Below are 55663 nucleotides of genomic sequence, written 5' to 3'. Positions count from 1 at the left end.
GTCAGCGCCCCGTCGACGGCGTTGGCGCCGGTGCCGCGCAGCCAGGTGCCGAGCACGCCGGGCGCCGAGAGCTTGAGGCCCTGGAGGTCGTCGAGGCTCTCGATCGGTCGCTTGGTGTAGAGGTCGTAGCTGTCCGCACCGGTCGCGCCGAGGAAGACGAGATTGTACTGCTCCCACTCATTGCGGAACTCGGGAACGGTCTCGTAGAGTTCCATCATCGTCTCGAGCTGGACCGGCACGTCGTTCGTCGAGAACGGCGTGTATCCGGTCACCTGGCTGAGCGGCATCTTGGCGCCCTCGAGGTAGGAGAACACCCAGCCGATGTCGGTGATGCCCTGCTCGACCGAGGTGAGCGTCGCGTTCGCCTTGTACAGCGTGCCGCCGAAGGCCTCGTTCCAGGCGATCTCGTAGGCGCCCTGCTCGGCGAGGATGCGGTCGACCTCCGTCATGAAGTGGGTCTGGATCATGCCGATCCAGGGGATCGTCGTCGGGTGGCTCGAGGCGACGGTCAGGTCGATCGTCTCCTGGGCGAGCGCGGTGGCGGGCGCGAGCATGGTCCCCGCGATCAGCAGTCGTGTGAGCGTCTTCATCGGCGTGTCCTCCCTCTTTCTTGGTGTCCGGCTTGGTGTCTCGCCAGCAGGAGTCAGGCGAGCGCGAGCCGCTGGCTGGAGAGATCCAGGCGCAGCGACAACGACCCTTCGTTGATCATCCACGGGCGCACGACGAAGCGCCGCGCGCCGCTCGCGTGCATCGGGTCGCGCTCGGCGATGGCGATCGCGGCGGCCCGGCTCGGCGCGCGCACGACGACGAGCCCCTCGCCGCGCCACTCCCGCTCGTCGTCGGTCCACAGCGGGCCGGCGGCGAAGAGCACGCCGTCCTTCTCGAGCCCGACCTGGAAAGCGAGGTGCGCCTCGAGGTGCGCCAGCACCGGCCCGAGCCCGTCTGTCGGCGTCGTCGTGATGGCGTAGAGCTGCATCTGCAGCATGGACCGGCTCGCCTCCATCACGTCGGAGACGGGCAGGGCGGCCGGGGGACCGTCGGGGGGCGTCGTGGCGCTCATGGTGTCTCCTCCTCGTCTCGTCGGCCGCGTCTCACTCCGCCACGCGGCGGGCGATGGCCGCGCGCACCTCCGCGCGAATCTCCGCGCCGTGCTCGTCGAGCGTCGGCGGCGGGCGCACGTCGCGGTCGATGGCGCCGTCGAAACCGTAGGGCGGGCGCACCGTGGTGAAGGTGCCCATCTGCGGGTGCTCCGCGGTGACGGCGAGCTGGAGGTGCTTCGCCTGCGGGTCCTCCAGCGCCTCGTTCGAATCGTAGGCCGGCGAATGCGGGACCTCGGCCGCCAGCAGGCGCGCGCACCAGGTGTCGCGGGTGGCGGTCTTGAACACGGGGGTGAGGATCTCGATGAGATCGTCCTGATGGCGGATGCGCTCCAGCCGCTCGGAGAAGCGCGGGTCGTCCGCGAGCGCCGCCTGGCCCGTGGCCTCGAGCAACCCGTTCCAGAACTTCGTCGGGGAGGAGAGGTGGATCGCGATCCATTTCCCGTCCGCGCACTCGAACGTGTAGGACTGCGACACGACCGGGCGCGACAGCGGCCCCATGATCTCGCCCACGCTGTAGTAATGCGTGAAGCTGTCGAGGTTGAAGTGCGTCATCGCCTCAAGCATCGAGACGTCGAGGCGCCGGCCCGCGCCCGTTTCGGCGCGCTCGACGAGCGCGGCGAGGATGCCGAGCGCGGCGTACTGCCCCGTGACGGCATCGGCGATCGCCGGGCCGATGACCCGCGGGTTCGTCGGCGGCGTCACGAGCCGCAGGTACCCGCTCGCCGCCTGGGCGACGGTGTCGTAGGCCGGGCGGTCGCGCGCCGGGCCGCTCGTGCCGAAGCCCGAGATGGCGCAGTAGACGAGGCGCGGGTTGAGCGCGCGCAGCTCCGCCTCGCCCGCGCCGAGCTTCTCGGCGACCCCGGGGCGGAAGTTCTGGATGAAGACGTCGGCGCCGCGCACGAGCTCGTGGAAGACCGCTAGGTCTTCCGGGCTCTTCGTGTCGAGCGCGATCGAGCGCTTGTTCCTGTTGTAGGTCTGGTAATGCGGCGAGTAGAGCCCGCCCTTGAAGGCCCGGAACGGGTCGCCCTCGCCGGGGCGCTCGACCTTGATCACGTCGGCGCCCAGGTCGCCGAGCTGCATGGCGGCGGCGGGACCGGTGATGTAGGTCCCCATCTCGACGACGCGGATGTCGCGCAGGATCTTGACCATCAGGCGTCTCCCGGTGCCGCGGCGCCCGCGGGCGCGCCGTCGTAGGAGATCGCCTGGTCCGCCGCGTGGGACAGGATGAAGCCGATCGAGCGGCGGCTCTCCTCGAAGAGATGCGCGGCGAGGCCGCCGGCGCGCGCCAGCAGCGGCACGGCCTTGAGTGCCTCCACCGGCCAGCCCGCGTCGAGGATCACCGCGGGAATGGCGCCCGAGACGTTGATCGGCAGCGGCCGGTCCATGATGCCCGGCGCCACGCGCCCGAGCGCCCGCAGCGCCTCCACGTGCGCCCCCGAGACGCCGAGCTCGTCGGCGATGGCGAGGAGGCGATCCGCGCGCGGATCGCCGGCATCGTGCTGCGGATGACCGAGGCCCGGCACCTTGCCGCGCTGGGCCTTCAGCTCCGCGACGCCGTCGCGCGCGGCGGCCTCGATCGAGCCGGCCCTCTCCGCGGCGGCGACGATCGCGACGAGGTAGCGCCCGGCGACCTCGGAGGAGCCGGCGACGACGGTGCCCATGCCGAGCAGCCCCGCGGCCATGGCGCCCTGCCAGGCCTCCGGAGCGGCGGCGAGCGTCATCCGCGCCGCCTGGACGCTCGGCACGAGACCATGCTCGGCGATGGCGACGAGGCAGGCGTTCAGCATCGCCTTCTGCGCGGGGGTGGCGCGCGTACCGGTGACGAGGAGCCAGAAATAGTCGGTGAAGTCGACGTGGCCGATCAGCTCGCCGCAGAGGTCGTGCCCGCGCACGGTGACGCTGGTCGCGTCCGACGTGGCGATGGCCGTGAAGGCCTGATCCTGTTTCCCGATCCGCATGCTGGCTCCAATTATTTTCGCTGAGCGAAAGTTTTTTCTCTTGTCGGAGATTATTGCGCGTTCTAGTCTCTGGTCAACCCGGAAATTCGCGGCAGGCTATGCTGCGCTGCGGGAGTGACGACGGCTCGGGAGCGGAGGAGACGGATGCGCGACGTCAATCAATACACGGTGACGGAGGCCGTGAAGGCTTCCTTCGAGGCCCCGGAAGGGACGCGCTTCAAGTTCCTGCTGGACACGTTCATCGAGCACCTGCACGACTACACGCGCGAGGTGAACCTCACCCAGGACGAGTGGATCGGGATCCTCAACTTCCTCTACGATTGCGGAAAGATCTCCACGCCCGAGCGCCACGAGTTCATCCTGCTGTCGGACGTGCTCGGCTTCTCGGCGCTCGTCGACATGATCAACACCCGTGGCGGCGCGACCGAGGGCTCGAACCTCGGGCCGTTCTACCTCGACGACGCGCCGGAGCTGCGGCTCGGAGGCGATCTCGGCCGCGGGCGCGAGGGCGTGTGCGTGCTCGTCCACGGCAAGGTGCGCGACACGCTGGGCAATCCGCTGCCGGGCGCGATCGTCGACACCTGGCAGGCGGATTCCTCGGGCACCTATCCGATCCAGGAGCAGGAGCGCGGGCAGGACAAGTACGACCTGCGCAGCAAGCTCACCGCGGACGAGACCGGCGCGTACTACTACACGACCGTGCTCCCGAAGCCCTACACGGTGCCCTACGACGGCCCCGTCGGGCGCCTCCTGCGCGCCGGCGAACGCCACGCCTGGCGCGCCGCGCACGTGCACTTCATCGTGCGCGCCCCGCGCATGCGGTCGATCACGACGGAAGTGTTCTTCGAGAACACGGAATATCTCGACAACGACGCCGTTTTCGGTGTGCGAAAATCCTTGATCGCCAAGGTCGAACCTGTCAGGAAATCCGACGTGTTCGACTACGACCTCGAGCGCCGTCCGGACGCGAAGTTCGTCTTCGACTTCGTGCTCGCGCCGGAGGGCCGAGGGAGATGACCGCCCTGAGCGTGCCCGTCGACGAGGAGGAGAGGCCGGCGGAGTTCGTCGAGGCGCTCGCGCGCGGCCTCGCCGTGCTCGAGTGCTTCGACGGCACGCATCTCGAGATGACGCTCTCGGAAGTGGCGCAGCGCGTGGGCACCTCGCCGGCCGCGGCGCGGCGCAGCCTGATCACGCTGGCGACGCTCGGCTACGTCGGCCAGTCCGGCAAGCGCTTCCACCTCACGCCGAAGGTCATGAGCCTGGGCTCGGCCTTCTACTTCTCGGCACGCATGGACGAGATCCTGCTGCCGGAGCTGCGCCACGTGGTGGAGGCGTTCGGGGACGCCTCGTCGGTCGCGACGCTCGACGGGCACGACGTCATCTACGTCGCGCATTTCTCGGTGCAGCGGGCGCGCCGGGCGAGCGCCGTCGTCGGCGCGCGCTATCCGGCGCACGCGACCTCGCTCGGCCGCGTCCTCCTCGCCGCGCTCCCGGACCCGGAGCTCGACCGCTACTTCGAGACCGTGCGACCTGTGGCCCTCACGTCGCAGACGGTGACGAACCGCGAGGAGCTGCGCCGGCTCGTCTACAAGGCGCGCGAGCTCGGCTACGCCACGACCGTGGACCAGCTCGACTACGGCATCACCGCGCTCGCCGTGCCGATCCGCCACGGCGGCGAGACCATCGCGGCGCTCAACTCCTCGGGCTACACCGGGCTCGTCACGGCGGACCAGCTCGTCGCCGAGCGCCTGCCCGAGCTGCGCATGGCCGCCTCGCGGCTCGCCGAGGCGACCGCGCGCTTTCCCGTCCTCGCCTCCGTCCTGAAGCGACGCTGAGTCTCCGCCGACGTGCCGCCCGCAGGGCGTGCATGCAGTTACTCGTATTCGCTGAACGAAAATACCTCCGCCAGCAGAAAGAGGAGATGCCGCCATGTGCAAGCTGTGCGAGGAGGCCGCCGCCCGCGCCTCCGTCGAGGCCGCCGTCGAAACCCCTGCCGACACCGGCGGCGCCACCCGCCGCGACCTGCTCAGGACCACGGTCGCCGCCGGCGCCGGCATCGGGCTCGCCGCGACCTCCGTCGCCGCGCAGCCCGCGACCGACGGCCCGCCGGCCGGCATGGGCGGCGCGGGCCGGCGCGTGCTGATCAAGGGCGGGTACGTCCTCTCGATGGACCCAGCCGTCGGCGACTTCGCGCCGGGCGACGTGCTGCTCGAGGGCGCGCGCATCCTCGCGGTGGGTCCGAGCCTCGAAGCGGCGGACGCCGCGGTGATCGACGCCGCCGGCATGATCGTGATGCCGGGCTTCATCGACACGCACCACCACCAGTTCGAGACCGCGCTGCGCAGCTTCCTGGCCGACGGCATCCTGGTGAACGACGGCCGTCCGGCGAACGCGATCAACTACTACGACACGGTCCTGCAGACGTTCGCGCCGATCTACCGGCCGCAGGACGTCTACATCAACGAACTCTACGGCTCGCTCGCCCAGATCGACGCCGGCGTGACCACCGTCATGGACGTGAGCCAGATCCACCATTCGCCGGAGCATTCGGACGCCGCGATCGAGGCGCTGCGCGACGCCGGCCGGCGCGCCGTGTTCGGCTATTTCGAGGGTTGGGGCGAGCGCGCGCGCTATCCGCAGGACGCGCGGCGCATCAAGGAGCGCTGGTTCGCCTCCGACGACCAGCTCCTCACCATGGTGATGGGCGGCGAGATCTACATCCCCGGCTGGGAGGCCGCCTGGGCGCTGGGGCGCGAGCTCGGCCTGCCGATCGCGCTGCACGTCGTGGGCACCTTCGGCATGCAGCCGACCTTCGACGCCATCGGCGCGGCGGGCCGGTTCGCCGACGACAACATCTTCATCCACATGACCGGCATGAGCGAGGCCGGGTGGCGCCATGCGGCGGACGCGGGCGCGCACGTCTCGCTCTCGGTTCCCATCGAGATGCAGATGCGCCACGGCACGCCGCCCACGCAGACCGCGCTCGATCTCGGCATGCAGCCCTCGCTCTCGACGGACGTCGAGTGCACGATGACGGCGGACATGTTCACCCAGATGCGCAGCGTCATGACGCTCCAGCGCATGTTCGCCAACGCCAAGGCGCTGGCGGGCGAGGACTACCCGACCCTGCTGACGTCCCGCGACGCGATCCGCTTCGCCACGATCGAGGGCGCGCGCGGCTTGAAGCTCGAGGCCAAGACCGGCTCGCTCACGCCGGGCAAGGAGGCGGACATCGTGCTCCTCGACGCCCGCGCCATCAACGTCGCTCCGCTCAACCACGTGCCGGGCGCCGTGGTGACGCTGATGGAGCGCTCGAACGTCGACACGGTGCTGGTGGCGGGCGTGCCGCGAAAGTGGCGCGGCCGCTTGCTCGGCCACGACCTCGACCGGCTGCGTGGCGAGCTCGAGGCGAGCCGAGACTGGCTCTTCGAGACCGCCGGCGTGGAGCGCGACCTGTTCCGCGGCTGACACCGTGCGCGAGCACGGACACGAGGGCGGGCCCGCGCGCCGTCGGCCGCGGGCCCGCCCTCGCGCACCCGCGCCTCACGCGGCGCGGATGCCGTCGAGGAAGCCGCGCAGCTCCTCGCGGAGCACGTTGGCGTCGCGGGAGAGCTGGTTCGCCGCCGAGAGGACCTGCGCCGAGGCGCTGCCGGTCTGGGCGGCGGCCTCGCGCACGTGCACGATAGTGCCGGTGACGTGGCCGGTGCCCTGCGCGGCCTCGCTGACGTTGCGGGCGATCTCGCCGGTCGCCGCCTGCTGCTCCTCCACCGCGGAGGCGACGGCGGTGGCGATCTGGTTCATCTCGGCGATGATCGTGCCGATGCCCTCGATCGCGCCCACCGCACGGCCGGTCGTGGTCTGGATCTGCGCGATCTGCTGGGTGATCTCGTCGGCGGCCTTGCCGGTCTGGTCGGCGAGCGACTTCACCTCCGCCGCGACGACGGCGAATCCCTTGCCCGCCTCGCCGGCGCGCGCCGCCTCGATGGTGGCGTTCAGCGCGAGCAGGTTCGTCTGGCCGGCGATCTCGCTGATCATGCCGATGACGTCGCCGATGCGCCGCGCGGCCTCCGACAGCTCCTGGACGAGCACGTTGGTGCGCCGCGCCTCCTCGACGGCGCTCGCCGACTTCGCTGCGGATTGCGACACCTGCCCGCCGATCTCCCCCGCGGAGGCCGCGAGTTCCTCGGTGGCGGAGGCGACCGCCTGGACGTTGGCGGAGGTCTGCTCGGCCGCCGAGGCGACGGCGGAGGACTGCTCGTTCGTGGTCTCGGCGGTGGCGGACATGGCCCGCGCGGTCGCCTCCATCTCGGTCGCGGCCTCGGACAGGGACCGGACGAGCCCACCGAGCTTCGCCTCGAAGGCGTCGGCCATCTCGCGGCTGGCGCGGCGCTTCTCCTCCGCCGCGCGCGCATCCCGCTCGCGGGCGGCTTCCTCCATGGCGCGGTTCTCGGCGAGCGCGTCGCGGAACACGCCGAGCGCGGCGGCCATTGCGCCGATCTCGTCGCCGCGGTGGCGCCCGGGAATGTCCGTCGCGAGATCGCCGTCGGCGATGCGCCGCATCGCCTCGGTCATGCCGGAGATCGGCCGGGTGATGGCGCGCCCGAGCAGGAGCGCGATGGCGATCCCGACCACGATGGCGATGGCGGTGACGACGATGGCGAGCATCTCGGCGGCGTACAGATCCGCCTCGATCTGCGGCCCGATCCGCTCGCGGATCTCGTCGAGGGCGCTGTCGGCGCGGGCCATCGGCGGGATCGCGGCGCGGCCGAGATCGCGCAGCCGCTCGTAGGCCTGCGTGTCGCCAGGGGGCGCATCGCGCACGCTCGCGAAATGCGCCTGGTAGGCGACGAGGCCGGCATCCAGGCCGCCGATCAGCCCGCGCAGCTCCTCGCTCTCGACGATCGCCTGGGCGTGCCGGTAGGCCTCGCGCGCGGCCGCGAAATGCGCGTCGACGAGGGCGACGTGCGCGGGGTCTCCGGTGAGCAGGAAGCTCTCGGCGGAGACGCGGGAGGCGTGCATCTCCTCCTGCATCTCCGCGATGCTCGACGCCACGCGCGAGACCTCGGCATAGGTGTGGAAGTCGCGGCCCGCCTCGAAGAGCGACCAGGTCGTCTTCGCGGCGACGCCGCCGAGGGCGACGAGCACGAGCGCGAAGGCGCCGGCGATCTTGGCGCGCAGGGACAGGTTGGAGAGGGATCCGAGCATGGTGGTCTCCGAGGGACATGGGTGCGGATGCCGAACGACCGGGGGCGGCGCGCGGGGTTGCGAATCGTGGTGGAGCGCTTCCGGCTCGGCGCTCGTGTACGCCGGCGAACTTTCTGGCCGAGGGAAAGGTGCTGGACGGGTGCTTTCTCGGTTCTTAATTTCGTGTGGTTCGACAGTGAATTTCTGATGATTCAAGTATAAATTTCACTCATGCGCGCGTTGAATTAGCGAATGCCCATGATGGTTGTCTTCGACGAGCAACGCGCGTCACCGGACGACTATTTTCGCTGTGCGAAACGATCGTTCGACCACGGCGCGCGCTCATCCCAGGTCACTTTCGCTCCGATGTACACGTGAGGTGGGTTTTTGCGGAGCGCGTCCGGCGACCGGTTCGAGAATCGAAATTCGAGTTCGTACATAACCAGGTCGCAACCTGCCGTGACCGCTTTCTTGACGCCTGACGAGCAGGACGGCTACGCTCGGAACCGGACGCGGGCGTGGTGTCACGCGCCGCTGGACGGGAAGGTTCCGTGGCAGACGAGGCAGCAGCGCCGGCGAGGATCGGGAACCGCCTCCTCGCGGCCCTGCCGGAGGGTGCCCGCGCCGCGATCCTCGCCCACGCGCAGCGCTACCGCATCGAGGCCGGGGAGATCGTCTACGACGTGGGCGACCGCTTCACCCATTCGGTGTTCGTCGAGACTGGGGTGGTGTCCGAGACGACGGTGCTCGCCGACGGGCGCATGGCCGAATCGGGCACCATCGGCAACGAGAGCAAGATCGGCGCGACCAGTGTCCTGATGCGCCAGGTGGCGAACCGCGCCTACGTGGTGCGGGTGGCCGGCACGGCCCTCTTCGTGCCCCTCGTCCGCCTCGACGCGGCGGTCCGCGCGGACTTCGAGGCGCGCAACGTCTACATGAAGCTCTCCCAGGCGATGCAGGACGCCACGCTCCAGATCGCCGCCTGCAACACGGCGCACACGATCGAGCAGCGCGCGGCGCGATGGCTGCTCCAGGCGCACGACCGCATCGAGGGCGACGCGCTCTTCCTCAAGCAGTCGACGCTCGCCGAGGCGCTCGGCGCGCGGCGGGCGACGATCAGCGAGATCTGCAGCGCCTTCGCCGACGCCGGGGCGATCGGGTACGCGCGCGGACACATGCGGATCCGCGATCGAGCGGGGCTGGAGCACCTCTCCTGCGAGTGCCACGGCGTGATCAAGCGGGGCTTCGACGAGGCGCTCGGAGCGCCGCCGCCCGCCGCTTCGTGACGCCGTACCCAAAGGGAACTGGCTGATTCTTCGCGAGAAATGTTGCGCGAGCCCGCCTGCGTCGGGCATAAGCTCGGTCGACCCACAAGCAGCAGCCCGCGATGCTCGCCGAAGATCTCGTCGCCGTCCTGTCCCAGAAGCTCGCCACGGCCGTGCTGGTCACCGGCCCGGACCTCGCGCCGCCCGGCCCGACGATCCGCTTCGCGAACCGCGCCTTCCTCGCGCTCACCGGCTACACGGCGGACGAACTCGTCGGCCGCGATCCGCGCCTCCTCCAGGGACCGGGCACGAGCCGCGTCGCCCTCGCCGCTTTCTCCCGCGCGTTGCGCGAGGAGGGCGGCTTTCACGGCGTCGTGACCAACCACCGGCGCGGGGGCGAGCCCTACCTGTGCGAGATCGACGTGCGGCCCCTGCGCGACGGCAGCGGCGCGGTCGTCGCCTACGTCGCCTTCGAGCGCGAGGTCGTCCGCCGTCGCGGGCGCCCGCGCGCCGGCAGCCTCGGCCGCTACGCGCCCGCCGACGCGAGCACCGAGGGCGAACTGCCGGGGGTGTTCCCGCGCGCGTGAGGCGCGGCACCCCTCACAGGTTCGCGCAGCGCCGGCCCTCGTAGAGGTCTGAATTCTGCATGACCACGTGGATGATCCGGTCGCCCACGGCGCGGATGTGGGGGTGGTAGCGCGCCTCGTTGTGGAAGACGATGTGCTGGACCTCGGTGAGCTCGTCGATCACCGGCCCGAGCCGCCGCAGCGCCGGCAGCGCGTCGCCGACGAAGCAGGGCAGCACGGCGATGCCGACCCCGGCGATCGCGAGGTCGAGCAGCGTCTGCGGGCTCGCCGCGTAGGCGGCGATGTCGGCGTGGTGGCGCTCGATCACCCACGTGCCCGCGCGCGGCACGAGGTTGTCCGGCTCGATGCCGATCCAGGGCAGGCCGCGCTCGCCGGCGCGATCGCGGTGCACGAAGGCGGCGTGCGCGACGGGGGCGAGGCGCCGGCTCGCGAGATTGGTGCTCGTCGGCGGCGCGGCGCGCACGTCGATGTCGATCTCGCGCTGCTCGATGTTCATGCGCGCCTCGCTGGCGAGGAACATCACGTCGAACGGGTCCTCGCTGTGCGAGAGGTCGGCGAAGCGCTGGGCCAGGAAGCGCATGGTCCAGGCGTCGCCGCACAGCCGGACGCGGGGCTTGCAGGCGCGCCCGCCGATCCAGCGCTCGAAACCCTGCCAGCCCCGCGCCATCGGCTGGAGCTCCTCGAGGACGCAGCGCCCGTCGCGGGTGAGCTCGTAGCCGCTGCGATGGCGGTGGAACAGCCGCAGCCCGATCGCGTCCTCGAGCTGCGCCATGCGGCGCCCCAGCGTCGCCGGCGACGAGTCGAGCTTGCGCGCGGCTTCCGAGATGGTTCCGCATTCGGCGATCACGATGAACACGAGCAGATCGTCGAGGCTGAGGTTTTTCATTTCCGAGAAGCCCCTCTCATACGTGCGCGCTATCCAAACGTGTTAGACCGCCCCACCATTGCCGCATCGCAGCATCGACGCAAGGGGAGATCGCGGCGCATCGGCAACTGGAACGGAGCGGTCGGCACCGTCGCTCGCGAGTTGCCGCTCCGCACGAACCACTCCGAGAGTTGCGGAGGCGGGGCGTGCGGGACCCATGGACCGGAACGGCGGCGCATCCCCGCGTCCGCGGCGGCCATGGTCCTCGTCGCGGATCCAAGCGCACCGACGAACCGGCTCGTCGAGGGTCGGGCGTCCGTTCTCGGCGCGCGGGCCGCCGCCCGAGCCGCACAGCGCCCGCGGGGGCGGGTCTCGTTCGTGTCGTGCGACGGTCGGCGCTCCGCCGACGTCGTTCGGCTTTCGCACTGCACAACACGCAGTGAGCGAAGTGGGCGCGCAGGCAGCGTCACCGTCGCCCGCTCGACGCAGGATTGGAGCACACCAGGCATGATCCGTGATCTCCAGCACGCCCGCCACCCCGTCGACCACCTGGTCCGGCGCGTCGGCGACCATCTCGCCCTGCTCAGGCCCACGCACGCGGCGAAGTCGCTGGTGGCGATCTCGATCGGGCCCGCCCTGATGCTCGGCGAGGCGACGCTGCCGGCGCTGGTGACGCTCGCGGGCGCCATCGCGCTGTTCGTCCTCGCCTCGTCGGCCGTCTACGTCGTCAACGATCTCGCGGACGTCGAGCGCGACCGACTGCACCCCAAGAAGCGCCTGCGTCCGCTCGCGTCGGGGGCGGTGACGCCCACGGCGGCGCTGTGGATGCTCGCGGGGCTGGCCGCCGGCATGGTCGTGCTCGCGATCGTCCTGCCGCCGCTCCTCGGGGTGATCGTCTTCCTCTATCTCGCGTGCAATCTCGCCTACAGTCTGGCGCTCAAGCACACGCCCATCGTCGAGATGCTGATCGTGGCGGCGGGCTTCGCGCTGCGCACGGCCTCGGGATACGTCGCCTTCTCCGCGATGCCCGACCCGTGGGTGATCGCCACCGTGCTCGCCGGCAGCCTGCTGCTGACGATCGGTAAGCGCCGGGCGGAGCTCCAGCGCGCCCACGATTCCGCCGAGCACCGGCCGGTGCTGGCGCACTACTCGCAGCCCTTGCTCGACGCCTACCTCCTCGTCGCGGGCATCGCCTGCTTCGCCGCGAGCCTGGCGGTGCTCGTCGATACGCTCTCGTCCGTGAACCGGCCGGCGCTCGTCTTCGTGAGCCTGCCTTTCGTCATCTACCTGTTCCAGCGCTACCTGCTCCTCGCCTTCGCGGGGAGGGGGACCGGCAACCCCACGCGCCTCCTGCTGGGCGATCGCGTCACCCACGTCGTCCTCGTCGCCTGGGCCGCGACGCTCGTCCTCGCCGCCCTGCTGGGAGACGTCGTCCTCGACGGCTGGGTCGCCGCGCTCGAGGCCGGAGGGACGCTGTCGTGACCGGTGCCACCGCGACGCTGCGCGCCGCCGCGCGCCGCCTTCCCGGGCTGCACACGCTCCTCCACGTGGTGCGCTGGGTGCTGACGATCGCGGCCTTCGCGTGGATCGCGACCTTCTTCGCCGAGCACCACGTCGATATCGCCGACGCGATCGCCGGCTTCGAGGCGGGCACCGTCGCGCTGGCGATGGGGTGCGTCCTCGTCGGGCTCGTCCCCGGCGCCTTCGCCTGGCAGCGGCTGCTGGCGCGCGATCTGCCGGGCGTGACGGCGCGGCGCGGCATCCTCGTCTACCTGCGCTCGGGCATCGGCAAGTACACGCCCGGTGGCGTGCTCGCCTTCGCGATCCAGCACCGCCTCCTCCGGGGCGAGCGCGCGGGCATGGTGCTGCTCGTGCGGGTGTTCGTCGGCACGGCGCTCGCCGCCTGCCTCGCCGCCGCCCTCGTCGGGCTCCCCGCGATCGCGGCGATGGTCGAGGGCGTGCCCGACGCCTGGACGGCCGCCGCGGCCCTCGCCGCGTTCGCGGGGCTCGGGCTGGCCTGCGCGCTCGGCCGCTGGCCGATCCTGCCCGACACGCTGGCACGGATCGGCGTGCCGCCGCCGGTCGCCTTCACCGCCGCGACCGCGATCATGGCGCTCGCCTGGACGATCAGCGGGACGCATCTCGCGGTCCTGGGCGCCGCCTCCGATGCCGGAGCCGTGTTCCTCGTGTCCGCCTACGCCTTCTCGGCGATCGCGGGCATCGTCTTCGCCGTCCTGCCGGGCGCCTTCGGCGTGCGCGACGGCGTCCTGCTCGCGATCCTCGCCGCCCGGCTCGACCCGGCGGACGCGCTGGCGCTCGCGCTCCTCAGCCGCGCCATGGTCGTCGCCGGCGACGTCATCGGCACCGGGGCGGCGGCGATGCTGCTCGGCCGCGCGGGCCCCGCCCCCGAACCGACGAGCCCGGTCCCCGAACCGAAAGGAGCCTTCCATGACGCATGACGATTTCGACGTCGCCGTCGTCCTGAACTACTATGCGCCCTACGTCTCGGGTCTCACGGAGACCGCCCGGATCGTCGCAGAGGGGCTCGCCGACCGCGGCTGGCGGGTGGCGGTGGTGACCACCCGCCACGACCCGAGCCTGCCCACCGAGGAGGTGATGCGGGGCGTCCGGGTCTTCCGCGCACCGATCCTCTTCAAGATCGGGCGCGGGCCGATCAGCCCCGGCTTCGTGCCCCTCGCGCGCCGGATCGCGGCGCGCTCGCGCACGCTCAACCTCCATCTGCCGATGCTCGAGGCCGCGGCGATCACGACGTTCGCCCCGCGCATCCCGATCGTGTCCACCTACCACATCGACATCTGGCTCGCGCCCTCGTTGACGAGCCGGCTCCAGATCGCCGGCGTGAACCTGTCGGCGAAGCTCGCCATGCGCCGCAGCGACCATGTCGTCGTCAACAGCGACGACCAGGCGCGCGGCTCGGTGCTGTGGCCGGCGATCGCGTCGGGCGAATGGTCCTCGATCCCGGCGCCCTGCCTCGACCCGCGCGGGGGCACGCCGCGCTTCCGTGACGGGCCGGGCCATCACGTCGGCTTCCTCGGCCGGATCGTGCCCGACAAGGGTATCGAGTACCTGATCCGGGGCTTCCGAAGGGTCGCCGCGCCGGAGGATCGCCTGCTGCTCGCCGGCGAGTACGACACGGTGGCCGGCGGCAGCAACATCGCGCAGCTGCGCGCCATCGCCGCCGGCGACGACCGCATCCGCTTCCTCGGTCCGCTCGACCGGGCGGGGACGCGCGACCTCTACGCCTCGCTCGACACGTTCGCGCTCACCTCGGTCGCCGAATCCTTCGGCATCGTGCAGGCGGAGGCGATGATGTGCGGGCTGCCCGTGGTCGGCTCGGATCTCGCCGGCGGCCGGGTGCCCGTGCTCCAGACCGGCTTCGGGCGCCTCACGCGCCCGCGCGACGTGCCGGCGATCGCCGCCGCGCTCGTCGAGATGCGCACCTTCCCCGCCTTGGAGAAGGAGCGGCTCGCCGAGCTCGCCCGCGGCCTCTACGGCGCGGACGGCTGCATCGACCGCTACGCGGCGCTGCTCGCGCGCCTCTCCAAGGCCGCCGTCCTGCGAGAGGGCCGCGGCGCGCCCCTCGCCGTCGAGGAGCGGCGCTGAGGGCCGACCCCAGCTTCCTTCCGCCCACACGGGCGCACGAACACGAACGGGTGAGACCATGCGCGTGACCATCACCGGCGGTGCCGGCGTCCTCGGCCGGAACCTGATCGAGCGGCTCGTCGCCGACGGCCATCTCGTGACGAGCCTCGACCTCGCACCGATGCCGGAGGTGAAAAATTGCCGGCAAATCATCGGCGACATCCGCCACGAGGAGACCGTCCGCGAAGCGATCGACGGCGCCGAGGTGGTCGTGCACGGCGCGGCCGCCCTGCCGAGCTACAGGCCCGCGGACATCCGCTCGATCTCGGTGGGCGGCACGCGCACTGTGATGGCCGCCTGCGCCGCGGCCCGGATCGCCCGGGTGATCCACGTCTCGTCCTCGGCGGTCTACGGCCTGCCCGAGGTGGTGCCGACGACGGAGGCTCATCCGCGGGAGCGGGTCGACCCCTACAACATCGCCAAGATCGACGCCGAGCTGATCGTCGAGGGTCATCGCCGCGAGGGCATGTGCGTGCCGATCCTGCGGCCGAAGACCTTCCTCGGCCCTCATCGCCTGGGCATCTTCGCGATGCTGTTCGAGTGGGCGGACGAGGGCCACCACTTCCCGCTGATCGGCGGCGGCCGGTTCCGCAGCCAGATGCTCGACGTCGAGGACCTCGTCGACGCCACGCTCGCGGCGATGACCCTGCCCGATTCGGTGGTGAACGACGCCTTCAACATCGCGGCCACCGAATTCACGACGGTGCACGACGACTTCCAGGCGGTCCTCGACGCGGCCGGCCACGGCAAGCGCATCGTCGCGCTCCCGATCGGGCCGACGATCGGGGCGCTCAGGCTGCTCGAGATCCTGCGCGTCTCGCCGGTCTACAAGCGGCTGATCTACAAGCTCAGCCGCGACGCCTACGTGAGCACGGACCGCGCGCAGCGGGTGCTCGGCTTCGCGCCGCGGCACTCGAGCCGCGACGCGATCCTCAAGACGTTCCGCTGGTGGCGCGCGCAGAAGGCGGTGGCCGGCCACGAGGGCGCGAAGGCCGGGCGCACAAGCGGCCAGCCCTGGAAGCAGGGTGCGCTCGCCTTCGCCAAGAAGGTGTTCTGAGCCGGCCGCGCGTCGTACGAAGATCGGAACCACGACATGTCGAACCGCATCGTCCCCAACACGATCCTGGTCCTGTCGGGCCTCTGGCTCCTCTGGGCCGTCCTCCACGAGGCGCTCACCGGCCGCTTCTGGCTGTGGGTGATCCCCGGCATGGCCCCGCCGATCCTGTTCGCGGCGATCCCCGCGCTGCTCCTCCTGGCCGGCCTCTTCGCGAAGCGCCGGCGGCTGCCGGTCGTCGCGATCGCGCTCGCGGCCTTCGCGGTGTCGCACCAGTCGACCGGGATCAACTACCGGGCGCTCCTGCCCCGCGACGCGGCCGTCGCCTCTCCGGCCTCGATCCGCGTCGTGCAGATGAACACCGACTACTGGGGGCAGATGCGCGACGGGACCCTCACCGACCCGCGCGACCGGGACGCGATGCTCGCCTACCTGCGCGCGCTCGACGCCGACGTCTATCTCCTCCAGGAGCACATGCTGCGCGACGGCGATCTCGCCATCCCCGTCGACGACTTCTCCGACCTGGAGGCGGCGTTTCCCGAATACGCCTGGGCCAAGGCCGGCACGCTGCTGACGCTCTCGCGCCTGCCCATCGTGGCGCGGGCCGTCGTCAACGCGGACAGCGACTCCGACATCTTCCTGCCGCCCCCGCCCTACGCCCTGCGCGTGGACGTCCGGGCGGGCGACGCGGTGATGTCGACCTACAATGTCCACATGCCGGTGCAGCTGATCATCGAGGACGACTGGTTCGGCGCGCGCTTCTACACGGAGATCCGCCGGCGCCACTACATTCGCAAGGACGAGTTCGACGTACTCACCGCCGACGTCGCCGGGAACCCGAACCCCCTCGTCGTCGCGGGCGACTTCAACACGAGCCCGGCCATGGGCGACAACCGCCGGCTCCTCGCCGTCACCCGCGACGCGGCGGCGACGAGCGGCATCCTCTATCCCGCCACCTGGCGAGTCGGCGGCCAGCTGCCGAAGCTGTGGCGCAACGACTGGTTCCTCGTCGGCAATGCGATGCGGGTCGACCGCTTCCGCAGCCTCGATCCGGAGGGGAACTCGGATCATCTCGTGCAGGTGGTCGACATGACGGCCGGCGGCGGCTGACGCTCACCGTCGGCCACCGCGTCGGGTGAGCACCCGGCACATCCGGTCGATGGTGCGGCGGACCTCGGGGAGGTGGCGGTCGTCCTGGTGGGTGACGAGCCATTGCTCGTGGGCGAGTTCGGGAACCGTCTCGCCGACGCGCGCGAGCCGGGGCTCCGTGTCGCCGACGAAGGTCGGCAGGAGGGCGACGCCCTTGCCCGCGAGCGCGAGGTCCAGGCTGTTGCGCGGCGCGACGACCTCGCAGAGCGCGTTCGGGCCGATCGTGCGGTCGAGCCAGCGGGCGGACGGCGTGTCGGCGGCGACCTTGATCCAGAGATCCGGCGCGCCCGGCGCGGCGTAGGGCGCGAACTCGACGCGCGCGAGCCGGCGCCCGGCGAGCCCGTCCTCCGACGGCGGGCGGTTGCGGAAGCCGATCACCGCCTCCCGCCGTGAGATGTGCAGGATGTTCTCCGCCGCGATGAAGCGCAGCCGCACGTCGGCGGGTGTGCCGGTGATCTCGTCGAGCCGTCCGAGCAGCGCGAGCGTCGTCCAGGTGCCCGCCGAGACCTTCACCAGCGGGCGCGCGCCCGGATCGGGACGCGCGGTCAGCCGCTGGATGCGTGCCTCGACGTCGGCGAGGTCGTCCATGAGCTTGCGCCCGTCCGCGGTGGGCTCGTAGCCGCGCTCGTGACGCACGAACAGCTCGCGGCCGAGCGCGCGCTCGAGCGCGACCATGCGCCGCCCGAGCGTCGCGGGGCTCGTGCCCGTGAGCCGCGCCGCCGGCGAGAGGCCGCCCGCCCGCGCGACGGCGAGGAAGAGGTGGAGGTCGCTCCAGCCGGGATCCCCGTCGGCCATTCCGTCCCGCTCCGCTCTCGTGCGCGCTTTTCACCCGTGAAAAGGCCCGTTCAAACCATCGCGTTCAGATGCCGGCAAGAGGACGCTAGCTTGGGTGGCGGGTCAAGGGTGGGCGCACGTGGCGACAGGCGATCGGGGCGCCGATCACGGTGCGGCGATGCCCTCCGCCCCGACGGCCGCCACCCTCAAGAGGAGAACCTTCATGACGCAACGACCGGACGCCGAGGCGCACATGCCCACGGCTCCCCTCGGACGGGGCGGCCCCGTCGTCTCGCGCATGGCGCTCGGCACGATGACCTTCGGCGTCGAGACCGACGAGGCCGAGGCTCATCGCCAGCTCGACATGTTCGTCGACCACGGCGGCACCTTCATCGACACGGCCGACGTCTACGCCGGCGGCGGGTCGGAGGAGATCATCGGCCGCTGGGGCAGGGCGCGCGGCGGCATGGGCGATCTCGTCGTCGCCACCAAGGGCCGCTTCGGCCCGCCCGCGGGCAGCACCGGCGCCTCGCGCCGCGCGCTCGTGCGCTGCGTCGACGCCAGCCTGAGGCGGCTGCAGATCGAGGCGATCGACCTCTACTTCGTGCACGGCTGGGACAAGGACGTCGAGGTCGCCGAGACCCTGGCGACGCTGCGCGACCTCGTCGCCGCGGGCAAGATCCACCACGTCGCCTGGTCGAACCTGTCGGGATGGCAGCTCGAGCGGATCGTCACGACGGCGAGGCTCGGCGGCTACCCATCGCCGGTCTGCATCCAGCCGCACTACAACATGCTGGAGCGCGGCGCGGAGCTCGAGCTGATCCCCTGCGCGCTCGAGGCGGGCATCGGGCTCACCCCCTGGTCGCCGCTCGGCGGCGGCTGGCTCACCGGCAAGTACGGCGCGCAGAGCCGCCCGAGCGGCGCGACGCGGCTCGGCGAGGACCCCAACCGCGGCGTCGAGGCCTACGACCTGCGCAACACCGAGCGGACCTACGCGGTCCTCGACGCCGTGCGCACGATCGCCGAGCGCCACGGTCGGCCGATGTCGCACGTGGCGCTCGCCTGGCTGTTGTCGCGGCCCGGCGTCGCCTCGATCCTGCTCGGCGCGCGCACGACGACGCAGCTGAAGGAGAACCTCGACGCGGCCGACCTCGTGCTCGCGCCCGAGGACGTCCAGGCGCTCACCGCGGTCTCCGCCCGCGGCGTGCCGGCCTATCCCTACCAGTTCCTGCAGGACTGGGCGGGTGTCGACCACTGGGCGCGGCTCGGCACCTGATCGCCCGCGTCAGGCCGGCGGCACGACGCCGATCGTGAGCAGCAGGTTGGCGAACAGCCGCTGGTCGCCGGTGGCGATGGCGAGCGAGACGTGCGGATCGGCCGCTTCCTCGTAGAAGGGGAAGCGGCCGAAGGCGTCGAGGGCGACGCCGGGCATCAGCGCGCGGAACTGCGCGAAGATCTCGGGCTCGGGCCCCTCCTCGGGCACCATCACGGCGGCGGCCTCGATCGGGATCGTCTCGACGAGGACCGCGAGCACGTCCGTCACCGAGACGAGGCCGGGCGCGAGGTTGAGGCACACGAGGCTCGAGCCCGGCCCGCGCTTCGTCTTGAACGGGTAGTTCCCGTCGCAGAGCAGGACCTTCGAGCCGTGGCCGGACCGGGCGAGCTCGGCGAGGATGTCGGGGTGCTGCAGGCGGCCGTTGAGCATGGGGTGTTCCTCTCTCGGGGTGGGTGACGTCAGAGCCAGAGCGAAAGGGTGTCGAGCCGGCGGCAGACGCCGCAGGCGCCGGCGTCGAGCAGGGCGGCTTCGTCGCCGGGCCGCGCGTGTGCGCCGCCGAGGAAGCCCACGACGCGCATGCCCGCCGCGCACGCCGCGCGCACGCCGCGCAGGTTGTCCTCGACCACGAGGCAGTCGTCGGGCGCGACGCCGAGCGCGCGTGCCGCATGGCGGTAGAGATCCGGTGCGGGCTTGGGCCGCGCCACCATCTCGGCCGCGTAGACGTGCGGCGCGAAGAGATCGAGGAGGTCCGCCCGCGCGAGCGAGCGGCGCAGCCGGGCGAGCGGGCTGTTCGAGGCGACGGCGCGGGGCAGCGCGAGACCGGCCACCGCCGCGCGCACGCCGGGCATCGGCGCCGCGTGCGCCACGGCGGCGTCGACCGCAGCGATCACGCGGGCGTCGAGATCCTCGGGGAAGGTCGCGCCGCGCTCCGCCGCGAGCGCCGCCGCGCTGTCGCGGTGGTTCCAGCCGCGGAACCGCGCGACGTAGCCCGCGACGTCGAGCCCCGGGCAGGAGGCGGCGAGCACCTGCGCCACCGCGCGGTCGGCGGGGTGCTCGCTGTCGACGAGGACGCCGTCGCAGTCGAAGATCACCGCCCGCGTGCGGCTCATGCCCGCCTCCGGTCGCCCGCCGCCTGCGTGAGGAAGGGCACCTCGTCGAGCCGCGCGATGCGTGCCGTGGCGCCGGGGAAGTCGAGCTGCGCGGTCAGCGCGTGCGGCCAGGCGAGGACGGGGACGCCGGCGGCCCGTGCGGCGGCGACGCCGACGGGCGTGTCCTCGATCGCGAGGCAATCCCCCGGCGCGAGGCCGAGCCGCGCGCAGGCGGCGACGTACGGGTCGGGGGCGGGCTTCGTGCGGACGACGTCCTCGCGCGAGATGGTGAAGCGCAGGGCGGCGCCGATGCCGAGCGCGGCGACGTTGGCGTCGAGGATGCGGCGCTCCGCGGTCGAGACGCAGGCCTGCGGCACGCCGCGCGCCGTGAGCGCGCCGACGGTCTCGATCACGCCCCGGCGCGCCATGCCGGCGTGCACGCCGGCGAGGTAGTGCGCCTCGACCTCGCCGATCCAGGCCTGGCGCGGGGTGTCGAGCCCGCGCTTACTCAGGTAGAGCCAGACCTCGGGAAGGCTGCGGCCGAGCAGCGCGACGTTCTCCTCCGGTGCGAGCGCGACGGGCGAGCGCGCCAGCGCGGCGCGAGCGGCCTCGTAGTGCAGGGGCTCGCTGTCGATGAGGACGCCGTCGACGTCCCAGATCACGGCGCGCGGGGCGAGGTCGGCGAGGGATGCGCGGTTCATGCGCTCCTCCGGGTGGCGAGGAGGGCGAGCGCCGCGGCGGGCGCCTGCGGGCCGGGATGGCCGCATTTCACGGCGGCGACGGCGGCGGCCCGGGCCATGCGCCCGGCGAGGTCGAGGCCTTCCAGCAGCGCCGCGACATAGCCCGCGTGGAAGGCGTCGCCCGCACCCGTCGTGTCGACGACGGTGCAGGGCGCGGCGGGGGTGCGCACGATCCGCTCGCCCTCGGCGCCGATCGCGCCCGCGGGTCCCATCGTCGCGACGACGACCCGCGGCCCCCGCGCCGCGAGGGTGCGCACGGCGTCCTCGGGCTCGTCGGTTCCCGCCATCGCGCACAGGACCGCGGCCGGCGCGATCAGGTCGGTCACGAGATCGAGGAGGCGCGCATCCTCCGGATCGCGGGTCTCGAGATCGCACACGACCGCGAGACCGCGGGCGCGGGCGAGCGCGGCGAGGCGCGTGAAGGCGTCGCGCTCGTAGCCGTCGCCGTAGAGCACCGCGACGCCCGCCAGCAGGTCCTCGCCCGTCGGCAGCGGCGCGGCGAGGAGCGCGGGATCGCGGCGCATCACGATCGTGCGCTGACCGCTCGCCCGGTCGACGATCACCGAGGCGGCGATGGTGCGCGCGGGGAGGGTGGGGGAGGCACGCGTGTCGATGCCGTCCGCCGCCATCGCCGCGCGGGTGAAGCGGCCCGCTTCGTCGTCGCCGAAGCGGCCGAGGAAGCGGGTGGGGACGCGAAGCCGCGCGAGCGTCGCCGCCGCGTTGGCGGCCTGGCCGCCGGCGTGGAGGCTCCACTCCTCGCAGAAGACCTTCTCGTCGAGCGCGAGCCCGTCCACGACCAGGACCTCGTCGGCGATGTTGTTGCCGACGACGAGGACGCCGTCGGCGAAGGCGTTTTCGGTCTCGCTCATGCGGTGGCTCCGAAGAAGGCGCCCCAGCGGGGCAGGACGACGCGGCTCTCGCCGACGTCGCTGTCGAATCCGTTGTCGCTCCCGTGACCCTCGGCGGCGACGAAGCGGCCGGGGAGAACGCCGCCCTCGCCGCCGAGGTCGAAGGCGCAGACCATCGCCGCGGCGCCGAGCCGCCGCTCGAAGGCGAGCACGCCCTCGGGCGCCTCGAGGAAGCGCATCTCGCCCCGGCGCAGCACGGCGTGCCGTCCGCGCCAATGCAAGAACCGGCGTATGCCGGCGAGCGCGGAGGTGGGATCGGCGCGCTGCGCGTCGACCGCGAGGGCGCGGTGCTCCTCGGGCACGGGGAGCCACGGCGTACCGGCGGTGAAGCCCGCGTGCGGCGCGCGCGCCTCCCAGGGCATCGGCGTGCGCGCGCCGTCGCGGCCCTTGTAGCTCGGCCAGAAGCGCCGGCCGTAGGGGTCCTGGAGATCCGCGAAGGCGATCTCGGCCTCGGGCAGGCCGAGCTCCTCGCCCTGGTAGAGGCACGACGAGCCGCGCAGGCTGGTGAGCAGCGCGACCAGCATGCGGGCGAAGGCGGGGTCTCGTCCCTGGGCGCCCCAGCGCGACTGGGCGCGTACCACGTCGTGGTTGGAGAAGGCCCAGCAGGGCCAGCCGCCGCGCACGGTCTTCGCCGCGTCGTCGAGGAGCGCGCGCAGGGTCGTCCTCTCGAAGGGGGCCGAGAGGAGCTCGAACGTGTAGCCCATGTGCAGGCGGTCCTCGCCCGTGGTGTAGAGCTCGAGCAGCGCGTGCGAGCCGTCCGCCGCGATCTCGGCCATCGTGGCGACGCTGGGCCGGTCGCCGATCGCCGCGCGGTAGGCGCGCAGGAAGTCGACGGTCTCGGGCCGCGTCTTGTCGTTCTCGTGGATCTGCATGTTGTAGGGGTTCGCCCGCGGAATGCCGTCGTCGCCCTTGGGCCGGGCGAGCAGCGCGCGCAGCTCCGCGTCCGGCCGCGCCGGGTTGTCCCGCAATTGCGGATCGTGGTGGAAGAAGTTGACGCTGTCGAGCCGGAAGCCGTCGACGCCGCGGTCGAGCCAGAAGCGCGAGACGTCGCACACCGCCGCCTGCACCTGCGGATGGAACAGGTTCAGCGACGGCTGCTCCGGCAGGAACTTGTGGAGGTAGTACTGCCGCCGCTCCGGGGACCAGGTCCAGGCGATGCCGCCGAAGAGCGAGAGCCAATTGTTCGGCGGCCCGCCGTCCGGGCGCGCGTCCGCCCAGACGTACCAGTCCGCCCTGGGATTATCGCGCGAGGCGCGGCTCTCCAGGAACCAGGGATGCGCGTCCGAGGTGTGGCACAGGATCTGGTCGATCAGGACCTTCAGCCCGAGCGCGTGGGCGCGCTCCACCACGCGGTCGAAGTCGGCGAGCGTGCCGAAGCGCGGGTCGACGCCGCACATGTCGGAGACGTCGTAGCCGAAGTCCCGCATCGGCGAAGGGAAGAACGGCGCGATCCAGATCGCGTCGACGCCGAGATCCGCGACGTGGTCGAGGCGCGCGGCGATGCCGGCGAGGTCGCCGAGCCCGTCGCCGTCGGCGTCCATGAAGCTGCGGGGGTAGATCTGGTAGACGACGGCGCCGCGCCACCAGTCGCCGTCGGTCTCGCGCTCGATCTGCGTGCTCATCGGAAGCTCTCCGTGCTGCCGCGGGCCCGTGCCGCGAGGGTCGCGTAGAGGTCGGCGGTGCGCCGGGCGATCGTCGGCCAGGCGCAGTCGCGTTCGACGAAGCGGCGCCCGGCGGCGCCGAGCCCGCGGGCGCGGGCGGGATCGACGAGAGCCTCGGCCAGCGCGTGGGCGAGGTCGCGGGCGAAGCCGTCCGGATCGGCGGGCGCCGCGCCGGCCGCGTCGAGCGCGAGGGGGACGAGCCAGCCGGTCTCGCCGCTGCGCACCTGCTCGGGATTGCCGCCCACCGCCCCGGCGACGACGGGCGTGCCGCAGGCCATCGCCTCGAGGACGACGATCGAGAAGGTCTCGTAGACCGACGGGCAGCAGACCACCGCGGCCCGCGCGTAGAGCGGCGCCAGCGCAGCGCCCGTGCGGCCCTCGATCCAGGCGACGCCGCCACGCTCCGCCCGCAGGTGCTCCGCCGCCTCGCGGTAGCGCGTCCGCAGCGCCGGCGTGTCGGCGCGACCCGCGCAGATCGCGAGCTGGACGTCGCCGGGGAGGTGCCGCATCGCGGCCAGCAGGTGCTCGAGCCCCTTCTGCTCGGTGAGCCGGCCCACGAAGAGGACGAAGGGGCGCGCGGGATCGAGCCCGTCGAGATCGCCCGCGATCGCGGCCCCCGCGCCCGGGTGGAAGACGCCCGCGTCGACGCCGTTGTGGATCACGTGGACGCGCTCAGGCGCGATACGCACGTGGCGCAGCACGTCGCGGCGCGCGGCCTCGGAGACGGCGACGACGGCGTCCGCGGCCTCGAGCGCCGTGCGCTCCATGTGCCCGGAGAGTGCGTAGGGGCCGGGCCCGAGCTGGTCGGCCTTCCAGGGGCGCATCGGCTCGAGCGAATGCGCGGTCGCGACGAGGGGGCGCCGCCACAGGAGCTTCGCCCACAGCCCCGCCGGGAGGACGTACCAGTCGTGCGCGTGCACCACCGCGCCCTCCGGCGGATCGGCGACCATGGCCGCGCAGCGCGCCAGCGCGTCGAGCGCGCGGCCGTGCGGGCTTCCGAGGTCGACGTCCGGCGGCAGCAGCGGGCCGGTGCCGCGCACGCGCAGATCGCCGCCTTCGATATCCTGCGCACCGAAGCAGCGCAGCTCGATCGGCGCGATCCCGGCGAGCGCCGCGGCGAGGTGCGTGACGTGGACGCCGGCGCCGCAATAGACGTCCGGCGGGTAGGTGCGCGAGAGGATCGTCGCGGCCGTCATCGGGCGCCCTCCCCGGCGCTCGGGTCGATCATCACCTTGAGCGCCGCGCCGGGCGGGGCGAGGCGCCGGTCGGCGATGTCGCATCCGAGCAGGGCCACGGCTTCGGGCAGGCGCGCGAGCGGCAGGCGGTGGGTGATCAGGGCCTCGGCGGGAACGGCGCCGGAGGCGAGGAGGGCGAGCGCCTGGGCGAAGGTGTTCTCGAGCGTGTCGATCGAGCCGAGCACGGCGAGCGAGCGGTCGGCGAGCGCACCGGCGTCGATCTCCACGGCATGCGGCCGCAGCCCGATGGCGAGCACCTGGCCGCCGCGGGCCATCAGCGCCATCAGCGGGCCGATCATCACGCTCGTCGTGTCCACCGCGACGTCGAGCGGGGTCGGGTCCGGCGCGAAGGCGGCGGCGGCCTCGTCGAGCGACGCGGCCACGCACCATCCGGCGGGGAGGACGTCGGCGGCGAGGCGGCGGCGCGCGTCGGAGCGCTCGACGAGGTGGCCGCGCACGCCGCGCGAGGCCAGCGCGTGGGCGTAGAGCACGCCGAGCGGTCCGGCGCCGACGACGGCCACGCGGTGGCCGAGGTGGAGCTCGAGCCGCGCGACGCCGGTGAGCGCGCAGCCGAGCGGCTCGGTGAGAGCGCCGGCCTCGTAGGAGAGCCCGTCCGGCAGGCGGTGCACGAAGCGCTCGTCGCAGGCGTAGAGCTCGGCGAAGGTGCCGTCGCGGCTCACACCCGCCTCGGTGCCGTGCTTGCGCTCGCAATGGTTCTGCCGGTTCGTGCGGCACATGCGGCAGAAGCCGCAATGGAAGGTGGGGTCGATCACGATGCGATCGCCCACGGCGACCGAGCGGACGCCCGCGCCGATCGCGACGACGTCGCCGGTCGATTCGTGGCCGAGCACGACGCCCGCCTGCGCGGCGTATGCGCCCGAGAGGATGCCGACGTCGGTGCCGCAGATGCCGGTGGCGCGCACGCGCACCAGCACCTCGCCGGGGCCGGGCGCGGCGGGGTCGGGGACGTCGCCGAGGGCGAGCGTCCAGGGGGCGAGGAAGCGGGCCGCCTTCATCGCGCCGCCTCCCCGGTCGCCGCGATGGCGGCGGAAAGCGTGTCGACGATCTCGACGAGGTCGTCGGGCGTCGCGACGAGGGGCGGGCGCACCTTCACGACGTTGCCGCGCCCGTAGCGCGAGCTGCGCACGATCAGCCGCCGCCGCTCCGCCTCCGCCAGGATGGCGTTGGTGCGGTCCGGGTCGGGCGCGCCGTCCGGCGTCTCGATCTCGACGCCCCACATGTAGCCGAGCCCGCGCACGTCGCCGACGCAGGCGTGGCGCTCGGCGAGCGGCGCGAGCAGCGCGCCGAGCAGCCGTCCGTTCTCGCGCACCTCGCCGAGCAGGCGCCCGTCGGCGAGGACGTCGAGCGTGGCGTTGGCGGCGGCGAGCGCGATCGGGTTCGCGCCCGAGGTGTAGGAGTGCTCGTAGGGCGCGAGCACGTCGAGCCGCGCCTCCATCAGCACCGCCGCGACGGGGATGCCGATGCCGCCGAGGCCCTTGGCGAGCGTCACCATCGCCGGCTCGAAGCCGAGCGCGTCGCAGGCGAACATGTGGCCGGTGCGGCCGATGCCGGTCTGGACCTCGTCGGCGACGAGGAGGATGTCGTGGGCGTCGCACACCCGCTTCAATGCCTCGAAGTAGCCCGGCGGGGGGACGATGTTCCCGCCGTTGCCGAGGATCGGCTCGACGATCATGCAGGCGGTGCGCCCATTGCCGCCGAACTCGAGGAAGTCGTGGATGCGCTCGACGCACATCAGCCCGCAGGAGGGGTAGGTCGCCCCGTAGAAGCAGCGGTGGCAGTAGGGCGCCGGCACCTTGAGCGAGACGTCCGCCGTCGCGACGGGGAAGCTCTCCTTGCGAAAGGCGTTGCCGGAGATCGCGGTGGTGAACAGCGTCTGCCCATGGTGCGACAGGAAGAGGCTGAGCACGCCGCTCTTCTGCGTCGCCTTCTGGGCGATGCGCACGGCGCACTCGTTGGCGGTCGAGCCGGTGAGGTCGCGCAGCCAGCCGCGGGTCATCCCGCCGGGGGCGAGCGCCACGAGGCGCTCGACGAGCCGCGCGCTCTCGGTGCGGGAGAAGGACGAGCCGAGGTGCGAGACCCGCGCGAGCTGGTCGAGGACGGGGGCGACGACCGCCTCGTTGTCGTAGCCGAGGGGGACGTTGAACGTCCCCGAGGCGGCGTCGATGAAGCGGGCGCCGTCGGCGCGGACGAGCCGGATCCCCTCGCCGTGGGTGAAGCCGAGAGCGGCGTGTTCGATCGGAGCGGTCATGCGGCCTCCTCGTGCCTCGCGGACGATCCGCGGTGGGGCGTGGAGTGGAAAATCGATTCAATTCCTGACATATTCCAGCTTATATTGTAGAAAATATCATACTGCCCGCCGAAGGTGCGAAGCTCCCCCTCTGCGAGACATTTCCCATGCGCATCGAGCGACCCTACCTGGCCGTCGTGGCGGTCTTCTTCTTCGAGGCTCTGGCCTTCTCCTCGTGGCTGCCGCGGCTGCCCGAGATCCGCGCGGCGCTCGGTCTCGACGAGGCGGCGCTCGGCGTCGTGCTGATGGGCATGCCCGCGGGCGCGCTCCTGATGATGCCGATCGCCGGCTTCCTCTCGACACGGCTCGACGTGCGCAGCCTCAACGCGGTGGGGATGACGATCCTGCTCGCCGCGACGGCGGCGCTGCCGCTCGCCGGCAGCGCGCAGGCGCTCTTCGCGATCCTGGTGATGGTGGGGCTCGGCACGGGCTCGATGGGGGTTGCGATGAATGCCGCCGGGCTCGCCGTGGAGAAGGCGCTCGGCCGCTCGATCCTGGCGCGTTGCCACGCCTTCTTCAGCATCGGCGTCGCCGCCGGCGGCGCGCTCGGCGGGCTCGCGGCGGCGCAGGGCGTGCCGCTCGCGGTGCAGACGCCTGCGCTCTCGGTCGCCATCGCGGCCTGCCTGCTCGTGCTGGCGCGTCCGCTGCCGCGGGAGCGCGAGGCGCGGGAGAGCGCGGGGCCGCGCTTCGCGCTCCCCACCCGGGCGCTGCTGCCGCCGGCGCTGATCGCCTTCTTCTGCCTGCTCTCGGAGGGCGCGGCGCTCGACTGGAGCGCGATCCACCTGCGCGACGGGCTCGGCGCGCAGGCGCTGGTCGGCGCCGGCGTCGTCGCCTTCGGGGGCGCGATGGCGCTCGCGCGCTTCTTCGGCGACGCGATCTCGAGCCGCCTCGGCACGGTGGCGACCGTCGCCTGGGGCGCCGTGCTCGCGGGCTGCGGGTTCGCCGCCGTCGCGCTCGCCCCGACGGCGCCCGTCGCGATCGTCGGCTTCGCGCTGGCGGGTCTCGGCATCGCCGGGATCGTGCCGATCGCCTTCCGCACGGCGGGTGCGACGCCGGGCCTGCCGCCCGGCGTCAGCGTCGCCGCGGTCTCCACCATCGGCTACGTGGGCTTTCTCGCCGGACCCTCCATCATGGGCTTCATCGGCGAGCTGGTCGGGCTCGCCGCCGCCTTCGGCGTCGTGGCCGCGGCGATGGCGATCGTGGCGGTTCTCTCCGCGCGCCTGCGCGTGCGCGAAGCCGGCGAGCCGGCGGAGCGCGCCGGCTCGTGAGCCGCCGGCATCAGCGCGACGCCGAAAGCGCGAACAGGATCTCCTTGTAGGCACCCTCGATCCGGGCGAGCCCGATGCGCAGCTCCTCGGCGACGAGCGCCTCGACCCGCGCGCCGTCGCGGTCGGCGACGCAGGCGCGCAGGGCACGCATGCGCGCGACGAGCGCGCGACGCTCGGCGAAGCTGCGGGCGCGCACGTCGATGCGCCGGCAGGTGCGGCTGCGTTCGAGACTCGCCGCCCCGGCCCGGGCGATGCCGCGCGAGGGCGCGTGCGCCATCAGCGCGTCGAGGCCGCGCAGCGACCCGGGAGGCGGGCGACCGGGCTCGGCAACGGCGCGGGCGCCCTCGGCGCCGAGGGCGCCGTCGGCCAGATGGACGAGCGTCAGCCACGCCACGCAGGCGATCGTGACGTAGTCGTCCTCGAGCGCGTCGAGCCGCACCTCGCCGACGAAGAAGCCGCCGTTGCGCCGATGCGTCACGATGCCTTCCGCCGCGAGCCGCGAGAGCGCCTCGCGGATGGGGACGGGGCTCATCGCCAGCTCCTCGGCGAGGACCGGCAGCGGCAGCCGCGCGCCGGGCGGCCAGCGCAGGTCGCCGATCGCCGCGCGCAGCGATCGATAGGCCGTCTCGGATCGTGATGGGGGCATTCTGCACCTGATCTGTGAAACCACCCGGAGTTGGGCGGCGAGATCAGGCGTTAATCTACCTTCGGGCGTATCTGCGGCCCTCCGCACGGTGAAATACGATCACCTCACGTAGAGACGTCCGGGACGATGCCTGTCTTGCGGGGCGAGACCGCGCCGACGTGCCGACGCGCTCCCGCGACGGCGCTCCCGCGACGGCGCCCCCCGACGGCGCCCCTCGACGGCGCCCCCCGGAGGACCTACGGATGCGCGTCGAGACGACGCTCGTGCCGGGAGACAGCCGATGACGACCGAAACGCCCGCCTTCGCCCCCGTCCGCTGGGGCGTGCTCGGCGCCTCGAAGATCGGGCGCGAGAAGGTGATCCCCGCGATGCGCGCGAGCCCGCTCTGCGACGTGGTGGCCATCGCCTCGCGCGATGCTGCCCGGGCGCGGGCGGAGGCCGACGCGCTCGGGATCGCGCGCGCCTACGGCTCCTACGAGGCGCTGATCGCGGACGACGATGTCGAGGCGATCTACATCCCGCTGCCGAACCATCTGCACGTGCCCTACACCCTGGCCGCCGTGCGGGCCGGCAAGCACGTGCTCTGCGAGAAGCCGATCGCGTGCACGGCGGAGGAGGCGCAGGCGCTGCGCGGCCTGCCGCCGGGACCGGTCGTGGCGGAGGCCTACATGATTCGGCACCATCCGCAGTGGCAGCGCGCCCGCGCCCTGATCGCGGAGGGGGCGATCGGCGCGCCGACGCACGTGCATGTTTCCTTCTCGTTCTTCAACCGCGACCCCGCGAACATCCGCAACCGGCTCGAGTACGGCGGCGGCGCGCTCCTCGACATCGGCGGCTACGCGATCATGTCGGCGCGCCTCCTCCTCGGCGCCGATCCGGTGCGCGCGCTCGCGGTGATCGACCGCGACCCGGACACGGGGGTCGACCGCGAGGTCGGCGGCCTCGTCGATCTCGGCGCCGGCCGCCGGCTCACCTTCGCGGTGGGGACCCAGCGCGCGCCCGGCCAATGGGTGCGCGTCGAGGGGAGCGAGGGCGACCTCGTGCTCGACGCGTTCCCGTTCAACGCGCGCGCCGACGTCGGCAACCGGATCGGGGTGGTGAGGGCCGGCGACGAGCGCATCGAGGAGATCGCACCAGCGGACCAGTACCGCCTCCAGGCGGAGGCCTTCTGCCGCGCCGTGCGGGGCGAGCCCGCCGCGCGCGATGCGCTCACGGGCGTCGACGGCGCGCTCCCGACGCTGCGCACGGTCGATGCGCTCTTCCGCTCGGAGCGCACGGGGGCGTTCGAGACGGTCGGGTGAGGCATCGCCGTGCGCTCAGGCGCGCGGCCCCGGTTCGCGCCGGCCGCGGACGAGCCGGCTCAGGCCCCGCCAGATCCCGACGAGGACCGGCAGGGCGAGGGCGAGCCAGATCTCGGCGACGACGACGCCCGCGAGTGCGCCGAGCGCCAGGAGCGCCATCGCCTCCCCGAGCGGCGCGCCGAGTGCCGAGAGCGCGGAGAGCGCCAGCGCCCCGAGCGTGGTTCCGAGCCGTACGACCAGGCGCCGGCCGCTGGCCAGGGCCAGGACGAGCGGCGCGATCAGCACGAGGGGGCTCGTCGCGACGTCGAGCCAATGGGCGAAGAGCGGGAGCACGGGCACGTCCGAGGCCCTCGATGGAAACGGGAGAGCCCCCGCGACAGGGCCGCGGGGGCTCGGAGGCGTCAGCCGATGCGCTCGGCGGGCGTGACCTCGACGGCGAGGGGCACCGGAATCGGCGCCTGCAGGGGCGCGGGCGCGGTGCGCGTCTTCCACAGGCTGAACAGGAAGCCCGCGGCGAGGAGCCCGAAGGTCACGCCGAGCGAGACCGGGGGGGGGAACTTCTCCCAGCCCATCAGGTCGGCGATGAAGATCTTCGAGCCGATGAACACCAGCACCGCCGAGAGCGCGTACTTGAGGTACTCGAACCGGTGCACCAGCGCCGACAGCATGAAGAACATCGCCCGAAGCCCCAGAATCGCGAAGATGTTGGAGGTGAAGACGATGAACGGGTCCGTGGTGATCGTGAAGATGGCCGGGATCGAATCCACCGCGAAGATCACGTCCGCGAGCTCGACGCACACGAGCGCCAGGAAGAGCGGCGTCGCGTACCAGGTGAGCCGGCCGGTCTTCGGATGCGGCAGGCGCAGCCAGAAGCGGTCCTTGTCCACGCGGTCCGTGACGTGGAAGCGCTTGCGCATGAACTTCAGGACGGCGTTGCTCTCGACGTCGTAGTGGTCGTCGCCGCCCGCCGACATCAGCATCTTGATGCCGGTGAAGATCAGGAATGCGGCGAAGAGGTAGAGGATCCAGTGGAACTGGGCGACGAGCCCGGCGCCCAGCCCGATCATGATGCCCCGCAGCACGATGACGCCCAGGATGCCCCAGAACAGGATCCTGTGCTGATAGGCGCGCGGGATGCCGAAATACGCCAGGATGACGCCGATGACGAAGACGTTGTCCATCGAGAGGCTTTTCTCGACGGCGTAGCCCGTCAGGTACTGCATGCCCGAAACGGGGCCGAGATACCACCAGACGAAGCCGCCGTAGGAGAGGCCGAGACCGATGTAGAACAGCGAGAGGAGGATGCTCTCGCGCAGCTCGATCTCGTGGGCCTTCCTGTGGAGGACGCCGAGATCGAAGGCGAGGATGAGGCCGACGACGCCGATGAAGGCGAGCCAAAGCCAAGTGGGCTTGCCGAGAAACTCGGCAGCCAGGAACGTGAGCTCCATATGTGGGGGTGACCGGCGCCGACGAGCCGATGCGAGGATCCGACATCGCGGGATGGTCGGCACGTTCCGCCAGAGGGGCCCGGATCCTGGTTGCACGCTCTTCTCTCACGAAACCCCGTTTCGCACAAGGGACATGCGCGTGCGTCACGCGGGGCGCGGCCGCAGCGCCGCGAGCACCGCGAGGGTCACCGCGCTGCCGGCCGCCTCCGCACCGTCCGTCGGCGCCGTCAGCGTGACCTCGACCCTCAGCCGCCCGAGATCGGTCGTCGAGAACCGGACGCCGGGCTCACCCTCCCACAGCGCTCCGCCGGCGCGCGCCTCTCCGAGCGCGGCGTCCACGGCGGCGCGCAGCGCGCCGGGCGCGAGATCGGGCGGATCGACGACCACGGACGTGGTGGCGACGATCCGCGCGCGAAGGGCGGACAGCCGCCGGATCGGCGTCGACAGGAAGACGCTGTTGGGCACGGTCACCATCTCGCCCGTGCGCTGGAACGCGCCCGAGCCCGCGGCGAAGGCGTCGATGCGCGTCGCCAGCATGTCGTGGTCGACCACCTCGCCGCGGATCTGGCCGATCTCGACCCAGTCCCCCACCGAGAACGGCCGGCTCGAGGCGCGCAGCAGCGCGCCGGAGAGGCATGCGATCAGCTCCTTCGTCGCCACGACGAGCGCCACCGCGACGGCGGTGAGCGAAAGGGCGAAGGTGCGCAACTGCGGCGCCCAGATCAGCGCGAGCCCGACGAGGAGCAGGATCAGCGTGCCGTTCTTCACCGCCGAGATCGAGCGCCGGCGCACGTGATCGGGCATCCCCTCCCGCGCCCGCACGAAGCGGATCGCGAGGATGCGCACGACCAGGAGGCCGGCGAGGAGCAGCGCCGAGGCGACGACGTCGAGGGAGAGGAACTGGACGAGTTCGGGGGGCATGGATGGGGCACGCTTCAGGCGGTGATCTCGATCGCGTTGCCGTCGGTATCGGCGATGATCGCCTCGTAGAACCCGTCGCCCGTCCAGCGGGGCTCTGCGAGGAGGCGATCCTCCCGAGCCAGGCGCTCTGCGAGGGCGTCGACGGCCTCGTTCGATCCGAGCGAGACCGCGATGTGGGCCAGTCCGACACGCTCCTCGTCCGTCGGCGCCACGGCGGGGTCGATCCAGGGCGCGCTCATCAGCTCGACGGTGACGTCGCCGCCGAGCCGCAGGAAGCGCGAGCGGAAGCCGGGGCGGCGCGCGCTCTCGTAGAGCGGGCCGACCTCGGCGCCGAGCACGTCCTCCCAGAAGGCGGCGAGGCGCTCCAGATCCGCGGTCCAGAAGGCGACGTGCGCGATGCGGGCGCGGGCCGTTCCGTCGCCGCTCACGGCGAGCCCCCCGGTCCCGCATGCTCCGCGCGCAGGGCGGCGACGTCGTGCCCGGCGTCGGCGAGCTTCGCCTCGGCGCGGCCGCGGATCGCGCCGGCGAGCGCGCGCAGCGTGGCATCGTGGGCGCAGGGGTCGTCCATCTTGGTCCAGACGAGGCCGAGCTCGACGGGCTCCCAGGTGTCGAGGTCGGCGAGATTGTGCTGAAACTGTACCTCGAGGTGGTCGAGTGCGCGGGCGAAGCGCGCCTCCGGCGTCACCCCGTCCTCGAACTCGCGCCAGGCGGCCCCGATCCGCGCGCCGAGATCCGCGGGGAGCCGCGCGCAGATGCGCGCCATCGCGGCGGCCTCGGCCCGAGCCTTCGCGTCCTTGCGCGCGCTCTTCTCGAAGAAGGGGATGTCGCCGACCTCCGTCTCGGCGATGTCGTGGACGATCACGAGCTCGATGGCGCGCGCGACGTCCACCGGATGCTCGAGCCGCGACCCGAGGGAGAGCGCCATCAGCGCCATCATCCAGGTATGCTCGGCCACGCTCTCCCGGCGCCCGTCGGAGAGCCAGGAATGGCGCAGCTCCGTCTTCAGCCGCTCGGCGAGGACGAGGAAGTCGAGGATGGCGGCGAGGTCGTGGTCGGTCGTGGTCATGGGGTCGGCGTCCATGGAATCTCCGTCGGCGCTCGGCACGCGCGGAGACTAGGGGCTTCCCGCCCGCCGTTCCAGCCCGCTCGTCGCCCGCCCCGCCCGCTCACCCCCGCCCCAGCTCCGCCTCCATCGCCTCGCGCATGACGAACTTCTGCGGCTTGCCGGTGACCGTCATCGGCAGGGCGTCCACGAAGCGGATGTGGCGGGGGATCTTGTAGTGGGCGATCTGCCCCGCGCAGAAGGCGCGGATCTCCTCCTCGGTCGCGGCCTGGCCGGGCTGGAGCACGATCCAGGCGGCGAGCTCCTCGCCGTACTTCGCGTCCGCCACGCCGAAGACCTGCACCTGCGCCACCTTGGGGTGGCGATAGAGGAACTCCTCGACCTCGCGGGGATAGATATTCTCGCCCCCGCGGATGACCATGTCCTTCACCCGCCCGACGATCTCGCAATAGCCGCGCGCGTCGATCGTGGCGAGGTCGCCGGTGTGCATCCAGCCGCCGGCGTCGATCGCCTCGCGGGTGCGCGCCTCGTCGTTCCAGTAGCCGCGCATCACCGAGTAGCCGCGCGTGCACAGCTCGCCGCGCTCGCCGACGCCCACCGTGCGCCCCTCGGCGTCGACGATCTTGACCTCGACGTGGGGGTGGACCCGTCCCACCGTCGAGACGCGCTCCTCGAGCCCGTCGTCGACGCTCGACTGGAAGGAGATCGGGCTCGTCTCGGTCATGCCGTAGCCGATCGTCACCTGCGGCATGTTGAGGTCGCGCACCACCCGGCGCATCACCTCGATCGGGCAGGGCGCGCCGGCCATCATGCCGGTGCGCAGGCTGCGGTAGTCGAAGCGCGCGAAGTCCGGGTGGTCGAGCATGGCGACGAACATGGTCGGCACGCCGTAGCAGGCCGTGCAGCGCTCCTCGGAGAGGGCGCGCAGGGTGGCGAGCGGCTCGAACGCCTCGGAGGGAAAGACCATCGACGCGCCGACGCTCGCGCAGGCGAGCGTGCCGAGCACCATGCCGAAGCAATGGTAGAGCGGCACCGGGATGCACAGCCGGTCGGTCTCGTCGAGCCGCATGGTCCGCGCGGTGAAGCCCGCGTTGTTGACGATGTTGTAGTGGGTGAGCGTCGCGCCCTTGGGCGACCCGGTGGTGCCGCTCGTGAACTGGATGTTGATCGGCTCGTCCGGGTCGAGGTCGCGACTGATCGCGTCGAGCCGCAGGCGGTGGCCGGGCCCGCCCAGCGTGCAGGCCTCCTCGAAGCCGAGCATGCCGGACGTGTGCTCGTCACCCGGTTCCGACCCGCCCATGCGGATGACGACGCGCAGCTGCGGCAGGCGCCCCGCGCGCAGGGCGCCCGGCGGGCAGGTCCCGAGTTCCGGCACGAGCGAGCGGATCATCGCCAGGTAGTCCGACGACTTGAAGCGCGCGGCCGTGATCAGCGCCTTGCAGCCCGCCGTCTCCAGCGCGTATTCCAGCTCGGCGACGCGGTAGGCCGGGTTGATCGTCACGAGCACGACGCCGATCCGGGCCGTCGCGAACTGCGTGATCAGCCATTCCGGGCGGTTGGGCGACCAGATCGCCAGGCGGTCGCCCCGCGCGAGGCCGAGCGCGAGGAGCCCGCTCGCCAGCCGGTCCACGGCCTCGCCGAAGGCGGACCAGGTGAAGCGCGTACCGTGCTCGCGGAACACCGCCGCCTCGCGCGATCCGTGGCGGGCGATCGTCTCGGCGAGCACCTGCGGTATGGTCGCGCGGCGCAGCGGCATCGAGCGATCCCCCGAGACGTAGGCGCGCCCGTCGACGGGGGCGATCACGGCACCCGCGGTCTCGCGCTGCGCGTCGAAGAGGGATACGCCCAGGGCGCGGGCCATCGATTCGCTCAAGGACGACATCGGCGCCTCCTCACATGGCCCGCCAGTCGCCGAGCGCCTCGAAGGCCCCGGCCGCGCGGTAGATCGTGCTCTCCTCGAAGTGGCGCCCGACGATCATCATGCCCACCGGCAGCCCCTGGACGAGCCCGCACGGCACGCTCATCGCCGGATGCCCGCTGGCGTCGAAGGGGGCGGTGTTGGCGATCGCCTCGAAGGCCCGCTGGGTGACGACCGCGAGCGGATCGTCCGGCGCCGGGATCGGCCGGGCGGTGATCGGCGTCGTCGGCATCACGAGGAGGTCCCAGCGCGTGAGCGCCTCGTCGTAGTCGTCCCGCAGCTTGCGGCTGAGGTTCTGCGCCTTGGCGTAGAAATGGCCGCGGTAGCGCTCGAGCATCCATTGCCCCACGAACATCGAGATCTTGAGGGTCTTGGAGAGCTCGTCGGCGCGGCTGCGCCAATTGGCGTGCCAGTCGAGCAGGCTCGTCGTGTAGAGCCCCTTCCAGCCGGTGGCGAAGCCGTTGCCGTGCATCATGATGTCGACGAGCCCCTCGAGCGCGATCGGCGTCCAGATCGCCGGGCCGAGGCGATGCGCGGGCACCCGCACGTCCTCCACCGTGGCGCCGAGCGCGCGGAAGCGCTCGGCGGCGCGGCGCACCGTCGCGTCCACCTCCGGGTCGGAATTGGCGTGGCCGAACCCCTCCTCGACGATGCCGATGCGCAGGCCCGACACGCCCTGGCGCACGGCCTGGGTGTAGCGGTCGACCCGCGGCGCGGCCTGGCGCGGGTCGAGCCCGTCGGCGCCGGCGATGACCTCGAGCAGCAGCGCGTTGTCGCGCACGCTCGCCGTCATCGGCCCGGCGTGGTCGATCGTGGGCTCGATCGGCATGATGCCCGTGTAGGGCACGAGCCCGTGGGTCGGCTTCATGCCGTAGCAGCCGCAATACGAGGCCGGGATGCGGATGGAGCCACCCTGGTCCCCGCCGATCGCCATCTCGACCTCGCCCGCCCCGACGAGCGCCCCCGATCCCGATGAGGAGCCGCCGGCCATGTGGCCGATCCGGTAGGGGTTGTGCACCGGCCCCGTCGCGTTGGTGTGGCTTCCCGCCGAGAGGCAGAAGTACTCGCAATGCGCCTTGCCGACGATGGTCCCGCCCGCGTCGAGGATGCGCGTGACGACGGTCGCGTCGATGTCGGGCGTGTAGCCCTCGAGCGTCGAGGCGCCGTTCATCATCGGCACGCCGGCGAGGCAGACGTTGTCCTTGAGCACGACGCGCCGCCCCTCGAGCGGGCCGGTCGCCGCGCCGCGCACCTCGCTCTTGTAGTACCACGCGTTGAGCGGGTTCTCGGCCCCGGTGGGGCGGTAGCCGGGCGTGCGCGGGTACTTGACCTTCGGCAGGTGGTCGGGGAGCCGGTCGATCTCGTCGTAGGCCTTGAACGTGCCCTCCATGATCGCGAGGTAGTCCATGAGCTCGCGGTCGCTCATGGACATGTGCAGGCCGGCGACGAGGTCGCGCATCTGCTCGAGGGTCGGGCGTCTGACGGTCATGAAGGCCTCCGAGGCCTGTGCGAGGGCCGGCGCGAGGGCCGGCGGTGCCTGGTGGGAGCGCTCGCCGCGCGCGCGTGCGAGATCCGCGGCGGCGGCGCCGCCGGGCGCGGCGACGGGCACGCCGTGGACGATCTCGCGAACCCCGCCCGCGGGCGCGCCGGCTCGGGTGCGCCGGGGGCCGCCGAAGCCGAGGAAGGCCTCGATGCGGGCGGGATCGGCGAGGGCGGCGGCGTCGAGCTCGGCGGTGATGCGGCCGCGCTCGAGGATCAGCACCCGGTCCGCGAGCGTCGTGATGAACTCGAAATTCTGCTCGATCAGCAGGATGGTGAGCCCGCGCTCCGTCCGCAGCCGGCCGAGCGTCTCCTCGATCTCCTCGATGATGCTCGGCTGGATGCCCTCCGTCGGTTCGTCGAGCAGGAGCAGCCACGGCTCGGCCACGAGCCCGCGCGCGAGCGCCAGCAGCTGCTGCTCGCCGCCCGAGAGCGCGCCGCCCATGCGATCGAGGAGCCGCTCGAGGCGCGGGAACAGGGCGAGCGCCGCCTCCAGCGCCTCCTCCTCCGTGCGCCCGCCGTCGGCGTGGAAGGCGAGCCGCAGGTTGTCGCGCACGGTGAGCTGCGGGAAGATCCCGCGTCCCTGCGGGATGTAGCCGAGCCCGCGCTGCGCGCGGTCGTGCGGGCGCAGCCGCTCGATCGGCTCGCCGTCGAGCACGATCGTCCCCGCCCGCGCCGGCAGGTAGCCCATGATCGTCTTGAGCAGCGTCGACTTGCCCATGCCGTTGTGGCCGAGGACGCCGACGATCTCGCCGTGGCCGACCGTGAGGTCGATCCCGTGCAGCACCGGGATGCGGCCGTAGCCGGCGGCGAGCGACGTGACGACGAGCGCGTTCGTATCGTCCATCGTCAGCCCTTGCGCCCGAGGTAGACGTCGCGCACGCGCCGGTCGCGCATGACGTCCTCCACCGGCCCCTCCACCAGGATGCGCCCCTGCGAGAAGACGGTGACGACGCTCGCGATGGTGCGGATGAACTGCATGTCGTGCTCGACGATGACGATCGCCGCCTCGCGCGCGAGCGCGCCGATGATCTCGGCGAGTCGCCCGACCTCCTCGGAGGTGAGGCCCGCCGCCGGCTCGTCGAGCAGGATGAGCGTCGGCGCGGCGGCGACGACGATGGCGAGCTCGACGCGCTGGCGCTCGCCGTGGGACAGCCGGCCCACCGTGGCGCGTGCGATGTCGCCGAGCGCGAGGCGCTCGATCGCCGCATCGGTCGCCGCGCGCGCCGCCGCCGTGCCGTGGCCGCGATGGGCGGAGAGCCAGACGTTCTCGCGCACGCTGAGACCGTCCATGACGCTCGGCACCTGGGTCTTGACGCCCACCCCGAGCCGCGCCACGGCGTGCGGATCCCAGCCGGTGGTCTCCTCCTCGCCGATGCGGATCTCGCCGGCGGTGGGCCTCAGCTGCCCGGTCAGGCACTTGAAGAAGGTGCTCTTGCCCGCGCCGTTCGGGCCGATCAGGCAGCGCAGCTCGCGCCGGCCGAGCGTGAAGTCGACGCCGTCGACGGCGGCGACCCCGCCGAAGGTCATGGTCAGGCCGCGGGTCTCGAGAGCGCTAGGCACGATCGGGGCTCCGCAGCCGATGCGCCGCGCGCGGACGGCCCCGCGCCCGGCGGGCGCGGCGCGGCGCGCGCGCCCAGGCGGCGGCGAGCACGCCGGCGATGCCGCGCGGCATCAGGAGGACGGAGAGGACCAGGATGGCGCCGAGAATCAGCGTGTTGTCGATGACCGATTGCTGGCCGAGCAGGAACTTGGCGTAGCCGAGCACCACGGCGCCGATGATCGGCCCCGCCAGCGTGCCGAGCCCGCCCACGATGCACCAGACGATGATCTCGGCCGATTGGGCCAGCGAGAACAGGCCCGGCGTCACGATCTCCGCCCAGCAGGCGTAGAGCACGCCGGCGAGACCGGCGATCCCGCCGCCGACGGCGAACAGCACCGTCTTGCGCAGGCGCGCGTCGTAGCCCATCAGCTCGGCCCGCCCCTCGTTCTCCCGGATCGCCACGGCGACGCGGCCGAAGGGGCTGGCGAGCAGCCAGCGCACGAGGCCGTACACGAGGAGCAGCGCGCCGGCGCAGACGGCGTAGAAGGCGCCGTCGTAGATCTCCCAGCGCGGATGGCCCGGCACGTTGAGGATCGGGAAGCCGGGGATGCCGTTGAAGCCGCCGAGCCGCGCCTCGCCGACGGCGAAGGCCGGCCCGGCCGTCGCGTTCATGAAGCGGAAGAAGATCAGCGTCACGACGAGGGTGACGACCCCGAGATAGACGTCGGACAGCCGGCCGTAGAACATCACCGCGCCGAGCGCGAAGGCGAAGGCGAAGGGCACCGCGATGCCGAGCAGGACCGGCAGCGTGCTCTCGCCGATGTTGATGGCGGCCACGGCGTAGGTGTAGGCGCCCAGCCCGTAGAAGGCCGCCTGGCCGAAGCAGAGGATGCCGCCGAAGCCCCAGATCAGCCCGAGGCTCAGCGCCAGGATGGCGTAGATGACCAGCACCGAGAGCGTGTAGGTCTCGGCCACGAGGGGCGCGAGCGCGAGGACGGCGGCGCCGGCCGCCAGCGCGAGGAGCGTGCCGCGCAGCTGGGGGCGAGCGCTCACGTCGCCCTCCGGAAGAAGCGTCCGGTGATGCCCTGCGGCAGGAGCCGCAGCAGGACGAGGGCGGTCACGAGGAGCGCGACCTCGCCCACCACCGGACGCGTGGCGAAGGTGAAGGCCTGCGAGACGACGCCGAGGATCGTCGCGCTCGACACGATGCCGACGATGAGCGACGCCCCGCCGGTGATCACCGTGATGAAGGCCTCCGCCACGTAGCCCGACCCCGTCATCGGCACGAGGCCGACGAGCGGGGCGAGGACGCCGCCCGCGAGCCCCGTGAGCGCCGAGCCGGCGAAGAAGGTCGCCATGTAGACGCGGTCGGGGTCGTAGCCCAGCGCCGCGGCCATGTCGGCGCGCTGCATCGTGCCGCGCGCGACGAGGCCGAGGCGCGTGAACCGCAGCACCGCCCACATCGACGCGAGCAGCACCAGGGTGACGACGACGACGAAGAGGTTGTAGCCGTTGACCTGGTAGGCGCCCATCGCGAAGCCGGAGATCGGCGGCGAGATGCCGGCGGTGGTGTTGCCGAAGACCATCGTCGCGAGTCCGACGAGGACGAGGCTCAGCCCCCATGTCGCCAGCATCGTGTCCACGAGCCGTCCGTACAGCACGCGGATCACGAGACGCTCGACGACGAGCCCGACGAGCCCGACCGTCAGGGGCGCGACGACGAGCATCGCGACCCAGACGTTCATCCCCGCGTTGGCGGAGACGATGGTGGCGTAGCCGCCGATCATCATGAACTCGCCGTGGGCGAGGTTGATCACCCGCATCATGCCGAAGATCACGGCGAGCCCGGCGCTGATCAGGATCAGCGAGGCCACCGAATACACCACCTCGATCGCGATCACGCCCGCCAGATCCAAGGTCACCTCTCCCCACGACGCCGCGTAGAAGCGGACGGGTTCTAGATCTCGATCTCGTACTGCGTGACGTCGTCGGGGTTCGCCTCGAGGTCGCACACGGACTGCGTGTCGATCGGCGGGCGCTGCTCGAACGTCTCGAGGATCACCGCGCCGCCGTCGCGGAACTCCATCAGGTGGACGTCGAGGATGGCGTGGTGCGTCTTCGGGTCGACGACGACGGTGCCGCCGGGGCCCTCGATCGCCATGCCGCTCTCGATCGCCTCGATCAGCGGCATGCGCGCGACGGTGCCGGCGCGGCGCACCGCCTCGGCCCAGAGCTTGACGCCCTGGTAGTTCGAGACCGCGAGCTCGTTGACGAGCCCGGTGTCCCCGTAGGCGGCGCCCCAGGCCTCGAGGAAGGCGCGGTTCGTCGGCGAGTCGAGCTCCGGCGCGTAGTTGTAGGCGACGAGGATGCCGTCTGCCTCCGGCCCGAGGATGCGGTGCTCGTTGCCGACCCCCAGCGTCGTCGAGGCCATCGGGATGCGGTCCTTCATGCCCGCCGCCGCCCATTGGCGGTAGAAGGACAGGTGCGCCCCGCCGACCAGCGCCGAGAGCACGATGTCCGGCGCCGCGGTCTGGATCCTCGCGATGGTCGAGCCGAAGTCGGACACGTCGAGGGGGAAGAAGTCGGTCTCGACCACCTCGCCGCCCGCCTCCTCCGCGAACTTGCGCATCCAGCGCGCGGTGATCTGGCCGTAATTGTAGTCGGCCGCGAGGATGTAGATCCGCGTGCCCCAACGCTCGATCGCCGCGGGCACGAGCACGGCGACCTGCTGTGCCGGCGTCACGCCGGTGACGACGACGTTGCGGTCGCAGACGCCGCCCTCGTAGAGCACGTTGTAGAAATAGGGGATCTCGGCGCGCCGCAGGATCGGCCGGATCGCCTCCCGCGAGGCGGACAGGATGCCGCCGTGGACCACGTCGACGCGGTCGCGGCGGGCGAGCTGCTGGGCGTATTGCGTGTAGAGCGCGATGTCGGACTGCGTGTCGTAGCCCGTCACCTCGACGGGACGGTCGAGCAGGCCGCCGCTCTCGTTGATCTCGGCGACCGCGAGCCGCAGCGCCATGTCCATGGGCCTGCCGTAGCCGTCGAAGATGCCCGAGACGTCGAGCACCGAGCCGAGCCTGATCGGGTCGGCCGCGGCGGCGCGGCCGACGAGCGCCGGGCTCGCGAGCGCGCCGAGCGCCAGGGCCGATCCCCCCTTCAGAAAGTCGCGCTTGTTCAGGGCCATCGGGTCCTCCGTCCTTGCGGGCCTCGCTTCCGCCCGTGTTGCTCGATCAGCTCTTGCCCGCACGCGATGCGGCGGCGGCGCGGCCGGCCGCGTCCGCGGTGCGGCCGGCGAGCTGGGCGTCGAAGTCGAGCCCGATCTCGTCGCCGATCTTCTTCATCAGCGGCAGCTGCACCGACATGCCCAGGATCGAGTCGAGCGCCTGGCTGAACGGCGAACTCGCGCCGCCGTCCCCGTGGCCGCCGCCCTGGCCCAGGCCCGCGATCTGATTGATGCGGATCGACTCGATCTTCTCCACCGGCTTCATCATCTGCGCCATGATCTCCGGCAGGCGGTCGAGCTTGTGGGTGTCGAGGCGCGCGCGCAGGAGCGGCTCGCTCTGCAGGTTCTCCGCCTCGATCTGCGCCTTGCGCCCCGCGGCCTCGGCGACGAGCCGGTCGCGCTCGGCGGCGCCCTTGACCGCGGTCGCCTCCGCGTCCGCCCTGGCGAGCGAGAGCATCGAGGCGACCTGGGCCTTCACCCTGGTGTCGTCGATCTCGGCTTCACGCAGCGCCTGGAGCGCGGCGAGGCGGCGGGTGCGCTCGGCGGCGGCGATCTCGCGCGTGGTCTGGACCGACTCCTGCGCCTCCACCACGGCGGCCCGGGCCGCCTCGGCCTTGGCCTGCTCGGCGGTCTCGACGCCCTTCTTGCCGGCGACCGCGATGGCGTTGTCGAGCTTGTGGATCTCGAGCTCGGCGAGCGCCTCCGATTCGCGCTTGCGCAGATGCAGGTCGCGCTCGATCTCGGCCTGCTTGACCTCGCGGTCGGCCTCGATCTTCGCCTCCTCCTCGATGCGCTCCGCCTGCAGGCGCCCGGCGGTGACGTCCGTCTGCGCGCGCATGCGCTGGCGCTCGAGGTCGACACGCTTGGCGATCTCGGCCTCCTCCTGCTCCCGCTCGATGGCGAGGCGCTCCTTGGCCTGCGCGAGCTGGCGCCGGCGAATGGCGATGTCGGTCTGGGCCTCGACCTCGATTCGGGCCCGGCGGTTCTCGGCGACGACTTCGGCGAGGCGGCGCATGCCCACCGCGTCGAAGGCGTTGCCGTCGTCGAGTGCCGAGAACGGCGTCTGGTCGAGGCGCACCAGCGAGACCGATTCGACGAGGAGGCCCGAGCGGCCGAGCACCGCCCCCAGCCGCTCCGCGACTGCGGCGGAGAGCCCGGCGCGGTCCTCGTGCAGCGCATCGAGGGTGCGGCGCGCGACCTCGGCCTGGACGGCGTCGATCAGCTTGCCCTCGACGAGGACCTGGAGCTCGTCGTCGCGGAAGGCCTTGGCGCCGAGCGACTGCGCCGCGGTGGCGATGCCGTCGGGCGTCGGGTCGACACGGACGTGGAACTCCATCGCGAGGTCGACGCGCAGGCGATCCCCCGAGATCAGCGCCTTCGCGCCGGTCCGCTCCACGGTCAACCGCGTCGAGCGCATGCTGACGCGGTCGACACGGTGCAGGATCGGCAGCGCCAGCGCACCGCCGTCGATCACCACCTTCCGCCCGCCGGCGCCGGTGCGCACCAGGGCGACGTCGCGCGAGGACTTGACGTACCATCGGCCGAGGGCGAGCACGGCGAGCGCCGCGACGACGAGGGCGACGACGAGAGCGAGGAACCAGCCCACGCGGATCTCCCGGACGTTCGGGACGGCCCGCGTCGGACGGGCTCCTCCCAGGCGGAAAGCGTCCCGAATCCGTAGCCCAGATTATTTTCCGTTTCAAGCAATAATTTTCCAATTCAAGCAACGAGACCTCCCGCCCCATTGGGGCGGGGACGGCGAGCGCAGCGAGCCAGGGGGCGGGGTCGCCCGGCTCGACGCGTGCCTGTTTCGGCTGTCGCCGAAGGCGCCTGCGGCGCACCCCCTCCGTCGAAGGCGCCTGCGGCGCACCCCCTCCGTCGAAGGCGCCTGCGGCGCACCCCCTCCGTCTCGTCGGCTTCGCCGCCGATCCACCTCCCCCGATGGGGGAGGAGCTTGTCCCGCCCCATTGGGGCGGGGACGATCCGCGCAGCGGATCAGGGGCGGGGTCCCGCGGCTCGACCTGCGAGGTCTCCGCCCCGCCGCCCCTCGCCGCTCAGGTCAACCGGGCGAGGACCGAGAAGCGCAGGCCGTCGGCGCGGGCGAGGTAGGTGGGGTTCTCCTTGCGTTCGTTGGAGTGGAACACCCCGCCACGGGCGCTCTCGTAGCGCACCGGCGTGCGCGGGCCGCGTTGGCGCAGGTTCGCGAGCGCCGCGAAGAAGCTCAGCCCCTCGTACATCGACTGCCCGAGCGAGTTCAGCGCCGGGGCGACGTCGTGGTGGAGCGAGTGGTAGCGCTCGCGGAAGGACTGGTTGCGCTCGGTCTCCAGCCCGGCGAAGTAGGCGGCGGAGACGAACAGGCGCTCGGTGTGCTCGGCCCCCGTCGCCATCAGCACGTTCTCCTCGATGGCGGTGGAGAAGCGGAACATGCGCCGGTGCAGGTCGTGCGCGCCGAAGGCGCGGTTGAACTCGACCGAGTCCTGGCCGACGAGGGACATGAGCACGATGTCGGGCTTCGTCGCCACGATCCGCTCGACGAGCCAGCCGGGCTCCTCCAGCCCGAAGGGTACGTAGCCCTCGAAGGTCACGGTGCCGCCGGCCTGCGCGATGCAGCGCTTGGCCAGCGCGTTGGAGGCGCGGGGCCAGACGTAGTCGTTGCCGACGAGCGCCCAGCGGCGCACCCGCAGCCGTTCCGTCAGGTGGCGAATCGCGGGAACGAGCTGGTCGCGCGGCGTCTCGCCGATGGTGAAGACGTTGGGCGTGCGCTCGTTGCCCTCGAACAGCGGGGTGTAGACGTGCGGCACGCGCCCCGCCACGAGCCCGTTGAGGCGCCGGCGCACCGAACTGACGCTCATGCCGACGATGCCGGAGATCGCCTCCGCGCCGATCAGCTCGTCGAGCTCCGCCTCGAGGGCGTCGGCGGCGGCGACGTCGGAATCGAGGAAGATCGTCTCCACCGGCAGGCCGCGGATGCCGCCGCGCCGGTTGATCTCGGCGGCCGCGAGCTGCGCGCAGGAGATGCAGGAGGGACCCCAGATCCCGGCGGAGCCGTTCATCGGCACGAGGACGGCGACGCGACAGGTCCGCTCCCCCCCGAGCCGGAGCGCCTCGGGGTCGATGGTCGGTCGGGCGAGCCCGTGCGTACGCGAGCCCCTCAGAAGGATGCCTCCCGGCAAGCCGAACCCCCTGTCGCGATGGGCACTTCATTTTCCGGGTAAAATAGAATAGGACGAGCGCGGAATCAAATCGCGTTCGGACGCCCGCGGGCGTCCGAGCAGCACCGAAGAGACACGTCCCGTTGAGCAGCCCCTCGATCCGCAGCCATCTGAGCTACCACCTGGCGCGTGCGCACCGGCAGCTGCACGCGGACCTGGAGGCGCGGCTCCAGAAGGAGGGCGCGAGCGTCGAGCAATGGCGCGTGCTCGAGGTCCTGGCCGATCGGCAGGGCCGCGCCATGGGCGAACTGGCGGAGGAGGTGCTGATGAACCACCCCGCCCTCACCAAGCTCGCGGACCGCATGGTGGCGAGCGGCCTCGTCCACCGCGTCGCCGATCCGCAGGACCAGCGCCGCGTGCTGCTCCACGCGACCGCCCGTGGCGCGGCGATGCAGGCGCGGCTGCGCCGCCTCGTCGCCGAGCACGATCGGCACGTCGAGCGCCTGTTCGGTGGATCGAAGACGGCGGCGCTCAAGGCGCTGCTCGAGGATCTCGCGGAGGCGCCTCGCGCCCTCCAGGACCCGTGACGACGACGACCCCGCCCGTCGTCTCCACGCCGCGCGCGCCCTTCGCCCGCTTCGCCTCCTTCACCTCTTTCGCCCGCTCCATGCGCCGGCCCGGCCGTCTCGCGAGCCGACCCTCGCACGAGAAACCGCATTCCCCCCGGGAAGCGACGCAACTCTCCGTTTGACAGCGCGGCCATTCCCGGTATTATTTTCCAAATCAAGCAAATTGACCCGGCCGGAGGCCGGGCGCGCGGCGCGAACGAGGAGGCTTCGCCATGCGACAGGGCTTCGAGAAGTCGGTCCCCTACGTGCGGAACGCATCCGCCAATCCCTGGCTGCCCGACTTTCCCAACCCTCCGGATCTGCGCTTCAACTACTTCAAGCTGCTCAACGACTCCTGGGCGACCGGCCAGCCGATCGCCCGCGCGCCGGCGGCCAAGACCGTGGCGGTGGTCGGCGCCGGCGCCGCGGGCATGACGGTCGCGCGCGAGCTGTGGCGCTCGGGCTACCAGGTGCGCATCTTCGAGGCGACCAGCCGGCTCGGGGGACGCCTCTACACCGAGCGCAAGAGCTTCGGCACCACCGCCTACGAGCTCGGCGCCATGCGCATGCCCTTCTTCAACGACGTGAAGGGCGGCGAGCCGCCGGGCAAGTCGACGAACTGCCTGCTCGCCTACTTCCTCAACCAGGACCAGCGCTGGTCCGGCAACCCGAACCCGACCTTCGCCAACCTCTCGGACTTCCCCAACCCGGGGCAGACCAAGGGCGGCACCGGCATCTACATGAACAACGGGCTCGGGCCGAACGACGTCTACGACCGGCCGACGATGATCGACTGGCCCGACGGCGGCCAGCCCGACAACCCGGATTTGCAGGAGGTCGCGCGCAAGGTCGACGCGCTCATCGACCTGTTCACCGGGATCGCGGCGCCGGTCTACGCGCAGGACGGCCCGGCCTGGGACACGCTCTGGCAGCAGATCGCGAACAACTACGACAAGATGTCCTTCTCGGACCTCGTCTTCACCGAGGCGATCACGCCCGCGCAATACGCCGGCGACGGCTGGTTCGGCGGCTTCGGCATGACGCCCTACGAATCGGACCTGTTCTACACGATCGGCTCCGGCGACGGCTCCTGGGGTGCGTTCTACGCGATCAGCGCCATGTGGTTCATCCGCTGCGTGATGTTCGGCTACAGCTCGGACCTGCAGACCGTGAGCGGGCTGAACAACGCCTACGCCCTGCCGATGTACAACTCGACCCCGTTCGACACCAACGGCGCTCCGCTCGAATCCCCGTTCTATCGCGGCATCCAGTCCCTCGTGGAGATGCTGTTCTACCTGCGCGCGCCCGGCAGCACCCGCTCGCTCTACTCGGCCGCGCGGGACGGGAACGACATGTCGGCGGCGTTCTTCGTCAACACGCCGGTCTCGGCGCTCGAGCGCAACTCGGACGGGACGATCTCGGTGCACGTGAACACGCGCACGACGCCCGCGCTCGTCGCCGACTACGTGGTGATCACCTCCCCGATCTGGGCGACGCAGCTCTCCATCGACTTCCGGGGCTTCGACACCACGACGATGCTGCCCTGGCAGGTGCCGGAGGCGCTCCACCAGCAGCACCTCATCGCCAGCGCGAAGGTGTTCTATCCCCTCTACAAGGCCTACTGGAACGAGGGCTCGAAGATCCCGCAGCTGATCGTCACCGACACCTTCGTGCAGGATGCGTACTCGGTGCAGTGGAGCACCGACAACAACGACGCGGCGATCCTCGCCAGCTATACGTGGGAGGACGACGCGCTCAAGGTGCTCGCGGACACCAACGACACGATCCTCGGGGCGAAGGTCCTGGCCGAGCTCGAGCGGATCACGCAATCGACTCTGGGCGAGAGCATCCTCAAGTGGGTGGACACGCGGCAGACGCCGACCGTCATCCACTGGCTGCTGCAGCCGACCTATCGCGGCTGCGCCAAGCTCTACCGCCAGCGCGGCTGGGAGCAGTGCTACGATCTCCTGGCCTACAACCAGACCTACTCATACGCCTCCAACCTGTACTTCGCCGGCGAATCCTACGGTGTCGAGGGCGGCTGGACGGAGCCGGCGTTGCGCACCGCGCTCGATGCGGTGATCCACCTCGTCTACAACTCGGGCGGCACGTTCAACAACGGCTTCACCTTCAACGATTACCCGGGATACGACACCACGTTCCAACCGAGCGAGACCTATCCGCAGACGTCGGGCGCCGCCGCGCCGCGCGCGGCGGAGTGAGGCGGCCGTGGCGCTCGCCTCGCCCACCCCGCAGCCTTCCGACCTCGGGAGCGATCCCGCCGCCGGGTGCGCCATCCTCTACGTGCCGGAGGCCTACGAGGGCGACAAGGCGAACGTCGTCGGCCGCCAGTCCGCCGGCGCCGGCTTCCTCGACGCCCTCGCCCGCTACGGCGGCGCGGCGCAGCTGTCCTGTCTCGCCGAGGACCCGCAGGTGTTCGAGGCCTTCCGGCGGCGCGTCTCCGGCCATGCCGACGCCGCGCGCGCACGCTGGGTCCGGCCCTTCGACGCCGCCGCGCTGGAGGAGGTCGGCAGCGTGTTCCTGCCCGGCCCCATCATCTCGGAAGGCGCCTGGATGCGCCGCTTCGTCGGCGAGCGGCGCTACAGCCTGTGCGGGATCACGCACTCGGTCGCGACGGAGCGGGTGATCCGCTCGATCCGCGACCTCGTCGTCGCGCCGACCCAGCCCTGGGACGCGCTGATCTGCACCTCGGACTGCGCGCGGCAGGCGATCCGCCACGTCCTCGACGGCTGGCGCGACTATCTCGGCGCCCGCGGCTTCATCGTGCCCGACACGCCCGTGCGCTTCCCCGTGATCCCGCTCGGCGTCCATCTCGACCGCTTCGCCCGCACGGCCGAGCGCGAGGCGGCGGGACGGGGCCTTCGCGCCGAGCTCGGGATCGCCGAGGACGCCGTCGTCGCGCTCGGCTTCGGGCGCCTCGACCACCGCTCGAAGGCGCATCCGGTGCCGCTGTTTCGCGCGATCGAGCTCGCGGCCCGCCGGGCCGGGGAGGAGGCCGACCTGCATCTCGTCCTCGTCGGGCAGTTCGCCGACGAGGAGGCCGAGCGGAACTTCCGCGCCGCGAGCCGGCTGTTCTGCCCCTCCGTTCCCGTGCACTGGATCGACGGGCGCGAGACGCCGCGCGCCGACGCGAGCTGGGCCGCCGCCGACCTGTTCGTCTCGCTGCCCGACAACGTCCAGGAGACGTTCGGCCTGACGCCGGTGGAGGCGATGGCGGCGGGGCTGCCCTGCGTCGTCGCCGACTGGAACGGCTATCGCGAGACGGTGGTCGAGGGGCAGACGGGCTTTCGCGTGCCGACCCTGATGGCGCCCGCCGGGGCGGGGATCGACATGGCCGACGAGCACGCGCGCGCGAGCTTCGACCACTTCGCCCACATCGCCTTCGCGGCGCAGTGCATCGCCGTCGACGTCGACGCCGCCGCGCACGCCATCGCGCGGCTCGCGGGGAACGCGGACCTGCGCCGCACGATGGGCGCCGCCGGGCGTCGGCGGGCCGAGTCCGTCTACGACTGGCGTCGCGTGGTGCGGCTCTACGAGGATCTCTGGGCGGAGCTCGCCGCCCTGCGCGCCGAGGCGCCGGTCCTCGGCGGGCGCGCGCCCGAGCGCACGACCGTGCATCCGGACTTTCCGGACCTGTTCGCGATGTTCGCGGGCCACCCCACCCGCGCGCTGACGCCCGAATCGCGGGTGACCCTCGCCGATCCCGACCCGCGCTTCGCCCTCGCCGGGCTGCGCCGGCTGCCGATCGCGACGCTCGCGCGCCCGATCCTGCTCGACGACTTCCAGATCGACCGCCTCGTGGCCCGCCTGGAGAGCGGTGCCGCGAGCGTCGACGCGCTGCTCGAGACGCTGCCGCGGGCGAGCCGCGCAGCGGGGCTGCGCAGCCTCGCCTGGCTCGCCAAGTACGGCGTCGTCGCCATCGGCGTCGAGGCGCCCGACGAAGGCCTCGGGTGGTGAGCGGCGAGGGAGCCGGCCCCGTCTCGGTCTGCTACCGGGTCGGCCGCTACCGCAGCCATCGCCGGGCCGGAGCGGAGGCGCGCGCCGCGCTCGCCGCCGCCGGGGTGCGCCTCGTCGCCGAGCCCGAGGCGGCCGACGTCGTCGTGCTGCACGACGAGCCGTGGTCCTACCCCACTTGGGCGCGGGCGCTGCCCGGCATCGCCGGTCGGCCCGTCGTCGGCTACGCCGTGTGGGAGCCCGACCGCCTGCCCGAGCAGATGCTGCGCTGGCTCGGGATGGTGGACGAGATCTGGACGGCGTCGCGCTTCTGCCGCGACGTCCTCGCGACGGCCGGGCGGCCGGTGCGGGTCGTGCCGCACGTGGTCGCCCCGCCCGAGGCGACGGAGCGGGAGGCCGCCGCTCTGTCACGACGGCTCGGCCTGGCGCCGGGGCGCTTCGTGTTCTACCTCGTCGGCCGGCTGGAGCCCCGCAAGAACGTCGAGGCCGCGATCGCCGCCTTCGCGGCCGCGTTCCCCGACGGCGCGCCCGCCTTCGTGGTCAAGACCCCGACGCCGCTGCCGCCCGCGCTGGCGGCGCTGCCGGGGATCGTGCCCTGGCACGGCCCGGCGAGCGACGCCGAGATCGCCGCGCTGCATCGGCTCGGCGACTGCTGCGTGAGCGCCCATCGCGCGGAGGGCTGGGGGCTGTGCCTGAGCGACGCGATGGCCGCGGGAAACGTCGTCGTCGCCACGGGCTACGGCGGCAACATGGACTACATGGACGCGGGTTGCGCGCTGCCGGTGCCCTTCGCGCGCGTGCCGATCTCCGACCCGCAGACCCGCGAGCGCTTCGGCTTCGCGACGCGGGAGCCGCCCGCGTCCTGGGCCGAGGTCGACGTCGGCACCCTCGCCGCCACGCTGCGCGACGTGCGTCGTCGTCACGGCGACGCCCCGGGGCCGCTCGAGGCGCTGCGCGCCCGCGGGCGCGCGAGCGTCGCGCGCTTCACGCCCGAGGCGATCGGCGCGGCGATGCGCCTGCATCTCGAGGACCTGCTCGCGCGGCGGGTCGCGGCGTCGGGCGGGGCGGACGATCGCCCGGTCAGTCCAGGAACCCCGCGAGGCGCGGCAGCCCGAGGCTGAGCGCCGGGAACGCGCTCAGCGCCGCGAGCGCGAGCGTGAGCGCGAGCCAGGGCATGAAGGCGCGGCGGGCCACCGCGACGAAGGGGCGCCCGGCCACCATCGCCGTGACGAAGAGCGTCGCCCCGAAGGGCGGCGTGATCAGGCCGACGGCGCAGTTGAAGACGATGATCACCGCCATCTGATGCGGATCGATGCCGAAGGCGCCGCCGAGCGTCGTCAGGACCGACCCGAGGAGCAGGATCAGGGCGATGCCTTCCACGAACATGCCGAGCAGCATCAGAACCACGTTGATCGCGACGAGGAAGGCGAGCTTCGTCGTCAGCACGCTCCCGAGCCAGGCGGCGAGCCGGTCGATGTCGCCGCTCGTCGCCGCGAGCCAGTTGAGGATGTTCGCGGTCGCGACGAGGAGCAGGAGGCCGGCGGAGAACGTCGCCGCGCGCACGAAGATCGCCGGGAGCATCCGCGGCTTCAACTCGCGATGGACGAGCATGCCCACCGCCATGGCGTAGACGACGGCGCTGCCCGCTGCCTCCGTGGGCGTCATGATCCCGCCGATGATGCCGCCCAGGATGAGCACCGCCATGCCGATGGCCGGGATCGCGGAGACGAAGGTGGTCCGGACGCGGGCCGCCGAGAACGGCTCCACGACCGCCGCCAGCTCAGGCTTGCCGCGCGCGTGCCGCCAGGCGACGAGCAGCAGGAGGACGCAGGCGAGGAGCCCGGGCACCACGCCGGCGAGGAAGAGGGCGCCGACCGAGAGGTTGTTCTGCACCGCGATGATCACCAGCATCAGGCTCGGCGGGATGATCTGCGCGAGCGTCGCGGAGCCGGCGATGAGTGCCGCGGCGAAGTCGATGTCGTAGTTGCGCTTGCGCAGCTCCGCCTGCAGCACCGTCGTGACCGCGGCGGCGTCGGCGCTGCCGGAGCCCGACATCGCCGCGAGCGCCGTCGCGGCGACGACCGCGACCATGAGCAGCCCGCCGCGCACCCAGCCGACGAGCGCGCTGGCGAGGTCGACGATCCGCCGCGACAGGCCGCCGGCCTCCATCAACAGCCCCGAGAGCACGAAGAACGGGATCGCGAGGAGGGTGAAGTTGTTGATGCCGGTGTAGAACCGGTGCGCGACGACCACGATCGGCACGTCGACGAAGAAGAGCACGTACAGCGCCGCGACCGAGCCGATGGCCAGCACGATGGGCACGCCGAGCGCCATCAGGACGATGAAGGCGAGGGCGACGGCGATCATCGCGGAGGCTCCCCGTCGTTTCGCCCGGCACGATCGAGCCCCGGCGCGAGGCAGCGCACCGCCAGCTCGATCCAGAAGTAGGCGACGCCGATCGGGATCGAGACGTAGATCCACCACATCGCGATCCGCAGCGTCGGCGCGCGTTGGCGTGTCCCGAGCTCGAGCAGCGAGAGGCTCCCCCAGAAGAGCATGCCGAGGAACACCGATCCGGCGAGGAGGACGAGGAGCCGGCGCGCCCGCTCCAGCGCTGGCGAGAGCCGCGAGCCGACGAGGTCCACCGTGAACAGGGCGTCCGCGCGGCAGGCGAGGCCCGCACCGAGCAGCACGAGCCACACCTGCGCGAAGGTGGAGATCTCCACGGCGTCCGCGATGGGGAAGGGCAGGAGGTAGCGACCGACGACCTGGACCGTGATCGCGAGGACCATGATCGCGAGGCAGGCGACGGTCGCCGCCTGCAGCAGGCGACGGAGCACCCCGAGGGCGCGCAGGGCGACCGATCCGACGCTCACGATCGTGCCGGATCAGCGCGCCGCACGGATCTCGTCGAGCCACGTGCGCTCGAAGTCGCTCTTCAGGAACTCCGCGTAGACGCCGTCGACGGCCTCCTGGAAGGGCTCGCGCGGCGGCGTCGTGACGGTCACGCCCTGCGCCTGGAGCGTGTCGAGCAGGCGCGCGTCGCTCTCCTTCCAGCCGTCGATCTGGGCGCGGCCGACCTCGCGGCCGACCTCCTGGAAGATCGCCTTGTCCTCGTCGGACAGAGCCTGGAAGGCCGCCTCGGACATGACGATGGGGTTCGAGTAGAACAGCCAGCTCACCTGGGCCCAGTAGGGCGCCACCTCGTAGAAACGGGCGGTGTAGTAGTTGGTGTTGGCCGCATCGCCCCCGTCGACGACGCCGGTCTGTAGCGCGCCGTAGACCTCGGGGTAGGCGATCGCCGTGGCGTTCGCGCCGAAGGCGGTGAAGGTCGCGACGTGGACGGGGTTCTGCACGGTGCGGATCTTCGCGCCCGCGAGGTCGGCCATGCTCTCCACCGGGAACTTCGTCATGATGTGCCGCGGGCCCGACGTCATCACGCCGAGCACCCGCACGCCGCTCTGCGCGGCCACCTCGACGAGCGCCTCGAAGAACGGGCCGTCGAGGACGGCTTCGTAGTGGTCGAAGTCGCTGAACAGGAACGGCATGTTCAGGAGGTTCATCTCGGGGACGAGGTTGGCGAGCACGGCCGCGGAGGGCGGCGCCACGTCGATCGTGCCGAGCTGGATGCCCTCGACCACCTCGAGCTCACCGCCGAGCTGCGAGTTCTCGAAGATCTGCACATTGTAGCGCCCGTCGGTCTCTTCCGCGATGCGGTCCGCGAACATCTGTGCGGCGACATGGTTCGGGTCGTCGATGGCGGAGAAGTGTGCGAAGCGGAGCGTCTCCTGCGCGGCGACCGGCCCAGCCACGACGCCGAACACTATGCTGGCGATACCGAACGCGCAGCGCACAGGGATCTGTTTCATGGCTCGGGGCTCCCATTCTCTCCGGTGTACCACGGTTCGCGGCCGACCGATGAGGCACGGAAAGCGAGCAGCGAGCAAGAGCCGTTTTGCGAATTTTTGTGCGCACAAACCCATGTCTTTCGTGGCAGATACGGGCCGGGACTCCGGCGGCCGCGACCGACGGGGGACGAAAGCGCAGGAAAGGAGCTCCTCGCGGTGAAACCCTGCATCATCTGCGTCGCGATCACCGGCTCGCTGCCGCGCAAGCGCGACAACCCCGCCGTCCCGATCACGGTCTCGGAGCAGGTCGAGTCGACCCACGCGGCGTTCGAGGCCGGCGCGTCCATCGTCCACGCTCACGTGCGCAACGACGACGAGACGCCTTCCTCCGATCCGGAGAAGTTCGCCCGCCTGAAGGAGGGCGTCGAGCGGCACTGCCCGGGGATGATCGTGCAGTTCTCCACCGGCGGGCGCTCGGGCGCGGGCAGGGCGCGCGGAGGCATGCTGGGCCTGCGTCCCGACATGGCTTCGCTCTCGGTCGGCTCGAACAACTTCCCGACCCGCGTCTACGAGAACCCGCCCGACCTGGTGGACTGGCTCGCCGCCGAGATGCGGACCCACGGGATCAAGCCGGAGGTCGAGGCCTTCGACCTCTCGCACATCCACCAGGCGGTCGCGATGAACCGCGACGGCCGCATCCCCGGCCGCCTCTACGTGCAGTTCGTCATGGGCGTGAAGAACGCCATGCCCGCCGACGAGGACGTGTTCGACTACTACGTGCGCACCGTGGAGCGCCTCGCGCCTGACGCCGAGTGGTGCGCGGCCGGCATCGGCCCGCACCAGATCACGTTGAACGCGTGGGCCGTCGCCGCGGGCGGGCACGCCCGCACCGGACTCGAGGACAACGTGCGCCTCGACCGTACGACCCTCGCGCCGTCGAACGCCGCGCTCGTGAGACGGGTGGTCGCGCTCTGCGAGCGTCACGGCAGGCCCGTCGCGACGCCGGCGCAGGCGAGGGCGATGCTGGACCTGCGCCCCGCGCCGGCGGAGATCGGATCATGAGCGAGGACGAGAAGGGCTTCTGGCTCTGGGACCTGCGGGTCGAGACCGTGCTCGGCGACCGCGCGCCGGTCTGCCGCCACGTCGAGGGCGAGAGCTTCCGGGTCGTCGGCGAGACGCTCGTCTTCGAGCCGGGGCAGGCGGTGTCGATGTACGCGCTCGCGGCGCTCATCCCGCTCCTGCCGGCGAAGCAGCGCGCGACCGACGCGCACGACTGGATGACCACCGACGCCGAGATCGCCTGCCCCGATCCGCATTGCGGCGGGCGCTTCCGTATCCACCGCGAGGGACGGCGCTGGTTCTCGCACGCCGGGACGACGGGCCTGCCCGCGGCGCGCGGCGTCGCCTGGTGGCGCGAGGAGGACGAGGGACGATGACGACACCGACGGTCGAGACCGCACCGCTCGCGGGCGCGCACGCCATCTCGCGCGTGATCAAGGGCGGCTGGCAGCTCGCCGGCGATCACGGCCCGGTCGACCCCACCGAGGCCGTCGCGCACATGGAGGCCTTCCTCGACGCGGGGATCACCACGTTCGACTGCGCCGACATCTATCGCGGCGTGGAGGAGATGATCGGCACCTTCATCGCCGACGTGCGTCGCCGGCGGGGACGGGAGGCGGCGGACCGGGTCGTCGTGCACACCAAGCTCGTCCCCGACCTCGGCCGGCTCGCCGACATCCGCCCGCACGAGATCGAGGCGATCGTCGATCGCTCGCTGGCCCGCCTGCGCCTCGAGCGGCTGCATCTCGTCCAGTTCTTCTGGTGGGACCTCGGCGTCGGCGACCCCGGGGCGGCGCTCCAGGTGCTGGAGGCCTGCCGCCGCAAGGGCAAGGTCGGGGCGATCGGCGTCACCAACTGGGACAGGGGCCCGATCGCACGCTTCCGCGAGGCGGGCGCCGAGATCGTGTCCGCGCAGGTGCAGTACTCGCTGCTCGATCGCCGGCCCGCCGGCGGTCTCGCCGATTGGGCGCGGGCGCACGACGTCGCACTCCTGTGCTACGGCACGCTCGCCGGCGGCTTCATGACGGACGCGTGGCTCGGGCGGCCGGATCCCGGCTTCGCGCACGAGAACCGCTCGCTCGTCAAGTACCGCCTGATCATCGACGAGTTCGGTCCCTGGGACCTGTTCCAGGAGCTGCTCGCCACGCTGCGCACAATCGCCGATCGGCACGGGGTGTCGATCGCGTCGGTGGCGACCCGCTGGGTGCTCGACCAGCCGGGCGTCGCCGCCGCCATCGTCGGCGCACGCTACGCCCGCCACCTGCCCCGCACGCTGGACGTGTTCGGCTTCCGCCTCGACGAGGGCGACCGGCGCGCCGTCGACGCGGTGCTCG

52 protein-coding genes (2 of these 52 only partly in view) are annotated in these 55663 nt (G+C 72.2%); 20 read left to right on the top strand and 32 right to left on the bottom strand.

Annotated features, from left to right (window positions below):
* The 4 genes in view from AB9M23_RS10415 to AB9M23_RS10400 are tightly spaced (at most 53 nt apart) and all read right to left on the bottom strand, a layout consistent with a single transcriptional unit that may run on beyond the window.
* Positions 1–590: the 5' portion of a C4-dicarboxylate TRAP transporter substrate-binding protein gene (locus AB9M23_RS10415; protein ID WP_372424468.1), read on the bottom strand. Its footprint begins 490 nt before the window's first position; 590 of the gene's 1080 nt are visible here — the first part of the coding sequence; its start codon is at positions 588–590; the stop codon falls past the left edge of the window.
* 53 nt (positions 591–643) lie between these two features.
* Positions 644–1060: a YciI family protein gene (locus tag AB9M23_RS10410; RefSeq protein WP_372424467.1), complete on the bottom strand. Its 417-nt coding sequence runs from the start codon at positions 1058–1060 to the stop codon at positions 644–646.
* 31 nt (positions 1061–1091) lie between these two features.
* Entirely contained in the window at positions 1092–2249 is a 1158-nt protein-coding gene (locus tag AB9M23_RS10405; protein WP_372424466.1) for a CaiB/BaiF CoA transferase family protein, read from the bottom strand.
* Positions 2249–3058, bottom strand: a complete 810-nt coding sequence (locus tag AB9M23_RS10400) for a citryl-CoA lyase (RefSeq protein ID WP_372424465.1) — start codon at positions 3056–3058, stop codon at positions 2249–2251. Before AB9M23_RS10400 ends, AB9M23_RS10405 begins: the two co-directional genes overlap by 1 nt.
* 144 nt (positions 3059–3202) lie before the next feature.
* Between AB9M23_RS10400 and AB9M23_RS10395 the strand changes: the two genes are divergently transcribed.
* The 3 genes from AB9M23_RS10395 to AB9M23_RS10385 all read left to right on the top strand — a co-directional run bounded on the left by AB9M23_RS10395 (position 3203) and on the right by AB9M23_RS10385 (position 6526).
* Positions 3203–4075 (top strand): dioxygenase family protein, encoded by an 873-nt coding sequence (locus AB9M23_RS10395; RefSeq protein ID WP_372424464.1) that lies wholly within the window; start codon positions 3203–3205, stop codon positions 4073–4075.
* Positions 4072–4893: an IclR family transcriptional regulator domain-containing protein gene (locus tag AB9M23_RS10390; protein WP_372424463.1), complete on the top strand. Its 822-nt coding sequence runs from the start codon at positions 4072–4074 to the stop codon at positions 4891–4893. The genes AB9M23_RS10395 and AB9M23_RS10390 overlap by 4 nt, the downstream gene beginning before the upstream one ends.
* 94 nt (positions 4894–4987) lie before the next feature.
* A complete protein-coding gene (locus AB9M23_RS10385) occupies positions 4988–6526 on the top strand; it encodes an amidohydrolase family protein (protein ID WP_372424462.1) in 1539 nt (512 codons plus the stop codon).
* Between the two features lie 75 nt (positions 6527–6601).
* Here AB9M23_RS10385 and AB9M23_RS10380 read toward each other — a convergent pair whose 3' ends face one another.
* Positions 6602–8263: a methyl-accepting chemotaxis protein gene (locus tag AB9M23_RS10380; RefSeq protein ID WP_372424461.1), complete on the bottom strand. Its 1662-nt coding sequence runs from the start codon at positions 8261–8263 to the stop codon at positions 6602–6604.
* Positions 8264–8793: 530 nt separating this feature from the next.
* Here AB9M23_RS10380 and AB9M23_RS10375 point away from each other — a divergent pair.
* Both AB9M23_RS10375 and AB9M23_RS10370 read left to right on the top strand, forming a co-directional pair.
* Complete coding sequence (locus AB9M23_RS10375; RefSeq protein WP_372424460.1) at positions 8794–9528, top strand: Crp/Fnr family transcriptional regulator; 735 nt, start codon at positions 8794–8796, stop codon at positions 9526–9528.
* A 101-nt stretch (positions 9529–9629) separates the two neighbouring features.
* On the top strand, positions 9630–10094 hold the full coding sequence (locus AB9M23_RS10370) for a PAS domain-containing protein (RefSeq protein ID WP_372424459.1): 465 nt from the start codon (positions 9630–9632) through the stop codon (positions 10092–10094).
* Between the two features lie 13 nt (positions 10095–10107).
* Here AB9M23_RS10370 and AB9M23_RS10365 read toward each other — a convergent pair whose 3' ends face one another.
* A complete protein-coding gene (locus AB9M23_RS10365) occupies positions 10108–10980 on the bottom strand; it encodes a LysR family transcriptional regulator (protein WP_372424458.1) in 873 nt (290 codons plus the stop codon).
* Positions 10981–11466: 486 nt separating this feature from the next.
* Between AB9M23_RS10365 and AB9M23_RS10360 the strand changes: the two genes are divergently transcribed.
* The 5 genes from AB9M23_RS10360 to AB9M23_RS10340 are packed head-to-tail and all read left to right on the top strand — an operon-like array spanning position 11467 to position 16786.
* Positions 11467–12441, top strand: a complete 975-nt coding sequence (locus AB9M23_RS10360) for a UbiA prenyltransferase family protein (protein WP_372424457.1) — start codon at positions 11467–11469, stop codon at positions 12439–12441.
* Positions 12438–13418, top strand: coding sequence for a hypothetical protein (locus AB9M23_RS10355; protein WP_372424456.1), 981 nt, complete (start codon positions 12438–12440; stop codon positions 13416–13418). Before AB9M23_RS10360 ends, AB9M23_RS10355 begins: the two co-directional genes overlap by 4 nt.
* Positions 13408–14583 (top strand): glycosyltransferase family 4 protein, encoded by a 1176-nt coding sequence (locus AB9M23_RS10350; protein WP_372424455.1) that lies wholly within the window; start codon positions 13408–13410, stop codon positions 14581–14583. Before AB9M23_RS10355 ends, AB9M23_RS10350 begins: the two co-directional genes overlap by 11 nt.
* Positions 14584–14641: 58 nt before the next feature.
* Positions 14642–15679, top strand: a complete 1038-nt coding sequence (locus AB9M23_RS10345) for an NAD-dependent epimerase/dehydratase family protein (protein WP_372424454.1) — start codon at positions 14642–14644, stop codon at positions 15677–15679.
* Between the two features lie 36 nt (positions 15680–15715).
* Positions 15716–16786, top strand: a complete 1071-nt coding sequence (locus AB9M23_RS10340) for an endonuclease/exonuclease/phosphatase family protein (protein ID WP_372424453.1) — start codon at positions 15716–15718, stop codon at positions 16784–16786.
* A gap of 3 nt (positions 16787–16789) precedes the next feature.
* Here the strand turns inward: AB9M23_RS10340 and AB9M23_RS10335 are convergent, their stop codons facing one another.
* A complete protein-coding gene (locus AB9M23_RS10335) occupies positions 16790–17620 on the bottom strand; it encodes a LysR family transcriptional regulator (RefSeq protein ID WP_372424452.1) in 831 nt (276 codons plus the stop codon).
* Positions 17621–17852: 232 nt separating this feature from the next.
* Between AB9M23_RS10335 and AB9M23_RS10330 the strand changes: the two genes are divergently transcribed.
* The gene (locus tag AB9M23_RS10330; RefSeq protein WP_443726247.1) at positions 17853–18875 is read left to right on the top strand and encodes an aldo/keto reductase; all 1023 of its coding nucleotides are present in this window, start codon (positions 17853–17855) and stop codon (positions 18873–18875) included.
* A 9-nt stretch (positions 18876–18884) separates the two neighbouring features.
* On the opposite strand, the gene AB9M23_RS10325 is transcribed toward AB9M23_RS10330, so the two are convergent.
* From AB9M23_RS10325 to AB9M23_RS10290, 8 genes are read right to left on the bottom strand one after another with little or no spacing between them, the layout of a single operon-like run.
* Positions 18885–19304 carry an RbsD/FucU domain-containing protein gene (locus tag AB9M23_RS10325; RefSeq protein WP_372424450.1) on the bottom strand — a complete coding sequence of 140 codons (420 nt, stop codon included), beginning with the start codon at positions 19302–19304 and terminating at the stop codon, positions 18885–18887.
* Between the two features lie 29 nt (positions 19305–19333).
* Positions 19334–19984 (bottom strand): HAD-IA family hydrolase, encoded by a 651-nt coding sequence (locus AB9M23_RS10320; RefSeq protein ID WP_372424449.1) that lies wholly within the window; start codon positions 19982–19984, stop codon positions 19334–19336.
* Entirely contained in the window at positions 19981–20664 is a 684-nt protein-coding gene (locus AB9M23_RS10315) for an HAD family hydrolase (RefSeq protein ID WP_372424448.1), read from the bottom strand. Before AB9M23_RS10315 ends, AB9M23_RS10320 begins: the two co-directional genes overlap by 4 nt.
* The gene (locus AB9M23_RS10310) at positions 20661–21572 is read right to left on the bottom strand and encodes a carbohydrate kinase family protein (protein ID WP_372424447.1); all 912 of its coding nucleotides are present in this window, start codon (positions 21570–21572) and stop codon (positions 20661–20663) included. Before AB9M23_RS10310 ends, AB9M23_RS10315 begins: the two co-directional genes overlap by 4 nt.
* The gene (locus AB9M23_RS10305; RefSeq protein WP_372424446.1) at positions 21569–23233 is read right to left on the bottom strand and encodes an alpha-amylase family glycosyl hydrolase; all 1665 of its coding nucleotides are present in this window, start codon (positions 23231–23233) and stop codon (positions 21569–21571) included. Before AB9M23_RS10305 ends, AB9M23_RS10310 begins: the two co-directional genes overlap by 4 nt.
* The gene (gene glgA, locus AB9M23_RS10300) at positions 23230–24468 is read right to left on the bottom strand and encodes a glycogen synthase (RefSeq protein WP_372424445.1); all 1239 of its coding nucleotides are present in this window, start codon (positions 24466–24468) and stop codon (positions 23230–23232) included. The genes AB9M23_RS10305 and glgA overlap by 4 nt, the downstream gene beginning before the upstream one ends.
* Positions 24465–25523, bottom strand: coding sequence for a zinc-dependent alcohol dehydrogenase (locus tag AB9M23_RS10295; RefSeq protein ID WP_372424444.1), 1059 nt, complete (start codon positions 25521–25523; stop codon positions 24465–24467). Before AB9M23_RS10295 ends, glgA begins: the two co-directional genes overlap by 4 nt.
* Entirely contained in the window at positions 25520–26776 is a 1257-nt protein-coding gene (locus AB9M23_RS10290; protein ID WP_372424443.1) for an aspartate aminotransferase family protein, read from the bottom strand. Before AB9M23_RS10290 ends, AB9M23_RS10295 begins: the two co-directional genes overlap by 4 nt.
* Before the next feature lie 146 nt (positions 26777–26922).
* Between AB9M23_RS10290 and AB9M23_RS10285 the strand changes: the two genes are divergently transcribed.
* Positions 26923–28083 carry an MFS transporter gene (locus tag AB9M23_RS10285; protein WP_372424442.1) on the top strand — a complete coding sequence of 387 codons (1161 nt, stop codon included), beginning with the start codon at positions 26923–26925 and terminating at the stop codon, positions 28081–28083.
* Between the two features lie 10 nt (positions 28084–28093).
* Here AB9M23_RS10285 and AB9M23_RS10280 read toward each other — a convergent pair whose 3' ends face one another.
* Positions 28094–28729, bottom strand: coding sequence for a GntR family transcriptional regulator (locus tag AB9M23_RS10280; protein ID WP_372424441.1), 636 nt, complete (start codon positions 28727–28729; stop codon positions 28094–28096).
* A 280-nt stretch (positions 28730–29009) separates the two neighbouring features.
* Here AB9M23_RS10280 and AB9M23_RS10275 point away from each other — a divergent pair, with 280 nt between their 5' ends.
* The gene (locus tag AB9M23_RS10275; protein ID WP_372424440.1) at positions 29010–30029 is read left to right on the top strand and encodes a Gfo/Idh/MocA family protein; all 1020 of its coding nucleotides are present in this window, start codon (positions 29010–29012) and stop codon (positions 30027–30029) included.
* Positions 30030–30044: 15 nt separating this feature from the next.
* Here the strand turns inward: AB9M23_RS10275 and AB9M23_RS10270 are convergent, their stop codons facing one another.
* The 13 genes from AB9M23_RS10270 to AB9M23_RS10210 all read right to left on the bottom strand — a co-directional run bounded on the left by AB9M23_RS10270 (position 30045) and on the right by AB9M23_RS10210 (position 44860).
* A complete protein-coding gene (locus tag AB9M23_RS10270; protein WP_372424439.1) occupies positions 30045–30368 on the bottom strand; it encodes a hypothetical protein in 324 nt (107 codons plus the stop codon).
* Positions 30369–30430: 62 nt separating this feature from the next.
* Entirely contained in the window at positions 30431–31477 is a 1047-nt protein-coding gene (locus AB9M23_RS10265; RefSeq protein WP_372424438.1) for a TerC family protein, read from the bottom strand.
* A gap of 144 nt (positions 31478–31621) precedes the next feature.
* Positions 31622–32398, bottom strand: a complete 777-nt coding sequence (locus tag AB9M23_RS10260; protein ID WP_372424437.1) for a mechanosensitive ion channel domain-containing protein — start codon at positions 32396–32398, stop codon at positions 31622–31624.
* Between the two features lie 14 nt (positions 32399–32412).
* Positions 32413–32826, bottom strand: a complete 414-nt coding sequence (locus AB9M23_RS10255) for a VOC family protein (protein ID WP_372424436.1) — start codon at positions 32824–32826, stop codon at positions 32413–32415.
* Positions 32823–33479, bottom strand: coding sequence for an HD domain-containing protein (locus AB9M23_RS10250; protein WP_372424435.1), 657 nt, complete (start codon positions 33477–33479; stop codon positions 32823–32825). Before AB9M23_RS10250 ends, AB9M23_RS10255 begins: the two co-directional genes overlap by 4 nt.
* Before the next feature lie 85 nt (positions 33480–33564).
* Positions 33565–35217 (bottom strand): AMP-binding protein, encoded by a 1653-nt coding sequence (locus AB9M23_RS10245; RefSeq protein WP_372424496.1) that lies wholly within the window; start codon positions 35215–35217, stop codon positions 33565–33567.
* A gap of 136 nt (positions 35218–35353) precedes the next feature.
* Complete coding sequence (locus tag AB9M23_RS10240) at positions 35354–37765, bottom strand: amidase (RefSeq protein ID WP_372424434.1); 2412 nt, start codon at positions 37763–37765, stop codon at positions 35354–35356.
* A gap of 2 nt (positions 37766–37767) precedes the next feature.
* Positions 37768–38448: an ABC transporter ATP-binding protein gene (locus AB9M23_RS10235; RefSeq protein ID WP_372424495.1), complete on the bottom strand. Its 681-nt coding sequence runs from the start codon at positions 38446–38448 to the stop codon at positions 37768–37770.
* A 25-nt stretch (positions 38449–38473) separates the two neighbouring features.
* Positions 38474–39514, bottom strand: coding sequence for a branched-chain amino acid ABC transporter permease (locus tag AB9M23_RS10230; RefSeq protein ID WP_372424433.1), 1041 nt, complete (start codon positions 39512–39514; stop codon positions 38474–38476).
* Complete coding sequence (locus AB9M23_RS10225) at positions 39511–40377, bottom strand: ABC transporter permease subunit (RefSeq protein ID WP_372424432.1); 867 nt, start codon at positions 40375–40377, stop codon at positions 39511–39513. The genes AB9M23_RS10230 and AB9M23_RS10225 overlap by 4 nt, the downstream gene beginning before the upstream one ends.
* Positions 40378–40418: 41 nt before the next feature.
* On the bottom strand, positions 40419–41648 hold the full coding sequence (locus AB9M23_RS10220) for an urea ABC transporter substrate-binding protein (protein ID WP_372424431.1): 1230 nt from the start codon (positions 41646–41648) through the stop codon (positions 40419–40421).
* Positions 41649–41694: 46 nt separating this feature from the next.
* Entirely contained in the window at positions 41695–43293 is a 1599-nt protein-coding gene (locus AB9M23_RS10215) for a flotillin family protein (RefSeq protein WP_372424430.1), read from the bottom strand.
* Positions 43294–43741: 448 nt separating this feature from the next.
* Positions 43742–44860 carry a substrate-binding domain-containing protein gene (locus AB9M23_RS10210; RefSeq protein ID WP_372424429.1) on the bottom strand — a complete coding sequence of 373 codons (1119 nt, stop codon included), beginning with the start codon at positions 44858–44860 and terminating at the stop codon, positions 43742–43744.
* Between the two features lie 122 nt (positions 44861–44982).
* Between AB9M23_RS10210 and AB9M23_RS10205 the strand changes: the two genes are divergently transcribed.
* From AB9M23_RS10205 to AB9M23_RS10190, 4 genes are all read left to right on the top strand, one after another.
* On the top strand, positions 44983–45426 hold the full coding sequence (locus AB9M23_RS10205) for a MarR family winged helix-turn-helix transcriptional regulator (RefSeq protein WP_372424428.1): 444 nt from the start codon (positions 44983–44985) through the stop codon (positions 45424–45426).
* Positions 45427–45680: 254 nt separating this feature from the next.
* Positions 45681–47669, top strand: coding sequence for a flavin monoamine oxidase family protein (locus AB9M23_RS10200; RefSeq protein WP_372424427.1), 1989 nt, complete (start codon positions 45681–45683; stop codon positions 47667–47669).
* Positions 47670–47676: 7 nt separating this feature from the next.
* On the top strand, positions 47677–49425 hold the full coding sequence (locus AB9M23_RS10195) for a glycosyltransferase family 4 protein (protein WP_372424426.1): 1749 nt from the start codon (positions 47677–47679) through the stop codon (positions 49423–49425).
* Positions 49422–50543: a glycosyltransferase gene (locus AB9M23_RS10190; protein ID WP_372424425.1), complete on the top strand. Its 1122-nt coding sequence runs from the start codon at positions 49422–49424 to the stop codon at positions 50541–50543. Before AB9M23_RS10195 ends, AB9M23_RS10190 begins: the two co-directional genes overlap by 4 nt.
* On the opposite strand, the gene AB9M23_RS10185 is transcribed toward AB9M23_RS10190, so the two are convergent.
* Genes AB9M23_RS10185 through AB9M23_RS10175 form a run of 3 tightly spaced genes read right to left on the bottom strand, consistent with a single transcriptional unit; the run spans position 50503 to position 53291 of the window.
* A complete protein-coding gene (locus AB9M23_RS10185) occupies positions 50503–51789 on the bottom strand; it encodes a TRAP transporter large permease (protein ID WP_372424424.1) in 1287 nt (428 codons plus the stop codon). The two genes, AB9M23_RS10190 and AB9M23_RS10185, sit on opposite strands and share 41 nt — an antisense overlap.
* Positions 51786–52298, bottom strand: a complete 513-nt coding sequence (locus tag AB9M23_RS10180) for a TRAP transporter small permease (protein WP_372424423.1) — start codon at positions 52296–52298, stop codon at positions 51786–51788. The genes AB9M23_RS10185 and AB9M23_RS10180 overlap by 4 nt, the downstream gene beginning before the upstream one ends.
* A gap of 12 nt (positions 52299–52310) precedes the next feature.
* The gene (locus AB9M23_RS10175) at positions 52311–53291 is read right to left on the bottom strand and encodes a TRAP transporter substrate-binding protein (protein ID WP_372424422.1); all 981 of its coding nucleotides are present in this window, start codon (positions 53289–53291) and stop codon (positions 52311–52313) included.
* Between the two features lie 195 nt (positions 53292–53486).
* On the opposite strand from AB9M23_RS10175, the gene AB9M23_RS10170 reads away from it, so the two are divergent.
* The 3 genes in view from AB9M23_RS10170 to AB9M23_RS10160 are tightly spaced (each overlapping or abutting the next) and all read left to right on the top strand, a layout consistent with a single transcriptional unit that may run on beyond the window.
* Positions 53487–54332: a 3-oxoadipate:acetyl-CoA acetyltransferase gene (locus AB9M23_RS10170; protein WP_372424421.1), complete on the top strand. Its 846-nt coding sequence runs from the start codon at positions 53487–53489 to the stop codon at positions 54330–54332.
* Positions 54329–54706 carry a TIGR04076 family protein gene (locus AB9M23_RS10165; protein ID WP_372424420.1) on the top strand — a complete coding sequence of 126 codons (378 nt, stop codon included), beginning with the start codon at positions 54329–54331 and terminating at the stop codon, positions 54704–54706. The genes AB9M23_RS10170 and AB9M23_RS10165 overlap by 4 nt, the downstream gene beginning before the upstream one ends.
* Positions 54703–55663, top strand: the 5' portion of a protein-coding gene (locus AB9M23_RS10160) for an aldo/keto reductase (protein ID WP_372424419.1). 131 nt of this gene lie beyond the right edge of the window; only the first 961 of its 1092 coding nucleotides appear in the window; its start codon is at positions 54703–54705; its stop codon lies beyond the right edge, outside the window. Before AB9M23_RS10165 ends, AB9M23_RS10160 begins: the two co-directional genes overlap by 4 nt.

Source organism: Salinarimonas chemoclinalis (assembly GCF_041514305.1).
GTDB classification, from domain to species: domain Bacteria; phylum Pseudomonadota; class Alphaproteobacteria; order Rhizobiales; family Beijerinckiaceae; genus Salinarimonas; species Salinarimonas chemoclinalis.
Note: the sequence above shows the minus strand (reverse complement) of the source record. Positions and strands in the feature narration are given on the sequence as shown.

Excerpts from the sequence above, each read along its gene's own strand:
- AB9M23_RS10410 (WP_372424467.1), bottom strand. The coding sequence starts at position 1,060 with ATGAGCGCCACGACGCCCCCCGACGGTCCCCCGGCCGCCCTGCCCGTC.
- AB9M23_RS10405 (WP_372424466.1), bottom strand. The coding sequence starts at position 2,249 with ATGGTCAAGATCCTGCGCGACATCCGCGTCGTCGAGATGGGGACCTAC.
- AB9M23_RS10400 (WP_372424465.1), bottom strand. The coding sequence starts at position 3,058 with ATGCGGATCGGGAAACAGGATCAGGCCTTCACGGCCATCGCCACGTCG.
- AB9M23_RS10395 (WP_372424464.1), top strand. The coding sequence starts at position 3,203 with ATGCGCGACGTCAATCAATACACGGTGACGGAGGCCGTGAAGGCTTCC.
- AB9M23_RS10390 (WP_372424463.1), top strand. The coding sequence starts at position 4,072 with ATGACCGCCCTGAGCGTGCCCGTCGACGAGGAGGAGAGGCCGGCGGAG.
- AB9M23_RS10385 (WP_372424462.1), top strand. The coding sequence starts at position 4,988 with ATGTGCAAGCTGTGCGAGGAGGCCGCCGCCCGCGCCTCCGTCGAGGCC.
- AB9M23_RS10380 (WP_372424461.1), bottom strand. The coding sequence starts at position 8,263 with ATGCTCGGATCCCTCTCCAACCTGTCCCTGCGCGCCAAGATCGCCGGC.
- AB9M23_RS10370 (WP_372424459.1), top strand. The coding sequence starts at position 9,630 with ATGCTCGCCGAAGATCTCGTCGCCGTCCTGTCCCAGAAGCTCGCCACG.
- AB9M23_RS10365 (WP_372424458.1), bottom strand. The coding sequence starts at position 10,980 with ATGAAAAACCTCAGCCTCGACGATCTGCTCGTGTTCATCGTGATCGCC.
- AB9M23_RS10360 (WP_372424457.1), top strand. The coding sequence starts at position 11,467 with ATGATCCGTGATCTCCAGCACGCCCGCCACCCCGTCGACCACCTGGTC.
- AB9M23_RS10350 (WP_372424455.1), top strand. The coding sequence starts at position 13,408 with ATGACGCATGACGATTTCGACGTCGCCGTCGTCCTGAACTACTATGCG.
- AB9M23_RS10345 (WP_372424454.1), top strand. The coding sequence starts at position 14,642 with ATGCGCGTGACCATCACCGGCGGTGCCGGCGTCCTCGGCCGGAACCTG.
- AB9M23_RS10340 (WP_372424453.1), top strand. The coding sequence starts at position 15,716 with ATGTCGAACCGCATCGTCCCCAACACGATCCTGGTCCTGTCGGGCCTC.
- AB9M23_RS10335 (WP_372424452.1), bottom strand. The coding sequence starts at position 17,620 with ATGGCCGACGGGGATCCCGGCTGGAGCGACCTCCACCTCTTCCTCGCC.
- AB9M23_RS10330 (WP_443726247.1), top strand. The coding sequence starts at position 17,853 with ATGCCCACGGCTCCCCTCGGACGGGGCGGCCCCGTCGTCTCGCGCATG.
- AB9M23_RS10325 (WP_372424450.1), bottom strand. The coding sequence starts at position 19,304 with ATGCTCAACGGCCGCCTGCAGCACCCCGACATCCTCGCCGAGCTCGCC.
- AB9M23_RS10320 (WP_372424449.1), bottom strand. The coding sequence starts at position 19,984 with ATGAGCCGCACGCGGGCGGTGATCTTCGACTGCGACGGCGTCCTCGTC.
- AB9M23_RS10315 (WP_372424448.1), bottom strand. The coding sequence starts at position 20,664 with ATGAACCGCGCATCCCTCGCCGACCTCGCCCCGCGCGCCGTGATCTGG.
- AB9M23_RS10310 (WP_372424447.1), bottom strand. The coding sequence starts at position 21,572 with ATGAGCGAGACCGAAAACGCCTTCGCCGACGGCGTCCTCGTCGTCGGC.
- AB9M23_RS10305 (WP_372424446.1), bottom strand. The coding sequence starts at position 23,233 with ATGAGCACGCAGATCGAGCGCGAGACCGACGGCGACTGGTGGCGCGGC.
- glgA (WP_372424445.1), bottom strand. The coding sequence starts at position 24,468 with ATGACGGCCGCGACGATCCTCTCGCGCACCTACCCGCCGGACGTCTAT.
- AB9M23_RS10295 (WP_372424444.1), bottom strand. The coding sequence starts at position 25,523 with ATGAAGGCGGCCCGCTTCCTCGCCCCCTGGACGCTCGCCCTCGGCGAC.
- AB9M23_RS10290 (WP_372424443.1), bottom strand. The coding sequence starts at position 26,776 with ATGACCGCTCCGATCGAACACGCCGCTCTCGGCTTCACCCACGGCGAG.
- AB9M23_RS10285 (WP_372424442.1), top strand. The coding sequence starts at position 26,923 with ATGCGCATCGAGCGACCCTACCTGGCCGTCGTGGCGGTCTTCTTCTTC.
- AB9M23_RS10280 (WP_372424441.1), bottom strand. The coding sequence starts at position 28,729 with ATGCCCCCATCACGATCCGAGACGGCCTATCGATCGCTGCGCGCGGCG.
- AB9M23_RS10275 (WP_372424440.1), top strand. The coding sequence starts at position 29,010 with ATGACGACCGAAACGCCCGCCTTCGCCCCCGTCCGCTGGGGCGTGCTC.
- AB9M23_RS10265 (WP_372424438.1), bottom strand. The coding sequence starts at position 31,477 with ATGGAGCTCACGTTCCTGGCTGCCGAGTTTCTCGGCAAGCCCACTTGG.
- AB9M23_RS10260 (WP_372424437.1), bottom strand. The coding sequence starts at position 32,398 with ATGCCCCCCGAACTCGTCCAGTTCCTCTCCCTCGACGTCGTCGCCTCG.
- AB9M23_RS10250 (WP_372424435.1), bottom strand. The coding sequence starts at position 33,479 with ATGGACGCCGACCCCATGACCACGACCGACCACGACCTCGCCGCCATC.
- AB9M23_RS10245 (WP_372424496.1), bottom strand. The coding sequence starts at position 35,217 with ATGCCGCTGCGCCGCGCGACCATACCGCAGGTGCTCGCCGAGACGATC.
- AB9M23_RS10240 (WP_372424434.1), bottom strand. The coding sequence starts at position 37,765 with ATGGACGATACGAACGCGCTCGTCGTCACGTCGCTCGCCGCCGGCTAC.
- AB9M23_RS10235 (WP_372424495.1), bottom strand. The coding sequence starts at position 38,448 with ATGACCTTCGGCGGGGTCGCCGCCGTCGACGGCGTCGACTTCACGCTC.
- AB9M23_RS10220 (WP_372424431.1), bottom strand. The coding sequence starts at position 41,648 with ATGGCCCTGAACAAGCGCGACTTTCTGAAGGGGGGATCGGCCCTGGCG.
- AB9M23_RS10200 (WP_372424427.1), top strand. The coding sequence starts at position 45,681 with ATGCGACAGGGCTTCGAGAAGTCGGTCCCCTACGTGCGGAACGCATCC.
- AB9M23_RS10185 (WP_372424424.1), bottom strand. The coding sequence starts at position 51,789 with ATGATCGCCGTCGCCCTCGCCTTCATCGTCCTGATGGCGCTCGGCGTG.
- AB9M23_RS10175 (WP_372424422.1), bottom strand. The coding sequence starts at position 53,291 with ATGAAACAGATCCCTGTGCGCTGCGCGTTCGGTATCGCCAGCATAGTG.
- AB9M23_RS10165 (WP_372424420.1), top strand. The coding sequence starts at position 54,329 with ATGAGCGAGGACGAGAAGGGCTTCTGGCTCTGGGACCTGCGGGTCGAG.